Annotated in this window: 59 protein-coding genes (2 of these 59 running past the window's edge); 37 read left to right on the top strand and 22 right to left on the bottom strand. The window is 63.4% G+C overall.

Annotated elements, in window-relative coordinates; all coding sequences use genetic code 11:
* The 3 genes from pucL to uraD all read right to left on the bottom strand — a co-directional run.
* Nucleotides 1-25 carry the 5' portion of a factor-independent urate hydroxylase gene (pucL, locus tag G8767_RS08075; protein WP_166809820.1) on the bottom strand. The gene continues 893 nt to the left of window position 1, outside the view, so 25 of the gene's 918 nt are visible here — the first part of the coding sequence; its start codon is at nt 23-25; its stop codon lies beyond the left edge, outside the window.
* 64 nt (nt 26-89) lie between these two features.
* Nucleotides 90-419: a hydroxyisourate hydrolase gene (gene uraH, locus G8767_RS08070; RefSeq protein WP_095969052.1), complete on the bottom strand. Its 330-nt coding sequence runs from the start codon at nt 417-419 to the stop codon at nt 90-92.
* Nucleotides 416-934, bottom strand: a complete 519-nt coding sequence (uraD, locus tag G8767_RS08065) for a 2-oxo-4-hydroxy-4-carboxy-5-ureidoimidazoline decarboxylase (RefSeq protein WP_124566431.1) — start codon at nt 932-934, stop codon at nt 416-418. Before uraD ends, uraH begins: the two co-directional genes overlap by 4 nt.
* Before the next feature lie 144 nt (nt 935-1,078).
* Here uraD and G8767_RS08060 point away from each other — a divergent pair, with 144 nt between their 5' ends.
* The gene (locus G8767_RS08060; protein ID WP_095969054.1) at nt 1,079-1,879 is read left to right on the top strand and encodes a tyrosine-protein phosphatase; all 801 of its coding nucleotides are present in this window, start codon (nt 1,079-1,081) and stop codon (nt 1,877-1,879) included.
* Here the strand turns inward: G8767_RS08060 and G8767_RS08055 are convergent, their stop codons facing one another.
* The 9 genes from G8767_RS08055 to G8767_RS08015 form a co-directional block, all read right to left on the bottom strand.
* Entirely contained in the window at nt 1,880-2,242 is a 363-nt protein-coding gene (locus tag G8767_RS08055; RefSeq protein ID WP_166809783.1) for a VanZ family protein, read from the bottom strand.
* Nucleotides 2,239-2,589 carry a hypothetical protein gene (locus tag G8767_RS08050; RefSeq protein ID WP_166809782.1) on the bottom strand — a complete coding sequence of 117 codons (351 nt, stop codon included), beginning with the start codon at nt 2,587-2,589 and terminating at the stop codon, nt 2,239-2,241. Before G8767_RS08050 ends, G8767_RS08055 begins: the two co-directional genes overlap by 4 nt.
* A complete protein-coding gene (locus tag G8767_RS08045) occupies nt 2,589-3,014 on the bottom strand; it encodes a DUF1707 domain-containing protein (protein WP_003940708.1) in 426 nt (141 codons plus the stop codon). Before G8767_RS08045 ends, G8767_RS08050 begins: the two co-directional genes overlap by 1 nt.
* Nucleotides 3,015-3,090: 76 nt before the next feature.
* Nucleotides 3,091-4,887, bottom strand: coding sequence for an acetyl/propionyl/methylcrotonyl-CoA carboxylase subunit alpha (locus G8767_RS08040; RefSeq protein WP_095969056.1), 1,797 nt, complete (start codon nt 4,885-4,887; stop codon nt 3,091-3,093).
* A 138-nt stretch (nt 4,888-5,025) separates the two neighbouring features.
* Entirely contained in the window at nt 5,026-6,426 is a 1,401-nt protein-coding gene (locus tag G8767_RS08035) for a condensation domain-containing protein (RefSeq protein ID WP_124566429.1), read from the bottom strand.
* A 6-nt stretch (nt 6,427-6,432) separates the two neighbouring features.
* The gene (locus tag G8767_RS08030; protein ID WP_095969058.1) at nt 6,433-6,849 is read right to left on the bottom strand and encodes a SufE family protein; all 417 of its coding nucleotides are present in this window, start codon (nt 6,847-6,849) and stop codon (nt 6,433-6,435) included.
* Nucleotides 6,846-7,751, bottom strand: a complete 906-nt coding sequence (locus tag G8767_RS08025) for a sulfurtransferase (protein WP_166809781.1) — start codon at nt 7,749-7,751, stop codon at nt 6,846-6,848. Before G8767_RS08025 ends, G8767_RS08030 begins: the two co-directional genes overlap by 4 nt.
* A gap of 118 nt (nt 7,752-7,869) precedes the next feature.
* On the bottom strand, nt 7,870-9,333 hold the full coding sequence (locus G8767_RS08020; RefSeq protein ID WP_095969060.1) for a condensation domain-containing protein: 1,464 nt from the start codon (nt 9,331-9,333) through the stop codon (nt 7,870-7,872).
* Complete coding sequence (locus G8767_RS08015) at nt 9,333-10,829, bottom strand: condensation domain-containing protein (RefSeq protein ID WP_166809780.1); 1,497 nt, start codon at nt 10,827-10,829, stop codon at nt 9,333-9,335. The genes G8767_RS08020 and G8767_RS08015 overlap by 1 nt, the downstream gene beginning before the upstream one ends.
* Before the next feature lie 151 nt (nt 10,830-10,980).
* Between G8767_RS08015 and G8767_RS08010 the strand changes: the two genes are divergently transcribed.
* Both G8767_RS08010 and G8767_RS08005 read left to right on the top strand, forming a co-directional pair.
* Nucleotides 10,981-12,678, top strand: coding sequence for an MFS transporter (locus tag G8767_RS08010; RefSeq protein WP_166809779.1), 1,698 nt, complete (start codon nt 10,981-10,983; stop codon nt 12,676-12,678).
* A 63-nt stretch (nt 12,679-12,741) separates the two neighbouring features.
* The gene (locus G8767_RS08005; protein WP_166809778.1) at nt 12,742-14,040 is read left to right on the top strand and encodes an HNH endonuclease signature motif containing protein; all 1,299 of its coding nucleotides are present in this window, start codon (nt 12,742-12,744) and stop codon (nt 14,038-14,040) included.
* A 108-nt stretch (nt 14,041-14,148) separates the two neighbouring features.
* Here G8767_RS08005 and G8767_RS08000 read toward each other — a convergent pair whose 3' ends face one another.
* Genes G8767_RS08000 through G8767_RS07990 form a run of 3 tightly spaced genes read right to left on the bottom strand, consistent with a single transcriptional unit; the run spans nt 14,149 to nt 16,785 of the window.
* Nucleotides 14,149-14,790 (bottom strand): nucleoside triphosphate pyrophosphatase, encoded by a 642-nt coding sequence (locus G8767_RS08000; protein WP_007731146.1) that lies wholly within the window; start codon nt 14,788-14,790, stop codon nt 14,149-14,151.
* 16 nt (nt 14,791-14,806) lie between these two features.
* Nucleotides 14,807-15,148 (bottom strand): acyl-CoA carboxylase epsilon subunit, encoded by a 342-nt coding sequence (locus G8767_RS07995; protein WP_007731147.1) that lies wholly within the window; start codon nt 15,146-15,148, stop codon nt 14,807-14,809.
* Nucleotides 15,145-16,785, bottom strand: a complete 1,641-nt coding sequence (locus G8767_RS07990; protein WP_003940853.1) for an acyl-CoA carboxylase subunit beta — start codon at nt 16,783-16,785, stop codon at nt 15,145-15,147. The genes G8767_RS07995 and G8767_RS07990 overlap by 4 nt, the downstream gene beginning before the upstream one ends.
* Nucleotides 16,786-16,900: 115 nt before the next feature.
* Here G8767_RS07990 and G8767_RS07985 point away from each other — a divergent pair, with 115 nt between their 5' ends.
* The 5 genes from G8767_RS07985 (at nt 16,901) to G8767_RS07965 (ending at nt 21,156) form a co-directional block, all read left to right on the top strand.
* A complete protein-coding gene (locus tag G8767_RS07985) occupies nt 16,901-17,755 on the top strand; it encodes a biotin--[acetyl-CoA-carboxylase] ligase (protein WP_124566422.1) in 855 nt (284 codons plus the stop codon).
* A gap of 118 nt (nt 17,756-17,873) precedes the next feature.
* A complete protein-coding gene (locus tag G8767_RS07980; RefSeq protein ID WP_003941007.1) occupies nt 17,874-18,449 on the top strand; it encodes a DUF308 domain-containing protein in 576 nt (191 codons plus the stop codon).
* Between the two features lie 73 nt (nt 18,450-18,522).
* Nucleotides 18,523-19,089: a PH domain-containing protein gene (locus tag G8767_RS07975; protein WP_095969067.1), complete on the top strand. Its 567-nt coding sequence runs from the start codon at nt 18,523-18,525 to the stop codon at nt 19,087-19,089.
* A 37-nt stretch (nt 19,090-19,126) separates the two neighbouring features.
* Complete coding sequence (locus tag G8767_RS07970) at nt 19,127-19,807, top strand: response regulator transcription factor (RefSeq protein WP_003940916.1); 681 nt, start codon at nt 19,127-19,129, stop codon at nt 19,805-19,807.
* Between the two features lie 26 nt (nt 19,808-19,833).
* Nucleotides 19,834-21,156, top strand: coding sequence for a HAMP domain-containing sensor histidine kinase (locus G8767_RS07965; protein WP_095969068.1), 1,323 nt, complete (start codon nt 19,834-19,836; stop codon nt 21,154-21,156).
* 26 nt (nt 21,157-21,182) lie between these two features.
* Here the strand turns inward: G8767_RS07965 and G8767_RS07960 are convergent, their stop codons facing one another.
* Nucleotides 21,183-21,764: a GtrA family protein gene (locus G8767_RS07960; protein WP_092763706.1), complete on the bottom strand. Its 582-nt coding sequence runs from the start codon at nt 21,762-21,764 to the stop codon at nt 21,183-21,185.
* A 122-nt stretch (nt 21,765-21,886) separates the two neighbouring features.
* Here G8767_RS07960 and G8767_RS07955 point away from each other — a divergent pair, with 122 nt between their 5' ends.
* From G8767_RS07955 to G8767_RS07925, 7 genes are all read left to right on the top strand, one after another.
* Nucleotides 21,887-23,155, top strand: a complete 1,269-nt coding sequence (locus tag G8767_RS07955) for a 5-(carboxyamino)imidazole ribonucleotide synthase (protein ID WP_095969070.1) — start codon at nt 21,887-21,889, stop codon at nt 23,153-23,155.
* Entirely contained in the window at nt 23,139-23,651 is a 513-nt protein-coding gene (gene purE, locus G8767_RS07950) for a 5-(carboxyamino)imidazole ribonucleotide mutase (RefSeq protein ID WP_095969071.1), read from the top strand. The genes G8767_RS07955 and purE overlap by 17 nt, the downstream gene beginning before the upstream one ends.
* Before the next feature lie 7 nt (nt 23,652-23,658).
* A complete protein-coding gene (locus G8767_RS07945) occupies nt 23,659-24,036 on the top strand; it encodes a hypothetical protein (RefSeq protein WP_166809777.1) in 378 nt (125 codons plus the stop codon).
* A 20-nt stretch (nt 24,037-24,056) separates the two neighbouring features.
* Nucleotides 24,057-25,244, top strand: a complete 1,188-nt coding sequence (locus tag G8767_RS07940; protein WP_095969073.1) for a sensor histidine kinase — start codon at nt 24,057-24,059, stop codon at nt 25,242-25,244.
* A gap of 35 nt (nt 25,245-25,279) precedes the next feature.
* A complete protein-coding gene (locus G8767_RS07935; protein ID WP_124566418.1) occupies nt 25,280-25,972 on the top strand; it encodes a response regulator transcription factor in 693 nt (230 codons plus the stop codon).
* Between the two features lie 135 nt (nt 25,973-26,107).
* Nucleotides 26,108-26,905 carry an ABC transporter ATP-binding protein gene (locus tag G8767_RS07930; protein ID WP_124566417.1) on the top strand — a complete coding sequence of 266 codons (798 nt, stop codon included), beginning with the start codon at nt 26,108-26,110 and terminating at the stop codon, nt 26,903-26,905.
* The gene (locus G8767_RS07925) at nt 26,902-29,352 is read left to right on the top strand and encodes an ABC transporter permease (RefSeq protein ID WP_166809776.1); all 2,451 of its coding nucleotides are present in this window, start codon (nt 26,902-26,904) and stop codon (nt 29,350-29,352) included. Before G8767_RS07930 ends, G8767_RS07925 begins: the two co-directional genes overlap by 4 nt.
* 3 nt (nt 29,353-29,355) lie before the next feature.
* On the opposite strand, the gene G8767_RS07920 is transcribed toward G8767_RS07925, so the two are convergent.
* The gene (locus tag G8767_RS07920; RefSeq protein WP_124566415.1) at nt 29,356-30,069 is read right to left on the bottom strand and encodes a TIGR03089 family protein; all 714 of its coding nucleotides are present in this window, start codon (nt 30,067-30,069) and stop codon (nt 29,356-29,358) included.
* Between the two features lie 21 nt (nt 30,070-30,090).
* Nucleotides 30,091-31,575 carry an LCP family protein gene (locus tag G8767_RS07915; RefSeq protein ID WP_095969278.1) on the bottom strand — a complete coding sequence of 495 codons (1,485 nt, stop codon included), beginning with the start codon at nt 31,573-31,575 and terminating at the stop codon, nt 30,091-30,093.
* 114 nt (nt 31,576-31,689) lie between these two features.
* Here G8767_RS07915 and rfbD point away from each other — a divergent pair, with 114 nt between their 5' ends.
* The 4 genes from rfbD to G8767_RS07895 are packed head-to-tail and all read left to right on the top strand — an operon-like array spanning nt 31,690 to nt 35,369.
* The gene (gene rfbD, locus G8767_RS07910; protein ID WP_166809775.1) at nt 31,690-32,529 is read left to right on the top strand and encodes a dTDP-4-dehydrorhamnose reductase; all 840 of its coding nucleotides are present in this window, start codon (nt 31,690-31,692) and stop codon (nt 32,527-32,529) included.
* A gap of 43 nt (nt 32,530-32,572) precedes the next feature.
* Nucleotides 32,573-33,487, top strand: coding sequence for a glycosyltransferase family 2 protein (locus G8767_RS07905; RefSeq protein WP_095969079.1), 915 nt, complete (start codon nt 32,573-32,575; stop codon nt 33,485-33,487).
* Entirely contained in the window at nt 33,487-34,566 is a 1,080-nt protein-coding gene (locus G8767_RS07900) for an NDP-sugar synthase (protein WP_206029005.1), read from the top strand. Before G8767_RS07905 ends, G8767_RS07900 begins: the two co-directional genes overlap by 1 nt.
* A 32-nt stretch (nt 34,567-34,598) precedes the next feature.
* A complete protein-coding gene (locus G8767_RS07895; protein WP_166809773.1) occupies nt 34,599-35,369 on the top strand; it encodes an SGNH/GDSL hydrolase family protein in 771 nt (256 codons plus the stop codon).
* Here the strand turns inward: G8767_RS07895 and G8767_RS07890 are convergent.
* From G8767_RS07890 to cofD, 3 genes are read right to left on the bottom strand one after another with little or no spacing between them, the layout of a single operon-like run.
* Complete coding sequence (locus G8767_RS07890) at nt 35,360-35,920, bottom strand: NUDIX domain-containing protein (RefSeq protein ID WP_095969082.1); 561 nt, start codon at nt 35,918-35,920, stop codon at nt 35,360-35,362. The genes G8767_RS07895 and G8767_RS07890 overlap by 10 nt on opposite strands.
* A gap of 3 nt (nt 35,921-35,923) precedes the next feature.
* A complete protein-coding gene (locus G8767_RS07885) occupies nt 35,924-37,309 on the bottom strand; it encodes a coenzyme F420-0:L-glutamate ligase (protein ID WP_166809772.1) in 1,386 nt (461 codons plus the stop codon).
* Entirely contained in the window at nt 37,306-38,298 is a 993-nt protein-coding gene (gene cofD, locus G8767_RS07880) for a 2-phospho-L-lactate transferase (protein ID WP_095969084.1), read from the bottom strand. The genes G8767_RS07885 and cofD overlap by 4 nt, the downstream gene beginning before the upstream one ends.
* Nucleotides 38,299-38,678: 380 nt before the next feature.
* On the opposite strand from cofD, the gene G8767_RS07875 reads away from it, so the two are divergent.
* Nucleotides 38,679-38,957 (top strand): WhiB family transcriptional regulator, encoded by a 279-nt coding sequence (locus G8767_RS07875; protein ID WP_020907098.1) that lies wholly within the window; start codon nt 38,679-38,681, stop codon nt 38,955-38,957.
* Nucleotides 38,958-39,132: 175 nt separating this feature from the next.
* Here the strand turns inward: G8767_RS07875 and G8767_RS07870 are convergent, their stop codons facing one another.
* The gene (locus tag G8767_RS07870) at nt 39,133-39,621 is read right to left on the bottom strand and encodes a metallopeptidase family protein (protein ID WP_003940797.1); all 489 of its coding nucleotides are present in this window, start codon (nt 39,619-39,621) and stop codon (nt 39,133-39,135) included.
* Between the two features lie 80 nt (nt 39,622-39,701).
* Between G8767_RS07870 and G8767_RS07865 the strand changes: the two genes are divergently transcribed.
* From G8767_RS07865 to raiA, 17 genes are all read left to right on the top strand, one after another.
* Complete coding sequence (locus G8767_RS07865) at nt 39,702-40,088, top strand: DUF3499 domain-containing protein (protein WP_007731177.1); 387 nt, start codon at nt 39,702-39,704, stop codon at nt 40,086-40,088.
* Nucleotides 40,089-40,215: 127 nt separating this feature from the next.
* On the top strand, nt 40,216-41,589 hold the full coding sequence (locus tag G8767_RS07860) for a phosphomannomutase/phosphoglucomutase (RefSeq protein WP_166809771.1): 1,374 nt from the start codon (nt 40,216-40,218) through the stop codon (nt 41,587-41,589).
* Nucleotides 41,590-41,752: 163 nt separating this feature from the next.
* Complete coding sequence (locus tag G8767_RS07855) at nt 41,753-42,847, top strand: tobH protein (protein WP_166809770.1); 1,095 nt, start codon at nt 41,753-41,755, stop codon at nt 42,845-42,847.
* Nucleotides 42,848-44,074 (top strand): mannose-6-phosphate isomerase, class I, encoded by a 1,227-nt coding sequence (gene manA / locus G8767_RS07850; RefSeq protein ID WP_166809769.1) that lies wholly within the window; start codon nt 42,848-42,850, stop codon nt 44,072-44,074.
* Nucleotides 44,075-44,134: 60 nt separating this feature from the next.
* Nucleotides 44,135-45,106, top strand: a complete 972-nt coding sequence (locus G8767_RS07845; protein ID WP_095969279.1) for a cation diffusion facilitator family transporter — start codon at nt 44,135-44,137, stop codon at nt 45,104-45,106.
* A gap of 86 nt (nt 45,107-45,192) precedes the next feature.
* A complete protein-coding gene (locus G8767_RS07840) occupies nt 45,193-46,689 on the top strand; it encodes an amino acid permease (protein ID WP_124566408.1) in 1,497 nt (498 codons plus the stop codon).
* 112 nt (nt 46,690-46,801) lie between these two features.
* The gene (locus G8767_RS07835; RefSeq protein WP_166809768.1) at nt 46,802-48,028 is read left to right on the top strand and encodes an alkane 1-monooxygenase; all 1,227 of its coding nucleotides are present in this window, start codon (nt 46,802-46,804) and stop codon (nt 48,026-48,028) included.
* Nucleotides 48,028-48,213, top strand: a complete 186-nt coding sequence (locus G8767_RS07830) for a rubredoxin (protein ID WP_095969089.1) — start codon at nt 48,028-48,030, stop codon at nt 48,211-48,213. Before G8767_RS07835 ends, G8767_RS07830 begins: the two co-directional genes overlap by 1 nt.
* On the top strand, nt 48,210-48,392 hold the full coding sequence (locus G8767_RS07825; RefSeq protein WP_095969090.1) for a rubredoxin: 183 nt from the start codon (nt 48,210-48,212) through the stop codon (nt 48,390-48,392). Before G8767_RS07830 ends, G8767_RS07825 begins: the two co-directional genes overlap by 4 nt.
* 48 nt (nt 48,393-48,440) lie before the next feature.
* Nucleotides 48,441-49,067, top strand: a complete 627-nt coding sequence (locus tag G8767_RS07820; RefSeq protein WP_095969091.1) for a TetR family transcriptional regulator — start codon at nt 48,441-48,443, stop codon at nt 49,065-49,067.
* A gap of 60 nt (nt 49,068-49,127) precedes the next feature.
* Nucleotides 49,128-50,606: an adenosylhomocysteinase gene (gene ahcY / locus G8767_RS07815; RefSeq protein ID WP_003940766.1), complete on the top strand. Its 1,479-nt coding sequence runs from the start codon at nt 49,128-49,130 to the stop codon at nt 50,604-50,606.
* Between the two features lie 80 nt (nt 50,607-50,686).
* Nucleotides 50,687-51,328, top strand: coding sequence for a dTMP kinase (locus tag G8767_RS07810; protein WP_166809767.1), 642 nt, complete (start codon nt 50,687-50,689; stop codon nt 51,326-51,328).
* 116 nt (nt 51,329-51,444) lie between these two features.
* Entirely contained in the window at nt 51,445-52,122 is a 678-nt protein-coding gene (mtrA, locus tag G8767_RS07805; protein ID WP_003941013.1) for an MtrAB system response regulator MtrA, read from the top strand.
* A complete protein-coding gene (gene mtrB, locus G8767_RS07800) occupies nt 52,119-53,858 on the top strand; it encodes an MtrAB system histidine kinase MtrB (protein ID WP_095969093.1) in 1,740 nt (579 codons plus the stop codon). The genes mtrA and mtrB overlap by 4 nt, the downstream gene beginning before the upstream one ends.
* Nucleotides 53,855-55,633 carry an MtrAB system accessory lipoprotein LpqB gene (lpqB, locus tag G8767_RS07795; RefSeq protein ID WP_124566405.1) on the top strand — a complete coding sequence of 593 codons (1,779 nt, stop codon included), beginning with the start codon at nt 53,855-53,857 and terminating at the stop codon, nt 55,631-55,633. The genes mtrB and lpqB overlap by 4 nt, the downstream gene beginning before the upstream one ends.
* Nucleotides 55,634-55,700: 67 nt before the next feature.
* Nucleotides 55,701-56,399, top strand: coding sequence for a ComF family protein (locus G8767_RS07790; RefSeq protein ID WP_166809766.1), 699 nt, complete (start codon nt 55,701-55,703; stop codon nt 56,397-56,399).
* 175 nt (nt 56,400-56,574) lie between these two features.
* Nucleotides 56,575-57,183, top strand: the 5' portion of a protein-coding gene (gene raiA / locus G8767_RS07785; protein ID WP_003940893.1) for a ribosome-associated translation inhibitor RaiA. It continues 72 nt past the right edge of the window; the window shows 609 of its 681 coding nt (coding positions 1-609); the start codon lies at nt 56,575-56,577; its stop codon lies off the right edge, out of view.

Below are 57,183 nucleotides of genomic sequence, written 5' to 3'. Positions count from 1 at the left end.
CCGAGAGTTCGATCGATCCGCTCAACCGTTCGGCGCTTGTATTGCCGGTCGTGATGTTGCCGGTTGTGATGTTTTCGGTAGTCACGTGTTCAGCTCCCGCGATAGGTGGAATAAGCAAAGGGCGACAGCAACAGTGGGACGTGATAGCCCCGTGCTGTGTCGTCCACCCGGAAGGTCACTGTCACTTCCGGGTAGAAGTTCTCTTGTCCGGTGGTCTCGAAATACGTTCCGGTGTCGAAAGTCAGGGTGTAGTGGCCGGCGGTCAGACCGCCGGGAGCAAGTTCGGGGATACGGCCGTCGGAGTCGGTCTCCGCAGTGGTGAGGGTGGCGCCGTCTCGATCACGAAGTTCGACGCGAATCCCCGCCGCGGGGTTGCCCGTCGTAGCGTCGAGAACGTGCGTGCTGAGGGTCTTGCTCATGCTGCGCCTCCGGCGAGTGAATCGATCAGACGGGCGAGTCTGATCCGATTGATGGCGGCCAGTTCGGTTCGAAGCACGGAACGCTCGGTCGCCGGGTCGTTTCGGAGACGGCCTCGAAGGATGTCGAGGAGCTCGGTCCCAGATTTCCCCGACGCGCAGACCAGGTAAACATGGCCGAATGTGTCCTCGTACTCGGCGTTCTTTTGTCGAAGTTCCGCGAGTACATCTTCTGTCGCGGACGAGACTCCCGACTGTTCCCTGGCCGAGGCCGCGCTCTCTGTTCGCTCTCCGATTCGCGGGTGGCCGGACAGTGCGTCGTCGATCTCGGACTCGGGAAGCTCGGCAAGCACCGCATCTGCTTTGTCGAGCAGTGCCTCCAGATCGGCGAACGGGCGAGACGAGGCGATTTCCTGTGCCCACACGGCGGAATGGCAACACTCGAGCAGCGCCGCGACTGCCTGGTGGTCTCCGAGCGCATCGAAGGCTCTGAGACCACTGGAATTCGTTGTAGGCATGTCCACAGGATTACTTGAGCATGTTACGGATCTGTAGCGCAGCAATTACGGGAGATGATGCGTCGCAAACTTTCTTTCGCCGGCCCTGTCCGGCTTTGGTCCGGCTCTTGTCCGGCACGGTCGAACGCCCGATACATTCTAGGTATGACCGATACTCCGAAGTTGTCTTCCGTCGTACCGTCGCTGGCGAACCTCCGAGACATCGGTGGCCCCGAATCGAGCTTCGGAGGCACCGTCCGCACCGGGAGCGTGTTTCGTTCCACTGATCTGGCATCGCTCAGCGCGGACGGCGCACAGACCCTCGCCGATCTGGGCATCGTCACGATCTACGATCTGCGCACCGAATCCGAACGGGAAACGGCACCGGACCTGACGCCGGACGGTATCCGTGAACTCGGCCTGGATGTCCTGGCGGACAAGCAGTATCGCGCCATTCCGGCTCAGATGCAGCAGATGATCGCCGACCCTGCGTTTGCTGCCGAAGCGTTGGGCAGCGGCCAGGCGCTCGAGTACTTTCAGGGAAGTTACCGCGATTTCGTGACCTTGCCGAGTGCGGTCGCGTCGTACCGGCAACTGTTCGTCGACTTGGCGCAGCCGGCCAGCTCGCCGGCACTCGTTCACTGCACCACGGGCAAGGACCGCACGGGCTGGGCCGCAGCCGCGCTGCTGCTGTTCCTGGGGGCTTCCGAGGACGCGGTCTTCGCGGACTACCTCGAAACCAACAAGGTTCTGTTGCCGATGTTCGCGCCGCTCCTCGAGCGTTTCGAGGCCAAGGGTATCGACCCGACCCTGCTCGAAGGTGTCCTCGGTGTCAGGCGCGAGTACCTGGAGGCGTCGATGGCAGAGCTCGCACAGGTTCACGGATCCATCGAGGCCTACTTCACCGACGGCTTGAAGATCGACGCGTCGACTCAGGAACAATTGCGGAGCAACCTGCTCAGCTGATCAGAACCTGCTCGGCTGGTCGTTGTGGGCGTTTCGACGCCGCGTCACGAGGCTGACGATACCGATCCCGACGGCAATGCCGAGCAGATCGGCGCTGCCGTCCCAGATCGAACCCGAACGCGAAATGGGCAGCGCTGCTTGAAGAACCTCGGATGTCGCGGCAAAGATCACCAACCACACCGCCGTGAGCCACACCGGGATCCGGGCGTGCAACGAGGTGATCGCCAATACCGCGAACATCAACGTGTGGGTGATCTTGTCGGTGTTCTCCGGGCTGGACGGCACGGTGGAGCCCGGAGAGAAGAGCATGATCAGAGCGACGACCACGGCTATCGCCAGCGGCCAGTACCGGTTGTTCTTCAATTCGTCTGCCCCTCGACCACTACGAGCCCGAGTGCACCTTCGGCGAACCTCGTCACGGCGTCGGCAGCTGTCGTGAGTGCCTCGTTGTGCCCGTCGCGGGCCCAGCCGGTGAGCAGGGCGGTGGAGTCGAGAGGCGTCAGAACGACCTCGGCGAGAAGCTCACCGGTGTTGGGTTGGCACACTGCCCAGGAGTAGACGCTGTTCTCGTGCCACTGAGCGCTCCGCTGACTCACGTAATCGGGGTCGGTGATACCGCCGTCGGCAAGAGCGGGGCGGTCGTCCACACGCTCGTCTGCGCGCAGTGCCCGCAGATACCAGCCGCCTGCGTTGATCTCGATCGGCTCCATCAGTCGGAGTCCCGTTCGCGGCGGCGCTTGGCCTTGCGTTCCCGGTCGGTACCGAACAGCAGCGCACCGGCCAGGGGAATCGCGAGGAACCACAACCACGTACCGGTGACGAAGAACAAGATCACCGCGAGAATCGGGACGACAGCCATGACACGACCGGACCAGTCGGGGTTGAAGCCGCGCTCCGCCGGTGCGTCGGGAGGCGTCACCATCGACAGGGGAGCGGTGCCGGGGGCTTGATAGTTGCCCGGCAGATCGGCGAACACCGGAACGAGTTCACTGCGAGTTGTTGCGGCACTGACGATTCCGCTTCTCTCGTCGAACTCCGTGACGGTGAGGCGGCCTGCGGCGAAATGCTCGCTCAGAAGATCGAGTGCCTGCTCGCGTTCTGCAGTGCCGATGCGAATGTCGGGGACGTCAGCCATCGTTACAGCCTACTCAAACGACTGTGCGCCTTTCCGGTAGTGGGGACTACCGGAAAGGCGCACGGGGCCGGAGGCCCTACTTGAGTTCTGCGAGAACCGTTCCCTGCGTGATTGCTGCACCCGGCTCGACGGACAGTCCGGTGACGACACCGGCCTTGTGCGCGTTGACGGGGTTTTCCATCTTCATGGCTTCGAGAACGGCGATCAGATCGCCCTCCGCGACTTCCTGGCCTTCGGTCACTGCGACCTTGACGACGGTGCCCTGCATCGGAGCGGTGACAGCGTCACCCGATGCTGCTCCGCCGCCGGCGCCGCCGCGCTTGCGGGCCTTCGGCTTCTTGCGGATCGCACCGGAGGCAGCGCCGCCGCCGTTGCCGAGCGAGAACTGGCCCGGGAGGGAAACCTCGACGCGACGTCCACCGACCTCGACGACGACGTTCTGACGCGGCAGAGCCTCGTCCTCGTCGTCTACGGGAGCACCGGCGCCCGCGTACGGCTCGATGGGGTTGACCCAGTCGGTTTCGATCCACTTGGTGTAGATGTCGAACTTCTCGCCGTCACCGACGAATGCCGGGTTCTCGACGATGTGGCGGTGGAACGGGAGGACGGTCGCGAGGCCGTCGATCTCGAACTCGGCGAGGGCGCGCGATGCCCGCTGGAGGGCTTCTTCGCGGGTGGCACCGGTGACGATGAGCTTGGCGAGCATGGAGTCGAACTGTCCGCCGATGACGTCGCCGGCGACGACACCGGAATCGACGCGAACGCCGGGGCCCGTGGGCTCACGGTAGACGGAGACCGGGCCGGGGGCAGGCATGAAGCCGCGGCCGGCGTCTTCACCGTTGATGCGGAACTCGAAGGAGTGTCCACGCGGGGTGGGATCTTCCTTGATGGAGAGTTCTTCGCCGTTGGCGATGAGGAACTGCTGACGCACGAGGTCGATGCCCGCGGTCTCTTCCGTGACGGGGTGCTCGACCTGCAGGCGCGTGTTGACCTCGAGGAAGGAGATGGTGTCGCCCTGAACCAGGTACTCGACCGTTCCGGCGCCGTAGTAGCCGGCTTCCTTGCAGATGGCCTTCGCGGACGCGTGGATGCGTGCGCGCTGGTCGTCGGTCAGGAAGGGAGCGGGAGCCTCTTCGACGAGCTTCTGGAAGCGACGCTGCAGTGAGCAGTCGCGGGTACCGGCGACGACGACATTGCCGTGCTGGTCGGCGATGACCTGAGCCTCGACGTGGCGGGCCTTGTCCAGGTACTGCTCGACGAAGCATTCGCCGCGACCGAAGGCTGCGATGGCCTCACGGGTGGCCGACTCGAACAGTTCGGGGATTTCCTCGATGGTCTGGGCGACCTTCATGCCGCGTCCACCGCCACCGAAGGCAGCCTTGATCGCGACCGGTACGCCGTATTCCTTGGCGAATGCGACGACCTCGTCGGCACCCTTGACGGGGTCCTTGGTGCCGGCCGCCATCGGTGCCTTCGCGCGCTCCGCGATGTGGCGTGCGGTGACCTTGTCTCCGAGGTCGCGGATGGACTGCGGTGACGGACCGATCCAGATCAGACCGGCGTCGATGACGGCCTGGGCGAAGTCGGCGTTCTCGGAGAGGAAGCCGTATCCGGGGTGGATGGCGTCGGCGCCGGACTTCTTGGCTGCGTCGAGGATCTTGTCGAACACGAGGTAGGACTCGGCGGACGTCTGTCCACCGAGGGCAAATGCCTCGTCTGCGAGCTTCACGAACTGCGCTTCTGCATCGGGCTCGGCGTAAACGGCAACGCTGCCGTAGCCGGCATCCTTGGCCGCCCGGATGACCCGTACCGCGATTTCACCGCGGTTCGCGACAAGCACCTTCGTAATGTGCGCGCTGGCATGACTGGGCACTGAGCCTCCTGTGGTTCGCATAGTCTGTCTCCGCGGTGTATTCCTCTGGGATTTCACCATCGGGGGATTGGCATCACTTCGGAGTGTATGCATCGCTTCGACGCTGGTTGTAACCGGATCGCTAAAGCTCACTCCGGCTTAGGAAACGGTTTCGAAAACTACCGATGAGTAGCTGTCGGAGGTGTGCTTGTCCGGTTCGGTGACGATGTCGTCGATGGTCCGGCGCAGTGCGGCCACGTAGGCGTGGACCGCGGCGTTCGCCGTTTCGTTGCCTGGATACCTGACTGCGAGATTGAGGCCGTGGGGTGTGCGGTTGATCCAGATGTAGACGTCGTGCGTGTACGCCTTGCTTCGGAGTGCTCGCGCGTTCCACTCAGGCCACTGAGCGGCCTCCGGTACAAAGCGAACGTCCATGTAGGACACCACGAATCGCGGTCGGATCGGAGTTCCGAGGTGCTCGCCGATCCGGTCGAACGGAACCGCAGCGGCAGGCTTGACCGCAGCGATCGACTCGGCGGCGCGGGACGCGAGGTCGCCGAACGAACAGTCCGATCCCACCGCGAACTCGACCGGGCACAGGCCGACGAACCAACCGAGCGCCCCCGCCCACTCCTGAGCGCTGCGGGTGTGGACCGGCGTCACGACCTCGAATCGATCGGCCGCCGCGACCTCGCGACCCACAGCCGCAAGACCACCGAGAAGTCCGGCGAAATACCCGACTCCGGCGGCTGCGCACGTCGAACTGAAGGCCTTTGACTGGTCGGCGTCGAGCAGCCAGGTCGACAGGCCGTTCTGAGAATCGGTTCCACGTTCACCGATCGGTAGCGGGAACTGGGGTAACCCGTCCGTACCGAGAGCCTTACGCCAGATCTCGACCGCAGCCTTCTCGGCTTCCATGTCGGCCATCTGCTCGCGTTCGACGGCACCGAAATCGACGTAGCTGCCCACCGGAAACAGATTTGCAGCACTACCGGTCGAAGCCTCGCGGTACAGCGCACCGATCTCGTGGGCGACCAGGACGATCGAGAAACCGTCGATGATCGAGTGATCCGCCGCGAAGAACACGGTGAACGGACCGTCGCCACCGCGTGGCGTCAACGTCGCGAAGACGTACGACGGCCAACTGTGCGGGGAGGCGTAGTCGTCGAACAAGCGGTGAAGGTGGTCGAAGTTGTCCTGGCTGGACGCGTCGTAGCCGTGGCTGACGACGCCGATGTCGATCCCGCCGATCGGGACGGTATGCCGGGTGATCTCGCCGCTCGACGGCTCGAGGACGGTATGCGAGCGCAGAACTTCGTGGCGATCGATCCACCGGCCGAGAGCGACTCGGAACGCATCGACGTCGAGTGGGCCGGAAATCTCGAAAGCTGTTCCCAGCCAAGACTTGTCGCCTGCGCCTGCAGCGGAACGGCTGAGATGTGCCTCGTGAATGTAGGAGACGGGCCGCGGATCCGGAACCCAGGGCCCGGTTGCGCACGGCAACCATTCGACGAGTGCGCCGGCCGGAATCGCATAGTCGGCCAGTTCGGTGAACTCCATGTTTTTTCAGCCCCGCAAGTGCCGCTTGATGCGCGCGAGCATGGCCGACATTCCGCGCAGACGGAGCGGGCTCACAGCTTCTGCGAGACCGAGCGCCGAATAGAAGTCGTCGGGTACACCGAGGATCTCGTCGGCGCTGTGACCGTCGAGCCCCTGCGCGAGGATCGATGCGAAGCCGCGCGTGGTGGGAGCCTCGGGGGGAGCGCTGAAGTACAGGCGGACGTTGTCGCGGTCCGAATCGTCGACCGAGAGGAACAGTGGCGACTGACATTCGGGGACCGGCTCCATCGCGCTCTGCTCGAGCTCCGCCGGCAACGGCGGTAGTTCTCGGCTGAACTCGAGAAGAAGGGTGAGCTTGTCCGAGGCGCCCACGGCTGCGAAGTCGTCGACGATCTCGGCCAGAGCCGAAGGAAGAGCGTTCATGACGCCGATACGGGGGAAGGAAATGCGCCGGGCTCTTCGCCCTGGACGATCGGGACGCGCACTGCATTGCCCCACTCGGTCCAGGAACCGTCGTAGTTACGAACGTTCGGGTAGCCGAGAAGATGGGTCAACACGAACCAGGTGTGGCTGGAACGCTCACCGATGCGGCAGTACGCGACGATGTTGTCGTCGGCCGACAGATCGCCGTAGATCTCGCCGAGTTCGGTGCGGGTGCGGAAGCGGCTGTCCGGTGCCGCTGCCTTCGCCCACGGGATGCTGAGAGCGCTGGGAATGTGTCCACCGCGCAACGCGCCCTCTTCGGGGTAGTCGGGCATGTGGGTTCGCTCGCCGGTGTACTCCTGCGGAGATCGAACGTCGATGAGCGGTCCGTCGCCCAAGTGTGCGAGAACGTCGTCCTTGAATGCGCGGATGGGAGCGTCGTTGCGCTCGACGACCGGGTAATCGGTTGACGTGATGTCGGGAACGTCGAAAGCGGTGTCGCGGTTCTCGGCGATCCATGCGTCGCGGCCACCGTCGAGAAGACGGACGTCCTCGTGGCCGAACAGTGTGAAGACCCACAGTGCGTAGGCGGCCCACCAGTTGCTCTTGTCGCCGTAGATGACCACGGTGTCGTCGCGGCTGATGCCCTTGCGGTTCATCAACTCTGCGAACTTCGCGCCGTCGATGTAGTCGCGGGTGACCGGATCGTTGAGGTCGAGATGCCAGTCGATCTTCACTGCTCCGGGAATGTGGCCGACGTCGTACAACAACACGTCTTCATCGGATTCGACGACCTTGAGGCCCGGCGTACCGAGATTCGCCGAGAGCCATTCCGTCGAGACCAACCGGTCGGGATGCGCGAACTCGGCAAACGCGGTTGAGGGATCGGGGGCAACGGGCACGGGCGTACTCCTGAAGGCGAATCGTTCGGTTCGAACACGGACTTGATCGATTCTATGCGCTGTGCGCAAGGTGAGACGCCCGGAAGCAGGTTCTGCCTGCTCGTACCCGTTGCCGATACTAAATTCTCGGTGTTCCTGCTCCGACGCTCGAATCTCTCAATTGTTCGGTGACACTTCCGATCGGGGTTACCCCCCGGGCGCAGACCTCTCTCAGAATCCGGTCGAGTTCGGTGAGGAAATTCACCATGGTTTCGTTCGCCGTCTCGGTGTCCGGGAAGCGCGACCGCAGCGAGAGACCACGGTTCGTTCGCGAAATCCAGAACTGGGCATCGTCGGCGACCGTCACGTTGCTGATGTGATGAGCGTTGAGGAGATCGTGATCGTCGGTGCCGGGCAGTTTGCGGTAATCGATGTACGACACCATGAAGACGTCGGTGCGCGTGCGTCGAATCTTGTCGCCCAAAGCATCTCGAACCTGAGCCATGGTGACGCCCTCGAGCGTCAACGCAACTCGGAACGACGCGTGCGTATGTGCAAGGGATGCACCGAAATCCGCGTCGGGAGTGATCCGGACCGTGATCGGCGCGCTGGTGGTGAGCCAGCCGATCGCGTCGGCCCAACGGGGATCTTTGCGGATGTGCAGCGGGAATTGCAGGGGAAGCGTCGCCTGTCCGGTGTACGAGTGGACGGAAAGACCCATCGCAGTGAGGATTCCGGTGAACACGCTACCGCCGGCGGACAGGCAGATCTCGTCGAACGTCGCCGTCAGCTCCTCGTCGAGCAGCACGCGCACATCGGCGCCCTGCGGCGCGGGCTTTCCGCCCTCGACGCCGAGATCCAATGGGAAACTCGGTGAAGTACCACCGCAAATCTCGTAGAACCTTGCCCACTCCCGGATTCGAGGGTCGTTGTCGACGGGAAGTAGAGCGTCGGCCTCCAGTTCGCAGTACCGCACGAAACTTCCCGGGTCACCCAGTCGGCTCATCACTGCGTCGACCGCCGAGTGGTCGGTCAGGTCGGGTAGGGCGATCAGCCCCTCGTAGATCTGTCGCAGTTCCCCGAGAGCGATGACCAACGAGTACCCGTCGACCAGTGTGTGATCGAAGGCGCTCAGGACTGTGTAGTGCTCTTCGCGTTCGACCGTGGCAAATGTGTAGGCGGGGAAGGTCAGTGGATCGCAGACCGTCGTGAATCGCTTCTTGAGGTGCGCTCGCAGATTCTCGGTGGAATCGAACTTCAGCGGTTCCGAAGTCTCGATATGTGTGCCGTCGGGGTCGAGACCCATTCGGGTGGTGGTGAACTCGCCGACCTCGAACCCTGTGTGCAGCGTGTCATGGCGACTGATGAACAGGCGCAACGCGAGATCGAGTGCCGGCCGATTCAGTTCGCCCGGAAGATCGAATGCCGCTGCCATCCATACGCTCCGGCCCATGCCGTGTGTTCGCGCAGTTTCGAGATGAAAATGCTGGTTGTACGACGGTGGTACCTCGGACTCGGTGACGGCACCGTCTGCAGGCTGGAGCGACCATTCGGTGACGATTCCCGGCTCGAGTCCGTATCGATCGATCGAGGTGACATGCATCAGGACGCTCCCTCTGGTGCCGAGAACGAGTAGTCGCCCTGAGCTGCAACAGTTTTGATGATGGTGGAGACATGCTCGGCGAAGCGGGTGGCAGATTCGTGCGCCGTGGGGGTGTCAGGGTGTGACACGGCGATCCAGGTGCCGGTGTGCATCCGGTTGATCCACATCGATGCGATCTGAGTCTCTTTGCCGCCGACGATTCCCGTTGCCTTCGTCTCGACGTAACTGTATGGATCGGGCATGCGTCGGCCGTCGATGTACGAGACGATCGGCGGCGGGGTGAGCGTCTTCGACAGGCCGCCGGGAGCGGAAGAATTCTCGTCCGACATGCTGGAGAGAACGAGGTCGATGACTTGCTGAACGGAAACGTCCAACAGCGCTTTGCCGTCGTGGTAACCCTGCTGCCCGACTTTCGCCAACTCGGTGAAACGTCGCTTGTCGTCGACGTCTATTCCCACGGGGATCAGGTTGATGTACCAACCCTGCGCAAACGAGTCGGCCTCGGTTCGCGTGCTGACCGGCGAGAGAGCGATGTACTTGTCGCGCCCGGCCAGTTCGAATTCCGCGATCGCGAGTGCCGTGAAGATCCCGCCGATGAAGTTGGCCCCGTTTGCTTTACAGATCGCACCGAACTTTTCGCATTCGACGTCGTCGGCCAAATCGAAGCGTGAACCGATTGCCGGTTTGGGGGCGTCCTCGGCGCCCAGCGGGAGAGGAAATCCGGGGAACGAGCCGCCGCTGCGCATGAGGTAACCGAGCCACTTGTGAACTTCGGGTGACTGCATCGTCAGTTCGGTTGTCCGCTCGCGCTCGATACGACCGAACTGCGCGTAACTTCCCGCCGGGCCTAGTTCGGGATGTGACCCGGTCGTTTCCGCTGCGTAGAGCTGACGCAATTCCGCGTACATCAGCACCATCGAGTTCATGTCCGAATGAGCGTGGTCGACGGCATGGAACAGGGTGAAACCGGGCGCGGTTTCCGTGTCGGTGTGATCGTGCTCGACGGCACCGAAGACGAATGCCGGCCACTGCAGCGCGCTGGTTTCCGTGGCGAACTTGGTTGCGACGAGCGCACGGATCGCCTCGGATTCGGAGACGTCGTCGCCGACGCGGTACTCGAGTTCGATTCCCTCGACCGGCACGACGTGACGACGGACCTCGAACGAGGTGTCCGCAGCGTCAGTGGTGGCCTCGTCGAACGAGAACCAACTGTGGAGTGTGTCGTGGCGACGGACGTAGCGCTGCAGGGCCCTGGTCATGGCGTCGCGGTCGAGAGTTCCGGCGAAATCGAAGGCGATGCCGATCCATGGAGACTGCGGATCGCCCTTCTCTGCGGTGACGCGGGCGCGTCGCAAGTGGCGATCCTGCATCGTGGTCGGGGGTAGTTCTCGGTCGATCTCGGCTTCGGCGGCTCTCTGAGCGGAAGCGTGCGTGACGCCCCATTCGATTACCCGTCCAGGAAGCGGGTGCCAATGGGTGATCAGGTTCAGATCCATCGAGTAAGAACTCCTGCGTGTGTCGTCGAGAAGCCTGCTCTGAAAATGGGCAGACGACGAACTATCCCATCTGGGGGACTGAATTGTCCGAAATACTACAATCTAAACAAGAACAGGTTCTAGAAGCGTCCTGTTCGATTAGGATCATTCGGTGCTTCCGGACCCTTTAGGTGACGCTGTCGGCGCCGACCACAAGGGCGGACGGCGAGCTGGTTCTCTGACGCCTTGGCTCGGGTTGGCGACGAGTCTGGCAGCGGCATTCATGCAGCTTCTCGATGCGACCATCGTCAACGTCGCGCTCCCGAGTATCGCCGTCGATCTTCGAGCCGGCGTCTCGGCGCAGTTGCTCATGGTCAGCGTGTACATCCTGGCTTTTGCCTGTTCGTTGATCACTGCGGCCCGGCTGGGGGACCTGTTCGGTCGCAGAGTCGTATTTCTGACGGCACTCTCCGTGTTCGTCGCCGCCTCGTTGCTGTGCGGGCTCGCTCAGAGCGCGACGATGCTGATCGTCTTCCGCGGTCTGCAAGGTCTGGCGGCCGGTTCGATGTCCGCGCAGACCTTTGCCATAATCTCCGGTCTGTTTCCGAAGGCGAGGCATCCGCGGGTATTCGGGATCTACGGCGCGACGATAGGGCTGGCAACGGTCAGCGGGCCTCTGGTGGGCGGACTTCTGATCGAGTGGAATCTCTTCGACTGGGGCTGGCGCCTGATCTTCTTCGTCAACATCCCGATCGGCGTCGCCGCCTTGATTCTCGGGTATTTCCATCTCGTCGATGCTCGCGCTGAGCATGTGCGCTCACTGGACCTCATCGGCGCCGCGCTGTCGTCGCTGGCACTGTTCCTGCTGATCCTTCCCCTGGCTGAGGGAAGGGCGCGTGGATGGCCTACAGGTCTTGTCGTAATGCTCGCGATGTCGGTGCCGGTGGCATTGGCGTTCGTGCTCTACGAATCGCGGCTGGGGAAACGCGGCGGTGATCCCGTCCTTCGGCTCGAACTCTTCCGCGACCGAGCATTTGCGATCGGCGCGGTTCTTGCGTTCGTATTCTTCGGAACCCTGACTTCCCTGATCTTCACCATCAGTCTCACGCTTCAGTTCGGCTTCGGGTTCTCCGCATTGCGAGCGGGCGTCATGACGCTGCCGTGGGCCGTCGGAATGGGCGTGGCGGCGGTTCTCTCGTCGGCGGTGTACCGCATGCTCGGAAACCGCGTCCTGATCCTGGGGATGGTCGTCTTCGCCGGCTCGCTGATCGCGTTGTCGGTCATCCTCGAGCACGAAGGAACCGATCCGCGCTGGCTCGCGCTCGCCGGCCCGCTGCTTCTCGGAGGCGCAGGGCTCGGACTGTTCGTGGCACCGCTGCAAACCGCGATCCTCGCGACGGTCGAACCCGCGCACGCGGGTTCGGTGTCGGGACTGCTTCCGACCGTTCAGCAGGTTGGCAGCTCAATCGGACTGGCCTTGATCGGAGTGGTGTTCTTCTCGCTCGTCGCTGGGCAAGCTCCGCAAGCAGTGCAGGGGGAGCGGCCCGAGTATGTTGCGAATCTTGAAGCCGCCGGGGTGAGTCCTGGTCTCGTCGATATCGCCGAAAAGGCATTTGTCGATTGCGCGACAAGCCAATTGGCGTCCGGAACGCCGATGGAGGTGGCGCCGGAGTGTCGCCGCGAAGGAACTGCCGGCCCCGGGGGTCAATCCGTTCAGGTGGCAGTTGATGCCGCGTACGCATCTACCCGGGCGGCGGCCGGCGAAGCATTTCTCGAAGCTCAGCGCCGTGTACTTGCGATCATCGCAGCAATTGCGCTCGGTATCGGATTGGCGTCGACTGCCCTACCTCGGGTCAATTCGCCAGTCTGAGAATTGCTCTTGACTCGAACGGGTGTTCGAGTACTCTGTGTTTCAGGGGATCGGGGGGATTCAATGAGTGTTCTGTTGTCGGATGTGGTGTCGGGTTCTGCGGTGGGGTTGCGTGGACGCTTGTGGCAGTTGACGGCTGCTGAGTTGCGGGCTGCTGCGGTGTCGGCGAGTGCGGAGATTCTGCGTCTCGAGGCTGTTCGGGTGGCGGTGGTGGACGAGTTGTCGTTGCGCCCGGATGATCAGGTGATCGCGAGCCGCGGGGTGGGTGCGTGGTTGGCGTCGAACACGATGTTGCAGGTGCGGGATGGGAAGAAGATCGCCGCGTTGGGTGCTGCGTTGCGGCCGTTTCCGGCGGTGGCGGCTCGGTTCGATTGCGGGGATTGTTCGTTCGAGCATGCCGTGTTGATCGTCTCGTTTTGTGAGTCGCCGCCGAAGGGGATGCCGGAGGAGGCGTTGCCTCGCTGTATCGATTTGTTGTTGGCTGCTGCGTCGGGTGTGGAGGCGACGACGACGAAGGTGCGGCATGTGATCGCGACGTTGGAGCGGTTGTTCGAATCCGATGAGATTCCGCCCGCCGAAGATGTGGATCGCAATGAGTTGAGGATCGCGTCGACGTTGAATGGTCGGGTGGTGGTGCGTGGGGATTTCGATGCCCTCACCGGCGAAATGTTGCTGTCGGCGTTGTCGAATCTGACGATGCCGACCCCGGCACCGGATGGGACGCCGGATTCGCGGTCGGCGGCGAAGCGGACCGCGGACGGGTTCACGGAACTGATCCGGCGGTATCTGGATTGCGCCAAGACCGGTATGGATGGCGGCCAGCGGCCGCACGTGAATGTGCACATCAGTGCCCGGGATCTAGCCGAGCACCGGGACTGCGCCGCGACACCCACTGATGGTGGTGGGTCTGTGTCGGATCTCGATGTCGGGCACATGCCGTGGCTCGGACCACTGTCGGTGTCGCAGACCAGGCTTCTCGGGTGCGACTGTTTCCTGTCCACTGTTCTGCTCGATGATCACGGCGCGCCGCTCGATGCGAAACCCGGGAAACGATTGGTCACCGCCGAACAACGCGTCGCGCTGATCGCGAGGGATAAAGGCTGTGCGTTCCCCGGCTGCACGTGTGTGCCCGCGTGGACCGATGCGCACCATATTCGGCACTGGGCCAACGGCGGTCCGACGGTGATGAACAACCTGGTCTTGCTGTGCCGTTCGCATCATCGGTTGATGCATCGCAAATCCGGGTTCGTCGGCAAATGGGAGATCCGGATCGGGGTCGACAACAAGCCGTGGTTCATTCCGCCGCCGTCGATCGACCCGCAGCGGCACCCGCGGCCGGCGAACACCACCTTCACTACCTGAGGGAGCAATCCTTTTCGGGGACAACATGAAACGACCAGCTTCGCATCGAACTAGATCCGATGCGAGGCTGGTCGTCATGCTTGGCGAACTCGTGCTTGGAAAATCGTGTCAGAAGATGCTCTGAGTGCGCCAGAGATCCGAGACGGAAACTCCCACACGCTCGAGAAGCGTTCGCACCAAAGGCAATCCGATACCGATGACACTCGAGGGATCACCCTCGATTCTCTCCACGAACCAGCCGCCGAGACTGTCGAGCGTGAATGCTCCGGCGACTTGGAGAGGTTCGCCCGTTGCCAGGTATGCCTCGAGATCTTCGGTGGACGGTTGCGCGAAATGAACGACTGTTGCGCTGTGATCCGAGGCCATACGAACGATGCGGCCGTCGGCGACGCGCAGGACACAGTGCCCGGTCAAGAGAGTGGCGCTGCGTCCGGCCATTGCGGCCCATCGCTTTCGGGCGATATCGACGCTGCCCGGCTTGCCTTGAAGTTGCCCGTCGATCAGGAGCATCGAATCGCACCCGACTACCACTACGTCGGTGAGATTGTCGGCGGCAAGACCGGGAACGATCTCGGCGGCCTTGGCCTCCGCCAGCACCGTCACGACTTTTTCGGGAGCGGCGTCGGGGCCGAGGTTGTCGGCAATCTTGTCCTCGTCGACACCGGAGACACGTACAAGCGGCGAAACCCCGGCCGCCCGCAGAACTGCGAGGCGAGCCGGGGACGCTGAAGCCAGAACCAGTTGAGTCACGTCAGCAGAGTGATCGTCAGCTGCGACGGATCGCGGGGTTCAGGTACGCGTACGGCGAGAACGGCGCACGCGTGCGGTGGAACTGAGTCGGATCGCCCCAGGTCTCCGCGGGAACGTTCGACTCGGGAGCTTGACCACTGCCGGCAGCGGCAGCGAGCACGCTGACGAGTGCTGCGATCTCGACGTCGGTGGGTGAACCCTTGACGATCTTGATGACCGACGCGTCGGATGTCGACGTCTCGGTCAGCTCCGTGAGCGACGCGTCCGTCGCGGTTCCCTCGACTACCGCACCGTTGGTCGGTGCGGTCTCCGCCAGTGCGACATCTTCGCTGAGAATGTCCTCGGTGGTTGCGGTCATAGGGGAATGTTCCCATGCTTCTTGGGCGGAAGGGAAACGGCCTTGCGCTCGAGCAGTCGCAATGCGGAGACGATCTGTCCGCGGGTGTGCGACGGAGGAATCACAGCGTCGACGTATCCGCGCTCGGCGGCGACGTACGGGTTGACGAGGGTGTCCTCGTACTCGTTCTGCAGCTTGAGGCGCAGTGCATCGACGTCTTCGCCGTTCTTGGCGGCTTCGAGAAGCTGCTTGCGGTAGACGAATCCGACTGCTCCGGATGCACCCATGACGGCGATCTGAGCGGTCGGCCATGCCAGGTTCACGTCGGCGCCCATGTGCTTGGAGCCCATGACGTCGTACGCTCCGCCGTAAGCCTTGCGGGTGATGACCGTGATCTTTCCGACCGTTGCTTCGCCGTACGCGTAGAGGAGCTTCGCGCCGCGACGAATGATGCCGTTGTATTCCTGCTCGGTTCCGGGAAGGAAGCCGGGAACGTCGACGAGGGTGATGATCGGGACGTTGAATGCGTCGCAGGTGCGCACGAAGCGTGCGGCCTTCTCCGAGGCGTCGATGTCGAGGCAGCCCGCGAACTGGGTGGGCTGGTTGGCGACGATGCCGACCGAGCGGCCGTCGACGCGACCGAAACCGACGATGATGTTCATCGCGCGCTCGGCCTGGACCTCGAGGAACTCGTCGTCGTCGAGGATGCGACGGATGACCTCGTGCATGTCGTACGGCTGGTTGGCCGAATCCGGGATGAGGGTGTCGAGTTCGATGTCCTCGGCGGTCAGGCTGTCTTCGATCGAACCGACGATCGGGTCGGTGATCTCGCCGCGGGGAGCTGCTGCCTGGTTGTTGGACGGCAGGTAGCTGAGCAGGTCCTTGACGTAGTCGAGGGCATCCTGCTCGCCGGAAGCGACGTAGTGTGCGACGCCGGACTTGACCATGTGGGTGCGAGCACCGCCGAGGTCTTCCATCGTGACGTCTTCACCGGTGACCGTCTTGATGACGTCGGGGCCGGTGACGAACATCTGGGAGGTCTCGTCGACCATCACGACGAAGTCGGTCAGCGCGGGGGAGTAGACGTGGCCGCCGGCGGCGGGTCCCATGATCAGTGAGATCTGGGGGATGACGCCGGATGCCTGGACATTGCGATGGAAGATCTCGCCGTAGAGGCCGAGCGAGACGACGCCTTCCTGGATGCGCGCGCCTGCACCTTCGTTGATGCCGACGAGGGGGCGACCGGTGCGGATCGCGAGGTCCATGACCTTGACGATCTTCTCACCGTAGATTTCGCCGAGCGATCCGCCGAAAACGGTGGCGTCCTGTGAGAAGACACAGACGTCGCGGCCGTCGATGGTGCCGTAACCGGTGACGACGCCGTCGCCGACCGGGCGGTTGTCAGCGAGACCGAAGTTCACACTCCGGTGCCGTGCCAGTGCGTCGAGTTCGACGAAGGAGCCCTCGTCGAGGAGGGCGGTGATGCGCTCGCGGGCGGTCAGCTTGCCTTTGGCGTGCACCTTGTCGATGGCGGCTTCGCCGCTCGGTGCCTGCGCCTGGGCTTGGCGATTCCGCAGGTCCGCGAGCTTTCCCGCGGTCGTGTGGATATCGGGTGCGGCCGCCGCCTCCGGCGCGTTCGGCTCTTGGACAGTGGTCATGGACGTGAGCTTAACGAGAGTGCGTGGGGGGCTTCGAAGGCAGGTCCGATTGTCGCTGTCTTGCAGGCTCAAGCTACTGACCAGTACATTCTCGCTGTCGTCATAGGCTGGGACTATGTGGACCGACTTGAACCGACCGCCCCTCGACGGCAATGCCCTACGGCGCGCACTCGTGCGCAGTGACAACGATGACGCGCGCGTTTTCTGGAACCGCCTCGACGTGGTCGAGGAGACCGGCTCGACGAACGCGGATCTCCTTGCGCGAGCGGCAGATCCGGATGCAGACCGTCACGTTCTGATCGCCGAATATCAGGCGAGTGCCCGCGGCCGTCATTCGCGCACCTGGGTGAGTCCGCCGCAAGCGCAGATCTCGATGTCGGTTCTGCTGTCGATGCCCGGAATGAATCTCACGGACATGGGTTGGCTCCCGCTGCTGTCGGGAATCGCGGTCGTCGACGCGCTGCGCAACGTGGCCGAAGTGCCCGCAGAACTCAAGTGGCCGAACGACGTTCTCATCGGCGACAAGAAGGTTGCCGGAATTCTGGCCGAGGTGGCAAGGACTGCGCCCGATCCCGCGGTGGTGGTGGGCATCGGGTTGAACGTGAGCCTGGGTGTGGAGGAGCTGCCCGTCCCGACCGCTACATCACTCCTCGTCGAAGAAGCATCGACTGTCGACCGCGACACCCTCGTTCGAGCAATCGCCCGTGAGTTGGCGACGCAGTTCCGTGCTTGGGAATCCTCGAAATGGGATACATCTGTGTTGGCTGCCGAATACCGGCAGCGCTGCGGGACGCTGGGCAAACGAGTCCGCGCGGTCTTGCCGGGCGACAAGGAGGTGTTCGGTATCGCGACCGACGTCGACACTTCCGGCCGCGTCGTCATCGAGATCGAGGGAACAGACGGGGAGACCTTTGCGGTCGCTGCGGGTGATATCACCCACCTTCGGGCCGCCCCGGTAGCCGAATCATGAGCCTTGCCGGATTTTCTGGCACCAAAGTGCTAATTTTTGGCCCTGGCCGGTTTTCGAACCAACCGTCCGTCCTTCATTTCACTTAACTGCGGGATCTACTGAGCTGCCTAGGGGCGTCATGACCACACCGATCGTTGTTCCGACCGAAGCCGAGACGGCCGAGAGCGCTCGCCGCGTACTCACCGGCGTGACGGTGCTGCTCGGTGTCCTCACATTGGGCCTGGGTATCGCGGTACTCGCATGGCCGGATGCCACCCTTTTCGTGGTCGCGGTGGTCATTGCAATTCAGTTGTTCGGATTCGGAATCGTCCAGATCATCCGTTCGTTCGCGGACGTGACGGCTTCAGGTGGAACTCGGACGCTTGTCGCGATCTCCGGCGCGTTGGCAGTGCTCCTCGGATTCCTGGTTCTCCGTAGCCCTTTGCAGACGGTGGTTCTGATCGCATTGGTGATCGGTGCCTGGTGGGTATTCCGCGGTGTTCTCGATCTGGTCGACGCAGCGTCCGGGCACACCGTCGATCGCGGTCTGTCGATCGTGCTCGGAGTCATCAGCATCGTCGCGGGCGCGATCGTCCTTCTGCAGCCCGAACTCTCGCTCGACGTCTTCCGCATCGTGGTCGGCGTATGGATGGTGCTGTACGGCATCATCATCGTCGTGACCCCGCTGGTGCTGCGAAAGATCGCGCAGCCCTGAGCGTGCCCTGAAGATGGGTGTGCCTGAAAGTCGGTGTGCCTGAAAGTCGGTGCGGGGTGGCAGACTTCCCGTCATGGGATATCCCGAAGACGCCCTCGCTCAGGACGAGGAACTGATACTGCATCGCCATCCTCATTGGAAGATGTTGGTGCTTCCGGCGCTGACGTTCGTGCTTGCGACGGCCGTCGCCGGGTTCTTGTTGGGCCTCGCACAGACGAGATTGGACGGCACGGCTCGCACCGTGTCGTCCATTGCCGTCGGAATCATCTGGCTCGGCGTCGTGGCCTGGCGATCGGTTGCGCCGTTCACGGTCTGGAAGTTCACGCATTTCATCGTCACCGATCGGCGGGTGCTCATCCGCCACGGTGTGCTCACACACACCGGTATCGACATTCCCATGGGGCGGATCAGCAATGTTCAGTTCCGCCACGGCCTGATCGATCGAATGCTCAAGACCGGAACTCTGGTCATCGCATCGGCCAGTGACGATCCGCTCGAGTTCGACGACATTCCGGATGTCGAGCATGTTCACGCCCTCCTGTATCACCAGGTTTTCGATTCGACGCAGCAGCCGCCACAGCAGCCACTGCAGCGGCCGATCGTCGAAAACGACGACCCGAACGATCGAAATGGCTGGTAATCAACGTGCAAAGGCGTGTTGTCCGTAGTCTGTTCGTGTGACTGCCGTATTGCTAGCCGAAGACGACGAGGCCATTGCCGCACCCCTTTCCCGTGCATTGGGACGGGAAGGGTATTCGGTGACCGTCGAACCGACCGGACCCGCTGCGTTGCAGCAGGCGCTCGAAGGTGATTTCGATCTGTTGATTCTCGATCTCGGCCTTCCGGGCATGGACGGCCTCGAGGTCTGTCGACAGATCCGTGCGCATCGCACCTCGCTCGCCGTGCTGATGTTGACCGCCAGAACCGACGAAGTCGACTTCGTGGTCGGGTTGGACGCGGGCGCCGACGACTACGTCAGCAAGCCGTTTCGTCTCGCCGAGTTGATGGCACGTGTACGAGCACTCCTGCGTCGCCACGGTGGCCGCGAGGACACGATCGTCGAGGTCGGTGGCATCAGACTCGAGCCCGCGGCACGACGCGTACTCGTCAACGGTTCCGAAATCGCCTTGGCCAACAAGGAATACGAGCTTCTGCGGGTCCTCCTCGAGCATGCCGGGGAAGTGGTCTCGCGCGATACGATCCTTCGTGAGGTGTGGGGCGACGTCGAGCTTCGTGGATCGAAGACACTCGACATGCACATGTCGTGGCTGCGCCGCAAGATCGGTGACGAGGGCCCCGCCGTGGAACGCAGAATTGCCACCGTCCGCGGTGTCGGTTTCCGAATCAACACCGACTAGCAACTCGAGAACCAGGAACTGCCGGCATGCGGCGTCGCATATTGCAGTCGATTCTCGCTGTCGTGATCATGACGGCGTTGCTGCTGGGAGTTCCGCTGATCTACACGGCGTGGCTCTGGGTGGAGGACGTGACCCGCAGTGACCTCCGGGTGCGACTCGACCGGATGGCCGCCGAGGTCATCGCACAGGAGGGCACCAACGGACTCGTCGAAGGTGCGTTGAACACCGATTCGCTCAAGGTCCTCACCCCGAACGACGGGCGCCTCGTCGTCGTATATCCGACCGTCGTCGACGGCGCCGCACGCGTCGACGTCGGTGAGGCGACAGTCAAGAACGCACTCGTCGAATCGCTCGCGATGGGAACCTCAGGCTCGTTGCGCCTCGAGGTGCCGTCGGAGAACCTGCGCACCCAGCAGAAGCAAGCGGTGATGGCCGTCGGCGTGCTCGTGCTTCTGTCCATCACGGCAGGCACCGTCGTCGCCGTGGTCACTGCGCGTCGGCTGGCCGATCCGCTGCAGGATGTGGCCGACCGGGCGGCGCGCCTCGCCGAAGGTGACTTCCGGCCGGATCCTCGTCGGCACGACATCCCCGAACTCGACCGCGTGTCCGACGTGCTCGACGCGGCAACGGTGGAGATTTCGGTGCGGCTGCAACGAGAGCGCGCGCTGGTCGCGGACGTCTCGCATCAACTGCGCAGTCGACTGACTGCCGTGCGGTTGCGCCTGGACGAGTTGTCCGTTCACGAAGATCCTGACGTCGTGAACGAGGCCGAGGAAGCCATGGCGCAAGTAGACAGGCTCACCGACGGAATCGACGACCTGATTCGCTCGTCGCGCACCAGCGGGTCGTCGGCGAGTCTGGTGTCGGTGGTCGGCGAGCTGGAACAGGTGACCCGCGACTGGCAGGCTCAGTTCGACGGGGAGGGGCGCAGGCTCCGCTTACGCGGCGACCGCACAGTGATGGCTGCGACCACAGGTTCGCGTCTGCGTGAAGCTGTTTCCGTTCTGGTCGACAATTCGTTCGAACACGGTGAAGGCACGTGCACGGTGTCTGTCCGATTGATCGACGGTACCGGTCGCAGTTCGTCTCGTCGTGACTCGATGGTGTGCGTCGAGGTCACCGACGAGGGCTCCGGCGTGGAGAACGATCTTGCACCGCACATCTTCGACAGAGGATTTTCGGGGGCCGGGTCCACCGGCGTCGGGTTGGCGCTCGCACGTGCACTGATCGAAGCCGACGGGGGCCGACTGGAACTGCAGAGGCGTAAGCCTGCCTTGTTCGCCGTCTTCTTGCCGGTGGCCAACACTGCTCCGCCCGCGGACGTCGTTCCGCACCGCGAGCCGCGCTGACCGAAAGGCTCGCGCAGACGGAAAACTCAGGAGTGCCCGAGTTCCTCTTCGGCGTCAGGAATGACCGGGTCAGGCGCCGTGGTTTCGGATAATCCCGTGGTGTCGGATAGTTCGAGCGGTTCCGGATTCTCGTCGGGAAACACGAACTTGCGGAAGGCCCAGAATCGGAACGCCATCTGCAGCAGGTTGCCGATGACGTACGCACTGATGAAGTCGGCGATGTTCTCCGTCGCCAAGCTGACTTCGGGTACGCGCAGGTTGAAGACGTAACTGGAGATGTACAGCGGGATGAAGCTGATGACGACGCCGATGGCGCTGATGATGAAGAACAGGGCAGCCTCGTGCGCTGGTTCACGGCCACCACGGTTCTTGAACGACCACTCGCGGTTGAGAATGTACGACGCGATCACCGCGACGACGCCGGCGATGATCTTGGCCGTGATCGGCTTGGATTCGAGGATCGACAGCTTGAGTGTGTAGAAGATGCCGGAGTCGATCAGGAAGGTCGTTCCGCCGACGATCGCGAATTTGATCAGCTCGCTGTGACGCAGAGCGATGTCACGAAACGGTTGGGGTATGCGGGCAATGACCCCGTCGACAAATGGCACAACAGATGAGTTTACGAAACGAAACCGCGTTACCACCAATTTGCCGCGGATTCATCAGCAGAATCACAGATTGGGAACGCTGAATGAACGGGCGAACGCGGCACATGACAACATAGAGAGCCGTGACCGGCAACAACGATCCCGCGCAGATCCCCGCCCGCCCGACCACCCCTCGACCGGCAAAAGCATCCATGCCCGTCGTCACCATGATCGGTGGCGGACAGTTGGCCAGGATGACTCACCAGGCGGCGGTGGCCCTGGGCCAGACGCTCCGAGTGCTCTCCGGGACTGCGGACGAGCCGGCAGCTCAGGTCAGCCCCGACGTCGTGCTCGGCAGTCACACCGACCTCGACGCTCTTCGCCGCGCAGCGGTCGGTTCCAACGCGTTGACGTTCGACCACGAGCACGTGCCGACCGAACATCTCGAGGTTCTTGTTGCCGAAGGCGTGAACGTTCAGCCTCCGCCGCACGCCCTGATCTTCGCTCAGGACAAACTGCTGATGCGTCGCAAACTTGCCGAACTGGGCGCACCCGTACCCGCGTACGCCGAAGTGACGTGGGCAGAAGACGTCGTGCGTTTCGGTGCCGAACACGGTTGGCCGCTTGTCATCAAGGCAACACGCGGAGGCTACGACGGCCGGGGCGTCTGGATCACCGACGATCAGGACGAAGCAGAAGCCATTGTCACCGAGCAGCTGAACAAGGGTGTTCCACTGATCGTCGAGGAAATGGTCTCGATGCGTCGGGAACTGTCCGCCATGGTTGCGCGGTCACCGTTCGGGCAGGGTGCTACGTGGCCGGTCGTCGAGACCGTTCAGCGCAACGGCCAGTGCGCCGTCGTGATCGCACCTGCCCCCGAGCTTTCGAGTGCCGTTGCCGAGGAAGCCGAGCAATTGGCGCTGCGGATCGCGTCCGAACTCGGCGTCGTCGGCTCGATGGCCGTCGAACTCTTCGAGACGACGGACGGCACTCTCGTGGTCAACGAGTTGGCGATGCGCCCGCACAATTCCGGTCACTGGACGATGGACGGCGCCCGCACCTCTCAGTTCGAACAACATCTGCGCGCGGTTCTCGACTACCCGCTCGGAGACACCTCGCCGATCGCTCCTGTCACCGTGATGGCGAACGTTCTGGGTGCACCGGAAGCGCCCGAGATGACGATGGACGAGCGTGTCCATCACCTGTTCGCTCGGATGCCCGACGCGAAGATCCACCTGTACGGCAAGGGTGAGCGCAAGGACCGCAAGATCGGGCACGTCAACATCGTGGGCGGCGCCGGATCCATCGACGATCCGAATTACGTTGCCGCAGTTCGGGAACGCGCCGAGCGGGCAGCACATTGGCTTTCGTACGCAGTTTGGACCGACGGATGGGATGTACACGGTGAGTGAGAGCGCGCAGGTCGGCCTGATCATGGGCAGCGATTCGGATTGGCCGACCATGGAAGCGGCAGCCGAAGCGTTGGCCGAATTCGGTATCCGCTTCGAGGTCGGAGTCGTCTCGGCGCACCGTACGCCTCAGCGGATGCTCGACTACGCCAAGGACGCCGCCGGCCGCGGAATCAAGGTCATCATCGCCGGTGCCGGTGGCGCCGCACACCTTCCGGGCATGGTTGCCTCGGCAACGCCGCTGCCCGTCATCGGAGTTCCGGTGCCGCTCAAGTACCTCGACGGTATGGATTCGCTGCTCTCGATCGTCCAGATGCCGGCCGGTGTCCCGGTGGCAACAGTGTCGATCGGCGGGGCTCGCAACGCCGGTCTGCTGGCCGCTCGGATTCTCGGCGCTTCCGATCCCGCACTGCAGCAGCGGATGGTGGCATTCCAGGAGAGCCTCGAGTCGATGGTGCTCGACAAGGACAAGGCGCTTCGCGAGAAACTGCTGGGCTGATCTTCTCGTGTGTGCACGACGCGGGCTGCCGCTGATCCGAGCGAGCCGGGGCAGCGCGCAGTCCGCATTCGTCACTCGCGTCGCCCTGTTCTACGCCGGGCTTCTCGGCGCGGACATCAGCTTCGACGACGAGTCCGGGATCTTTGTCGCTTCCGGGCTACGCGGCGGGTTCGCCAGAGGCGGAACAACTCTCGGTGGTGTGTATCTCACGCGGAGAAACACGACTCGATCCGTCCTTCGTCACGAAGCTGTCCACGCAGACCAATGGGCCAGGTACGGAATCGTATTCGGGCTGCTCTACCTGCGTGAGGAGCTGCGTCATCGCGGGCCGCGGAACCGATTCGAGATCGAGGCCGGACTCGAAGACGGCGGCTACCGCACCTGAGCAAAGCTACTGTTGGCGTCATGGCTCGTTTTCCGACTAGTGAACGCTTCGTCCGCTGGAGCGCGGATCATGCTCGCGGTGTGGACATCTGCATCGCGACGGTTGCCGCACTGTTCAGTGTCGTCGTTGCGGTCGAGGCGAGTCCGCTGGCGGTGTTCATCTCGCTGGGCATGACGGTTCCGCTGGTGTGGCGGCGCTCGCGCCCGGAACTCTCCGGCATGGTGATCGCCGGGTTCTCGGTACTGCACGTGATCTTCATCGGCAATACGCTGCTGGCGTCCGCCGTCGTTGTTCCCATCTCCCTGTACGCGCTGGCCGCCTACGGCGCACGATGGAGTTCACTCACCGGTCTGCTGCTCGCGTTGCTCGGCTCGATTGCCGGGACTGTTCGATACTTCGGCTACGACGGAATCCCGGTGTCTTCGCAGGTCATGCAGTCCGTGGCCGTCATGATCTTCATGCTCGCGGTCTGGGCGTTCGGTGATCTGCGTCGAGTCCGCACCAAACAACTGGAAGGCCTGACCGAGCGCGCACGGTTGCTCGAACTCGAGCGTGCGCAGGAAGCGGAAATCGCGACGATCAGCGAGCGCTCGAGGATAGCGCGCGAGATGCACGACATCGTCGCGCATTCGTTGACCGTTGTCATCGCCCAAGCCGACGGCGGACGCTACAGTGCGGCGAAGGACCCGCAGGCTGCCGTTCAGGCGCTCGAAACCATTGCCTCCACGGGCCGCCAGGCGCTGACCGACATGCGCTCGCTTCTGTCGGTTCTGCGCGAGGACACGCCCCGTGACTTCTCGGTGATCCCGGGTGCGGGCGACATCGACAGTCTGTTCCACGAGTTGCGCAGCAGTGGGCTCGACATCGCCGTCAGCGTGACCGGCGAACCACGCGAACTCTCTGCGGGTGCGGGGTTGACGGCGTATCGCATCGTCCAGGAATCACTGACGAACGTTCTCAAACATGCCGGACCAGGAGCACAGGCGAGCGTCGAGATGACGTGGGCTGAAACCGAACTCGTTCTCGGCATTACCGACGACGGACGAGGTGGCAGCGCAGCGTTGGTCGAATCGTCACCAGGCGGGCAGGGGCTGATCGGAATGGCCGAGCGCGCCAAACTGCACGGAGGCAAAGTTACCGCCGGACCGAAATCTGGCGGCGGATACAGTGTCCGGGCTGTCCTGCCCTACGAACGAACGTCTGGGTAGGTCTTGAAACGTCTGCAGGTCTTAAGGTGAGTGGCATGGACGAACACGTGGCTCCGATTGCAGTGGCACTGATCGACGATCAGCAGCTGGTCCGCGCAGGTTTTCGAATGGTCATCGACTCGCAGCCGGATCTGTCCGTAGTGGTCGAGGCTTCGGACGGTCAGCAGGCACTGACCGAATTGGCCGCCCGTCATGTCGACGTCGTCCTGATGGATGTCCAGATGCCGAAGATGGACGGCATCGAGGCGACCCGTCGGCTCCTGGCCGATCCCGATGCACCGAAGGTCGTGGTGCTCACCACCTTCGACAACGACGAGTACGTGATGTCGGCAATCAGGGCGGGCGCCAGCGGATTCCTGCTCAAGGACGTGCCACCGGAGCAGTTGCTCGACGCCATCCGCACCGTGCACCGCGGGGACGCGGTGATCGAGGCCCGGGCCACCCGGCGACTTCTTCAGCACGTCGGGCCGCTCCTGGAAGGTTCGGCGCCCGAAGCGCAGTTGCCCGAAGAGTTGACCCCCCGCGAGGTCGAGGTGCTCGAGGCCATGGCGTACGGGCTGTCGAATTCGGAGATCGCCGCCAAATTCCACGTCTCCGAAACGACTGTGAAAACCCATGTCGGACGGGTTCTTTCGAAGACGCATTCACGTGATCGTGTGCAGGCAGTCGTCTTCGCTTTCCAGATCGGCTTGGTCAAGCGCGCCGACCTCCTCGGTACCGAGGGCTGACGAGCAGTCGTGTCCAGTCCTACCCCGGGATGACACCGGGGTTTCGAAGATCGCCCCGCGCTCCGACGCGGAGACCACTTGCGCTGCAATAACGTCGATTCCGTCATAGCGAGAAGCTTTACGGAGGGCAAAAGAATGCATGCGCACACCACGACGGAACCAGCCGAAGTGCCGGCGATCACCGCGCGCGGTGTCACCAAGGTGTACGGCACCGGTGAGACCACGGTTCACGCGCTCGGCGGCGTCGACGTGGACTTCGGCCGTGAGCGGTTCACCGCGATCATGGGCCCGTCCGGCTCCGGAAAATCGACGCTCATGCACTGCCTGGCCGGACTCGACACGGTCTCGGGCGGGCAGGTTTTCCTGGGCGACACCGAGGTCACGAAACTCGGCGACACGGAACTCACCGAACTGCGACGCGAGCGAATCGGGTTCGTCTTCCAAGCGTTCAACCTGCTTCCGGTGCTCACTGCTCGGGAGAACATGCTGCTGCCGATGAAGTTGGCAGGCAGTGAACCGTCGCCCGAGTGGATGGACGAGGTGATCGGCAAGCTAGGGCTGTCCCAGCGCCTCGATCACCTTCCGCACGAGTTGTCCGGTGGTCAACAGCAGCGTGTTGCTGTCGCCCGCGCACTCCTGCCGCAGCCCGACGTGATCTTTGCCGACGAACCCACCGGAAACCTGGATTCCCGTTCCGGGACAGAGGTTCTGGGACTCTTGCGCACCAGCGTCCGGGAGACCGGTCAGACGGTCGTCATGGTGACACACGATCCGGTGGCGGCGTCGTATGCGGACCGAGTCGTGTTGATTGCGGACGGGCGCATCGCCGGAGAGATCGACCATCCCACCGTCGATTCGGTGATCGGTGCCATGCGCGCCCTCGGGGCCGACGACTTGGCCGATGTTCCTGCGGCTTCGGGCGCACTGCGATGAAGGGTCTGGCCTTTGCCCAGGCGCGGGCGCATGCCGGGCGCTATGTGGCGTCGATACTCGCCGTGGTGATCGCAGTCGGATACATCGTCGCGACTTTGACATTGAGCTCGACGGTTGATGCGAGTGTGAGTAAATCACTTGCGACGCAATATGAAACCACCGATGTTGTCGCCTCCGGTCCAGGAGTGACAGAAGCAGTGCTGAGCGCAGTGCCGGGCGTCTCAGCGGTCGCCGACGACGTGTCGACGTATGTTCGTGTCGATTCCGAGGCAAAGGGCGCGTCCTACGGGGATGCGCTCTCGATCGCCGACAATCCCGAATTGCGTTGGGAGAAGGTGTCGGAGGGGTCGCTTCCCACCGGCCTCGGGCAGGTGTTGGTGAGTGCGGACTCCGGGATACCGATGGGTGCCCGAATCACTGTCACGGCGCGGTATTCGACGGAAGGTGCCGCGGCACCCACCGCACAGGTGGTCGGCCTGGTCGATCTCTCCGGTTCGGCGCAACGTCTGGGCGGGATCAAGATATTCACCACTGCCGAGCAGGTGAGCGCGTGGGCCGGCGACAGTGCCGAACGTGAGTTCCGTGTTGCCGGTGACGGTTCACGCTCGCAGCAGCAACTCGTGGATTCGATCTCGAGCGCGTTGCCTTCGGGCTCCACGGTGCTGACCGGAGAAGAAGCCACGGACAACGCCGCAGCGGAATACATGGGCGGCACCAAGATCCTCAGTACGGTCTTGCTCGCCTTCGGCGCCATCGCCGTAGTCGTTGCCGCGCTGGTGATCGCCAATACGTTTGCCGTTTTGCTCGCCGCGCGCACTCAGGAACTCGCGTTGCTGCGATGCGTCGGCGCCACGGCCAAGCAGGTTCGCCGGAGCATTCGCAGTGAAGCCGCGGCGGTCGGCGTGATCGCCTCGGTGATCGGCGTCGGACTCGGTGTCGGACTTGCCTGGGCGATCGGTCGCGTAGCAACGGCCGCGGATGTGCCGGTTCCACTTTCGTCACTGAGCGTCACCCCGGTGACCGTCGTGGTCGGCCTTGCTGTCGGCATCGTGATGACGATGCTCGCTGCATCTGCGCCCGGACGGGCGGCAACGAAGTTGTCCCCGTTGGCGGCACTGCAGCCGATGGAATCCAAGCCCGAGAGCGTTCAGGTGTCGGTGGTGCGCCGGGTTCTCGGCGTCGTGATCCTGCTCGCGGGCATCGCGATGACGGTCCTGGGAGTGACGAATCAGCAGGTGCCGGCCGCAACCGCCGGTGGGCTGTTCTCGTTCCTGGGAATCGCAGCCCTGTCCGGTCGAATTGTGCCTGCACTGATCAATGCCGCCGGCGGCGTGTTGGCGAGACTGATCGGTCCGGTGGGAAGCCTGGCAGCAGGCAACGCCGGGAGAAACCCACGCCGGACCTCGGCGACAGCCACGGCTCTGTTGATCGGAGTCGCATTGACGAGCACGCTCGTCGTGGGAATCGCGACGGTCAAGGAAGCTGCACCTGCAGCAATGGACAGCCAATTTCCGGTCGACGTGATGGTGAGCAGCTCCGGCTCCGCGCCCCTGCCCGCCGGTTTGGGGACTGACATTGCGGCCGTCAACGGAGTCGGCGCGGTGAGCGGTCTGGACAAGGCCGAACTGACGATCGACGGGCGCGGCTCGCTGGCCGGATTCGGCGTCGACGCTGCTCGGGTGAAAGATGTTCTGCGTACCGAGATCTCGGTACCCACTGCCGGTCAGCTCGTGCTCTCGCCCGCTGATCTGTCCGAGTACAAACTCTCGGCGGGCGATACGGCCACGGTGAGAGGGGATCGCGGCGCCGTCAACGTCAGCGTGATCGAAGGCGTGAAAGGTCAACCAGCGCTGCTGGATCGAGGAGATCTGGGTGCAGCGGCCACTGCACCGACCACCGATTCGTACTGGGTCAGGTTGAATACGGATACTGACGAACAGGCGCTCGCCGCCACCGACCGCATCACCGACCTCGCACGCCAGGAAGCCCCGGGCAGCGATGTTCAGGGAATGACCGAGATGCGTTCAGCCCTCGATTCGATCCTCGACACCATGCTCATGGTGGTTGCCGGATTGCTGTCGGTAGCGGTGCTGATCGCCTTGATCGGCGTCGGAAACACGATGGCGCTGTCCGTACTCGAACGGCGCCGCGAATCCGGACTGCTCCGCGCACTCGGATTGACCAAGAAGGGAATTCGAGCCATGTTGATCTGGGAAGCACTGCTGGTGGCAGGAGTTGCATCGGTGATCGGAGTGTTGTTCGGGATGGTGTTCGGCGTAGCGGGTACCGCATCGGTGTTCGGGATCGAGGACGTTGCCCTCAGCGCAGTGCCGTGGGTGCAGTTGGTGGCCATCGTGTTGATCGGCGGAATCTGCGGTGTGATCGCGTCACTGCTCCCCGCTCGGCGGGCGGGACTGGTGTCACCGGTGACAGCTCTCGCGAGCTAGCGCTCAGAACTGCTTTGTGACCTTCTCGGTGCCCACTCGGCGCGCGGTAGCTTCCGTGTCCGGGTGGGCCACCTGCACGAGTGAGGCGCCTGCGGCGAGGACGGCCAGAAGCCCGTCGATCAAGTCGTCTGCCGTGTCCCACGTCCGGCTGGAGAGGACACGATCCGTCGACGCCAATTCGATGTTCTTCGCCGATACACGAGCCGCGTCGATCGTGTCCACTACGGACCGGCCTTCCAACGCCGAACCGGCTCCGGCGCTGCGGAACTGATCGCCGTGGACGCGAATGGACGTTGCGTAATCGGCGACGCCGAGCGGAAGATCGCTCAATCCCTTGCCGAACGCGTCGAGTGAGAGTGCGGCTACTTCGGGTACGTCCGCAACGTCGTCCAGGCGGTCGGCGGTGACAAAAGCCAGTTCGGCGTCGGCGTCGGGGGAGAGGACTACCTCACCGCCTGCCCACCACACACCCAGCAAGACGGCGACGCTCTGCCAGTGTGCGGGCAGCAGCACGGCGACCTTGCCGCCGGGCTCGAGGGCGAACTCGTCCCGAACCATGTTCGCGGTCTTGGCCGCCCAGTTGGCCAGCGTGCTCGCAGACAATTCGATGCGCTCGCCGGTGGCATCGTCGTAGTACGTCACGCGAGGGCCGGCCGGGTCGGCAGTCAAGATCGGTCCGAGGAGGGCGTCGGTCAGGTTGTCTACAGGCGAAGGCACGTCATCAGCTTACGCAGCCGTTCAGTTAACACAGCGGGGACCGTTGGAGGCCGCATCGATCGGGGGACCGGGCGGTGCGGGGGTGGGACTGGTCTCGGTGGTGCTCGCCGATTCAGTCGTGGTCGCTGCGCCTTCGGACGGAGATACCGCGTCCGCGGACTGCGGCCCGGAGTAGTCCTCGGCAATGACGACTCGAACCTTGCCCGAGGACAACGACGAATCCGCCTTGACCGTCAGGCCCCCGAGTGCCTCGGCCACCGCGAGTGCAGCGTCGTCGTCCGCGGACTTTGCGAACACCGTCGATTCGGAGACATCGGCGCCGGTGTTGTTGCCGACCTGACCCTGTTTGTACCCGAGGGCACTCAACGCCTCGGAAACTCCGCTGGCCAACCCTGCGATGTCACTGGCGTTCGCGACGTCGACGGTGATCGAGGACGCATTCACGGTGGTCGGTGCCTCCGAGGTCTCCTCCGAGTCCTCGCTGTCGGCGCCGACCAGTCCGGCGATGTATTTCTTGACGGCCTTGGGATCGACCTTGACGATGGACTCGCCGTAATCGGTCATGCCGTTGATGTCGAGAACGGGAATGGTCTCGAATTGCACCTTTCCGCCGGCCAGATTCTGCAACTGCTTGGCGAATTCGATGATGTCCCAGTCGTCGTCGATGACGACGGAACGCTGAACGGCCGAGGTCAACTGACTGAGTTTTCCGGGATCGCTCAGCGTTTTCGCGCTGAGTACCTTGCTGACGAGAGAAGCCATGAACACCTGCTGGCGCACGATCCGGTCCAGGTCGCCGCGAGGAAGGTCGTGTCGTTGTCGCACGAAGCTCAGCGCGTCGGCGCCGTCGAGTGTCTGTTTCCCGGCTGCGAAGTTGGCTCCGGACATCGGTTCGTCGACCGGCGCATTGAGACAGACGTCGACTCCACCCACGGCGTTGGTCAGCAGGACGAATCCGAGTAGACCGACTTCGGCGTAGTGATCGACGGTGATGCCGGTCAGATTCGCCACGGCTCCGATGAGCGCGGTTCGGCCGGCTTCCGTCGACTTCTTGTCTGCTTCGGTGTCGGACGACCCGTTGTTGACCAACTTCAGTCGCTCGGTTTCCTTGGTGGCACCGAACGCGGCGTTGATCTTCGACATACCGATACCGGGGACGTTGACGTATGCATCGCGGGGAATCGAGATCGCGGTTGCAGAACTTCCGTCGTTGGGGACGCGGATCAAGATGATGGTGTCGGTGTTGGAGGCGACTTCCTCGCCGGCGCGCAACGAGTCGAGCTCGCTTTGCGAGAGCGGGTTGCCGTGTGCGTCGGTGCGACTGTCGGTACCCACCATCAAGATGTCGATGGCTCCGTCCTTGCCCCCACCGAGGCCGAGGCCGCTGGCAGTGGCCAGGCTGTTTCTCAACGAGTCCACACCCCGCCACGCGAACCCGGTGACCAGCAGTACGAGCACGGAGAGCACCGCGACCGCTATGCGAGCCGGGCTCGTCTTGGTCCGAATCGGCGCAGGTCGTGGACGCGCGCGGCGCTGCGGTTGCTGGTGGGACACTCCTTCAGGTTACTGGTCCGATGCTCGGCCGCGGGTACCTCGGCGCGGCGTGCCAGACTCAACCATGTGACGAATATCCTGCTCACCGGCGCCCGAGGGCAGCTCGGAACACGTATCGATGCTCTCGCAACGTCGGCGGGTCACACTGTGACGGCCGTCGGTTCCCGCGAGCTCGACATCACCGACAGCCGCGCGGTCGACGAGTTCGTCTCGCCTGATTCGGTGGTGATCAACTGCGCTGCGTACACGGCAGTCGATGCTGCCGAGACAGACCAGGAGGCAGCGAGGGCGGTCAACGAGATCGGACCGCTGAATCTCGCGCGAGCGTGTGCGCGTGCCGGTTCGCGGTTGATCCACGTCTCGACGGACTACGTATTTCCTGGCGACGCGAGCACGCCCTACGACGTCGATGCCCCGACCGGTCCCGCGACGGTCTACGGCCGAACCAAACTGGACGGCGAGATCGCTGTTCGAGATTCGGGGGCCGACGTGGCCGTCGTGCGTACCGCGTGGGTGTATTCGGGTGTCGGTACCGATTTTGTCGCCACGATGCGAAGGCTCGAAGCCGAACGAGAATTCGTGAACGTCGTGGACGACCAGATCGGGTCACCCACGTACAGCGTCGATCTGGCCGGCGGCATCGTCGAACTCGCGCTGCGGGACTTCACGGGTGCGTCGACATTCCACGTGACCAACAGCGGGCAAGCCAGTTGGTACGAGTTGGCGCGAGCTGTGTTCGAGGAGATCGGCGCGGACCCGGCACGGGTGCGCCCGTGCAATAGCGCGGAGTTCGTACGCCCCGCCCCGCGCCCGGCATATTCGGTCTTGTCCGAGCGCGCATGGGTTACCGCGGGAATGACGCCGTTGCGTCCGTGGCGAGAGGCTCTGCACGCCGCTCTGGCGTGAGCATTGTTCGGGGCAGTGGCCGCGGACGGCTAGGCTGACCGGCGTGAGTCCCAAGCTGGCCGTGGTAACGGTGACCTACTCGCCAGGCGAGCATCTCGAGAATTTCTTGAGCACGCTCGCTGTGGCGACGACAGAAAAACCCCAGGTCATCATGGCCGACAATGGGTCGACCGATGGTGCCCCCGAGGCCGCTGATGCCAAGTACGAGCATGTCCGTCTGCTTCGTACCGGTGGAAACATCGGGTACGGGGGAGCGATAAATCGGGCTGTCGCGGAGATCGATTCGTCGATCGAATTCGTCGTGATTTCCAACCCGGACGTCCAATGGGCACCCGGTTCACTCGACGAATTGGTGGCTGCGGCAAATCGGTGGCCAAGGGCCGGTGCACTGGGGCCGAAGGTCCTCGAACCGGACGGCAGTGTCTATCCGTCGGCGCGAACGGTGCCCGACATCACCTCGGGCGTCGGGCACGCGTTGCTCGGTACGGTATGGCCGAAGAACCCGTGGACTGCTCGTTACCGTCAGGAGAACGAGGCCGTCACCGAGCGTGCCGTGGGCTGGCTTTCCGGGTCGTGCCTGTTGGTACGACGCGACGCCTTCGACACCATCTCCGGTTTCGACTCTCGTTACTTCATGTACATGGAGGACGTCGACTTCGGTGACCGCCTCGGAAAAGCCGGGTGGCTCAACGTATTCGTCCCCTCGGCTGTCGTCACGCATGCCAAAGGCCATGCGGCAGGACGTCATCCGGAACTGATGTTGCCCGCCCATCATCGCAGTGCGTACCAGTTCCAGGCTGATCGCCATCCGCACTGGTGGCAGGCTCCGTTGCGACTTGCCCTGCGCGGTGGCCTCGCTGTGCGATCCAAGATCGCCGTAGCTTCAGCAGTCCGCGAGCGCGCTCGCACCGACAACTCGACCGACAACCCAACAGTTTCGAACCACGGGGGAAAATGATGTCCGATCAGAATCCGACCGACGCCGTAATCCTGGTAGGCGGCAAGGGCACTCGGCTGCGTCCGCTGACGTTGTCGGCACCCAAGCCGATGCTTCCGACCGCCGGCCTGCCGTTCCTGACACATCTGCTCGCCCGGATCGAGGCAGCCGGTATCAAGCACGTTGTGCTCGGAACGTCTTTCAAGGCAGAGGTATTCGAGGACTACTTCGGCGACGGCTCCAAGATGGGGCTCGAGATCGAATACGTCTTCGAGACCGAACCACTGGGCACCGGTGGCGGAATCCGCAACGTGCTCCCGAAGTTGCGTGGCGACAACGTCATGGTGTTCAACGGTGACGTGCTCGGCGGCACCGATCTCAACGGCATTCTCGAGACCCACGAGAAGACGGATGCCGACGTGACCCTGCACCTGGTTCGCGTGGGTGACCCGCGTGCATTCGGTTGTGTTCCGACCGACGAAGACGGACGGGTCTCGGCCTTCCTGGAGAAGACGCAGGATCCGCCGACGGATCAGATCAACGCCGGTTGCTACGTGTTCAAGCGCGAGATCATCGAGCAGATCCCCGAAGGACGCCCGGTGTCGGTGGAGCGTGAGGTCTTCCCGAACCTCCTCGCCGAGGGCAAGCGCGTGTTCGGTCACGTCGACTCGTCGTACTGGCGGGACATGGGCACCCCCGAGGACTTCGTTCGTGGTTCCGCCGACCTGGTGCGGGGCATCGCTCCTTCGCCCGCTCTCGAAGGTCCGCGCGGTGAGTCCCTCGTTCACCCTGGAGCCGGAATCGCGCCGGGTGCCGTCCTGATCGGCGGCACGGTCGTCGGTCGAGGAGCCGAAGTCGGCGCAGGTGCGCGCCTCGACGGTGCAATTCTCTTCGACGGCGCAGTTGTGGAAGCCGGCGCGGTGGTCGAACGATCGATCCTCGGATTCGGCGTCCGTATCGGGCCCCGAGCACTGGTTCGCGACGCCGTCATCGGAGACGGCGCGGACATCGGTGCGCGGTGTGAATTGTTGCGCGGCGCACGCGTGTGGCCGGGCGTGACGTTGCCGGACGGTGGCGTGCGCTTCAGCACAGATGTGTGATCGTTAGCTGACCTACTGGAATACTGGTGGGTATGACTTCTCCTCCGAGCCGTTACGTTGCCCTCGGTGACTCGTTCACCGAGGGCGTCGGCGACGCCGACGAACGATTCCCCAACGGTCTGCGCGGGTGGGCAGACCGAGTGGCCGAGCAGCTGGCGGTGAACAATCCCGAGTTCCGCTACGCCAACCTGGCGATTCGTGGTCGCCTACTCGGACCGATCATCGACGAGCAGTTGGAACCCGCCCTGGCGCTGAAGCCCGATCTGGTGACCATCTACGCCGGCGGAAACGACATGATGCGTCCCAAGCTCGACATCGATGCAGTCGTCGCCCGCTACGATTCGGCAATCGGCCGGCTCACTGAATCCGGCGCCCGGGTTCTGATGTTCACCGCGTACGACACCGGATGGTCCGCCTTCTTCGGCAAGCTCCGCGGACGTCTGGCGATCTACAACGAGCTCGTTCGTGAGGTGGCGGACCGCCATGGTGCGACCCTCGTCGACTTCTGGCGATTCTCCGAATATCAGGACCTTCGGATGTGGGACTGGGATCGACTGCACATGTCGCCCGCCGGGCACGAGAACATGGCGACGCGTGTGCTCGACGTGCTCGGTGTCGAACACGGATTGATCCCGCCCGATCTGGGACCGGCGCCGGTTCTCACGAAAGCCGAAACTCGTCGCGAGGATCGTCAATGGGCACGAGAGTTCTTGGTGCCGTGGGTAGCTCGGCGAGTGAAGGGAACGTCCTCGGGTGACGGCGTAAGCGCCAAGCAACCCGAACTGTCCCCGATTCAGTCCTGATTCTTGCGTTGATGTGCGAGCGCGACCAGGTGGTCGATGGTCTCGCGTTCGGCAGTCGGCGGGAGCGCGTCCACCGGCCACCATCGCAGGTCGGTGGACTCTGCGCTCCGGACGATATGCGAATTATCCGGTGCCACAACGAGAAACCGTAGATCGAGATGTCTGGTCGGGACTCCGAGTGAGCACGTGATCGGATGTGTGTGGGCGGAGAGTAAGTCCGCGTCTATCCGGACGTCGTGAATTCCGGACTCCTCACGAGCCTCCCGCAATGCTGCATCGACCACCGTCTCGTCGTCGGGTTCGCAGTGGCCGCCGAGCTGAATCCACCTGCCCACCTTGGGATGCAGCGTCAGCAGGACGTGGCAGCCACTCTCGTCGAGAACCAGAGACGACGCTGTGATGTGTCCCGGTGCGTGGCGACGAAGGCAGCCGTCCGGAGCCGAATCGAGGAACGCGAGCATCGTGTGCCGCAGTGACTCGTCCGCTTCGGAGGGCGTCACCCAGCCCTCCAGGACGCCCTTGGCCGAGGCGTGCAGTGATTCGGCTGACATGACCTACATCTCCACCAACGCGTCCCCGGGGGCGGAGACGGTGCGCGGAGTCAGTGGTTCGAGTGGGTGCCCGATTGCGACCGCGCCGAGTGGCTGCCAATCGGCCGGGAGATCGAGGTGTCGACGCACCAGGTCGGCGGCGAAGATCGTCGAGCCGATCCAGCAGCTTCCCACACCGCGTGTGGCCAGCGAGACCAGCAGTCCCTGCACGGCCGCTCCGGCGGCGACCGTGAACATCGTGGACTCCGCGGCGGTACGTCGGGGGTCCGGGTAACTGTGTGCGCCGTCGGGTACGCAGAAGGGAATGACAACCTCGGGGGCGTCGAACAGGATGTTTCCGCGTGCAATCCGCGCGTCGACGGATTCGTCGCTGCGACCGTCGGCGCGAAGATCGGCGGCCCACTGCTCACGCATCTTCTCGAGGAGAGCAGTTCGGACGGACTCGGTACGCAGCCACACGAATCGCACCGGCCTCGTGTGGTGCGGTGCGGGCGCGGTGAGTGCCTCGGCGATCGAGTTGCGAATGATCTCCGCGTCGACGGGGTCGCTTGCGAACTGTCGGACCGATCGACGCAACAGCAGCGCCTGGCCGCGGCCCATCGCCGTAGCCTCCTCGGTGCCCAGCCAGAACAGATCATCCGGGCCGCGGCGAATCAGATCCTGGCCACTCGAACCGTCGTCCTCGAATCGGAGTCCTCGCACGACGGCGACGGGAACGCCGCCGAGTTTGCCCTTGACCAGATCGCCCGCAGCGGCGATCTCGTCGGCGATCGCGATCTCGGTGACGATCAGATCGTTGCCCTGACTGTCCTGTGCTCCGAGGTAGCCGTGCAGGACCGGAATGCCGGAGGAACCGATTGCGGCGTCGGTCTGTCCGTTGCGCCACGCACGACCCATCGTGTCGGTCACGACGACGGCGACGGACTTGCCCGTGCTCTCGAGAATCCGGGCGCGCAGGCCCGCAGCGCTCGCATCCGGATCCACGGGGAGCAGAGCCAGTTCGGCACCGTCGACGTTGGAGCCGTCGATGCCGGATGCGGCCTGCACGATGCCGAGTTTGTTCTCGGTGATCAGAGTGCGGCCCTTGCGTGCCACGACGCGGACGGCCTCCTGATCCACCAGGAGGCGTCGTGCTGCGTCGCGCTCCTCCGGATCGGTGGGCGAGGAAACGATGCGCCCCTCGACTTTGGAGAACACCTTGCTCGTGACGACAACGACGTCGCCACTCTCGATCCACGGCGTCGCGTCGACGACGGCGGCGGCCAGATCGTCTCCCGGCCGGAATTCGGGAAGTCCGAGCACGGGAATGACTTCGATTGCGGCACCGGGGGAGTGATCGCCGGGAGAGTGATTTCCGTCGCGGCTTGCTTCGGTTCCGGGTTCGGTCACAGTTCGACTCCGGCGATCTCGAAAGCCGTTCGAACCATTTTTGCGGTCTCTTCGGGGGACGTCATCAAAAGTGGGATGCTTCGCACGTCCACCCCGTCGATGTCGGCCGTGTCACCTTCGTCGACGAGCCAGCCGTCGAGAATGCCGTTGATCGAGCGAGCTCCGTAGTGACGACCGATCGCCTCGGAAGTCGTCTCGACCCCGATCACTTCGAGGCACTCGTCAGCCATGCCGCGCAACGGTTTTCCGCCGATGACGGGGGAGAGGCCGACAACCTTGGCGGCGGTGGTGCGCAGGGCTCCGCGAATGCCCGGCACCGCGAGGATCGCGCCGACGCTCACGACGGGATTGGAGGGTGCGATCAGCACGATGTCGGCACCGTCGATTGCCTCGACCACCCCTGGCGCGGGCTTGGCCTGCTCGGCGCCGACGTGAGCGAAGCTGTGAGTTTCCACCTGTGCCCTGTGGCGTACCCACCACTCCTGGAAATGAATCGCCTTCTGCTCACCGTCTTCCGGATCGGTGATCACGACGTGTGTTTCGCTGCGGTCGTCGCTGACGGGAAGCAATGCGACACCGGGATTCCAGCGATTGCACAACGCTTCGGTGATCGCGGACAACGGATATCCCGTGCGGAGCATCTGGCTGCGAATCAAATGCGTTGCGATATCGCGATCTCCGAGGCCGAACCAATCCGGCTTCGCTCCGTATGCCGCGAGTTCTTCTTTCGCATTCCAGGTTTCACCGGCGTGCCCCCACCCGCGTTCGGTATCGATGCCACCGCCGAGTGTGTACATACAAGTGTCCAGATCGGGGCAGATGCGCAGACCGTGCATCCAGACGTCGTCGCCGACGTTGACGACGGCCGTGATGCGATGTGGGCCTTCGTATTTCTCGAGGGATTCACCACCGACGATTCCGAGCGCATTTTGCACACCTTGAAGGAAACGGGCCCCGCCGACGCCGCCAACCAATACAGTCACGTTCACGACAACAGAGCCTAGGCGGTCGGCGCGTCGTCGTGTCTGGCGGGCAGAAGGTCCCGTCAATTGGGGGCCGGAATACTAATGGATTCATCTCGTTTAGCTTGACCGCGACACGCTGGACGTGTGTAATCTCAAATGTGTCATTCCAACCGCTACTTGTGAGTTCACTTGCAGCGGGGCCGGTTTCGAACACAGTTTCGAACGGTCGACGGGGTGGGGTTGAAGATGGAGTGAAAATTCTGCGCTATTACAGGTGAGGAGGCGGAACGATGCCCAATGAAAATGTCGAGATCAGTTCTCTCGCAATGACAGTAAGCGACGAACCGCAGACCGATTCCCGAGCAGGCGCAGCAGAAGGTGCCTGCAGCAGTGAGTTCGACGGTATGAGTACTCGGCCAGTGCTGAGTCTCGTCACCGGCTTCGAAGAATTGTTCGACACCATCGAGGATCAGTGGCAGGAGCGTGCTCTCTGCGCGCAGACCGATCCCGAAGCGTTCTTTCCTGAAAAGGGTGGATCGACGAGGGAAGCAAAACGGATCTGCCTCGGTTGTGAAGTTCGTGACGAGTGCCTCGAGTACGCGCTCGCGAACGACGAACGGTTTGGAATCTGGGGAGGGTTGTCCGAGCGCGAGCGTCGGCGACTCAAGCGGGGGATCATCTGATCTGCTGCTGAATCGGTTCTGTCAGCGTCGGGGCTGACGGGCGGTCTTCGAAAGTCTGACCTGCAACGGGGAATTGCAGGTCAAGCAACGACTGTTTTGTTCTTCGTGTGGATTTACTTCTTCGTGTGACATCAGTTTTTTCGTCTGACGGTGCGTCAGTCCTCGTCGGGCAGTATCAGTCCTCGTCGGGCAGTGTCGGGTCGATGACCTGTGGGTCGACGCCCAGATACGTGCCGACTTGATGGACCAACACGTCGTGCACCAGATCCGTGAGTTCTTCCGGATCCTTCGCGCGCTGCTCCAACGGGCGGCGAAAGAGCACAATTCTTGCGCGAGTCGTATTTCCGTGACGGTCGATTCCGGCCGGAATGAGTCGTGACAGTGGAACCGGTCCGTCGGCGATGACCTCCGGCGGCCACGTGACGGACTCCGGATCGTGTGCGTGAATCTTCGGAACTTCGTCCACTGCGATGTCGAGTTTCGTCAACCGGTCGTGCCACGCCAGGTCGACGGGCGAGAAGGCGTCGAGCACCAGGAGATCGAACTTCTCGGCCCGGGTGCGTCTGGCCGGTACCTCCGGGGGAAGTAGCGGTCCGCGCAGGCCACGGCCGTGTCGTTCGATGGAACGAGTGGTGACCGAGCGTCGGCGGCGGGCTTGTGGCATGGCGCCCAGATTACGACAGAAGAAACTGCTCGGTGTGTCCGAGTAGGTTCCGGACGTGGGGAGGGCTAGGCTCCGTACCTGTGAGATCTCTGCGTCGCTGCTGCCGCCCCGGGTGCAAGAACCCCGCCGTCGCGACGCTGACGTATGTCTACTCGGACTCCACTGCGGTTGTCGGGCCGCTGGCGACCGTCGCCGAGCCCCATTCATGGGATTTGTGTGACACTCACGGCTCTCGAATCACCGCCCCCAAGGGCTGGGAACTCGTCCGCCACGAAGGCGGATTCGCGTCGAGCACTCCCGACGAAGACGATCTGACCGCTTTGGCCGAAGCTGTGCGTGAAGCCGGTCTCGGAGATCGCAGCAAGTCCAACGTCGATGCAGATGAGGACATACGTCCCGCAGCTCCGAGTACTGCCCGTACAGGGCGTCGTGGACACCTCCGCGTTCTGCCCGACCCGTCCAACTGACGCGAGATTCGTCGCCGCAGAGGCTAGGCTCGACCGAGTACTTCCACACCCGAGTACTGCGAATCTCCGGACGCCATGCGCCCGGACGTTCCCGTCTGTGAGGGTGCATGCACAAGGAGAGTTTTCAGTGGGGCGAACAGCCGAGTCGGTTACTGCAATCATCAAGGCGTACGACGTGCGCGGTGTGGTCGGTGAGCAGATCGACGAAGATTTTGTCCGCGACGTCGGTGCGTCGTTCGCCCGCTTGGTCCGTGACGAGGCCGGCGCCGCCACGACGGTGGTGATCGGCTACGACATGCGTGCATCGTCGCCCACTTTGTCCTCGGCTTTCGGTGACGGCGTGCTCGCGCAAGGCCTCGACGTCGTTTACATCGGGTTGGCCTCGACCGACGAGCTCTACTTTGCATCCGGTTTGCTGAACTGCCCGGGCGCGATGTTCACGGCGAGCCACAATCCCGCCAAGTACAACGGCATCAAGATGTGCCGGGCCGGCGCCAAGCCGGTCGGTCAGGACACCGGCCTGGCAGTCATCTCCGCCGAGGTCGTCTCGGGTGTTCCCGCGTACGACGGACCGGCAGGCACCGCCAGCACGAAGGACGTCCTCGAGGAATATGCGAGCTACCTCCGCGGTCTGGTCGACCTGGCTGCGTTGCGCCCGCTGAAGGTTGCAGTCGATGCAGGCAACGGCATGGGAGGGCACACCGCGCCGGCCGTATTCGGGCCGATGCCCCTCGACGTCCTCCCGCTCTACTTCGAGCTCGACGGCACGTTCCCCAACCACGAAGCCAACCCCCTCGATCCGGCCAACCTCGTGGACCTGCAGGCCTACGTGCGTGAAACCGGAGCAGACATCGGCTTGGCTTTCGACGGTGACGCGGACCGTTGCTTCGTCGTCGACGAGAAGGGCGACCCAGTCTCTCCGTCCGCGGTGACCGCACTTGTCGCCAAGCGCGAACTCGCGAAGGAACCGGGCGCGTCGATCATCCACAACCTGATCACGTCACGAGCAGTGCCCGAACTGGTCGAAGAACTCGGCGGCGTCGCGATTCGTACCCGAGTCGGCCACTCGTTCATCAAGCAGGAGATGGCCGAGACCGGTGCCGTGTTCGGCGGCGAGCACTCCGCTCACTACTACTTCCGCGATTTCTGGGGCGCTGATTCCGGCATGCTTGCGGCGTTGCACGTACTCGCCGCACTGGGCGAGCAGGACCGTCCGCTCTCCGAGTTGATGGCGGAGTACACCCGCTACGCGGCCTCGGGCGAGATCAACTCCACGGTGGCTGACGCGGCCGATCGCACGGCCGCTGTGCTGGCAGCATTTGCGGACCGCACCGAGTCGGTGGATCGCCTCGACGGTGTCACGGTCAGTCTCGAGGGGAATGCCTGGTTCAACTTGCGTGCGTCCAACACCGAGCCTTTGCTGCGACTCAACGTCGAAGCGCCCACGTCCGCCGATGTCGACGCGTTGGTGAACGAAATTCTGGCGATCGTCCGGGCTTGAATCCGAGTCTGATCGGTTTGTCGGTGAGCCGAAGCCCTGGGATAGTTGGGGGACTATCTCGGGGACGACGGCCTCGGGAACGAGTGCTTTGCCACCACGGACCGCGTAGAGCTGGAATGCTGGATGGTGCGGGAACTGCTAACGGAGAAGGGGGTGCGGTGAGATGACAGCGCCGATGCCGCTTCTCGACCTCGACGACAGCGACGGTTTGTCGGCTGCCGATTCGGAAGGGCTACTGCGTTCTGTGGCCATGGGGGGCGCACAGATTCGGGCCACCGCATCGGCCGTCGGCGAGGGTGTCATCTCTCGGTTGGCCGGTCTGCGTCCGCGCAGCGTCGTACTGATCCCCGGTGCCGGTGGCGCTCGACACGGAGCCAGGATCGCGCTCGCTCTCGTCGGAGATTCGGTCGGTTGCCCGCTCCTCGTACTCGACCGGACGCCCTCGTGGGCCGGGCCGTTGGACGTGATCGTCGTCGCTGGTGACGATGCCGGTGATCCACGCCTGGTCGAATCCGTCGACAGTGCCGTACGCCGCGGCGCCGAAGTTGTTGTCGCCGTTCCCGACGAGGGGCCCATGCGAGCCGTGGCGGCCGGGCGCACCATGGCTTTGCCGCCGCGGCTCTACGCCTCGCCGCGGCACACGATGACGCGGTTCCTCGCCGTCTTCCTGGCCGTTGCCGCCGAAATCGACGGCAAGGGATCGATCGAGGACCGTTCGGCGGTACTCGGTCGAATCGCCGACGCAGTTGATGCCGAGGCGCTGCGGGACGGGCCGGCCAACGAGGTGTTCCACAACCCGGCCAAGTCGTTGGCCACCAGACTGAGCGGCCGACGGGTTGTTCTGTGTGGAAGTGGTTCCGTGACAACAGCACTCGCAGAGTTCTCGAGTGTTTCGCTGATGGGCTCGGGCCTGAACGCCGCTGCCGCCGAACTGTCCGAGGTGATTCGTTCTGCGCGGGCGTTGTTCGCGCCGGACGCAGCTTCACGTGATTCGGTGTTCCACGACCCGTTCTTTCACGATCCGCAACTCGACGGCGCACTGCCGACCCCGCCGGCGCGGGCATTCGTCTTCGCGACCGAATCCACGCGAGGGGAGGCGAGACGCCGGATGGACGCACTGGCCGACGCCGATCTGGTGGTGGCGGCGGACGAAGACCAGACCAACGTGGTGATCTCGGAGATGGAGCAGGTATTCGTGTTGGCGTCTCGAGTAGACATGGCCGCGGCGTACGTGCAGTTGACAGGCGGTGCGAAGTAAGTGCGTGAACTCGAAGGTGCACTTCGTTCTTACGCGTGGGGCTCGCGAACGGCAATTGCCGAACTACGCGGTCTTGCGACTCCGTCGAATCATCCCGAGGCGGAATTGTGGTTGGGTGCGCATCCGGGTGACCCGGCGCGCGTGATCACCGAATCCGGAAGCGAGTCGTTGCTCGAGGTCCTGCACCGCGAACCCGAACGCGAACTCGGCCGCGAGAACCTCGGGGCGTTCGGTGAGCGACTCCCATTCCTGCTCAAGCTGCTTGCGGCGGAAGAACCGCTGTCACTTCAGGCGCATCCCAGCGCCGTTCAAGCCGACGAGGGTTTTCGTCGTGAGAACGCACTCGGCGTTCCCATGGAATCGCCGATTCGCAACTACAAGGACGGCAGCCACAAGCCTGAACTCGTTGTCGCGCTGAGCAGATTCGAAGCGCTTGCCGGATTCCGCGAGCCGACGCGAACTGTCAAACTGCTGCGCGCTCTGGCCGTGGACGAGTTGGAGCCGTACATCGGACTGCTCGAAGGCCAACCCGATTCCGACGGACTCCGAGCCTTGTTCACGACGTGGATCACGCTGCCGTCCACAGTGCTCGGGACGTTGCTCCCTGCCGTACTTGCGGGGTGCATCACCTACGTCGCGCATCACGACGCCGAATTCGTGACCGAGATCCGCACCGCGTTGGAATTGAGTGAGGCGTACCCCGGCGACGCCGGCGTTCTGGCGGCACTGCTGCTCAACCGCGTCACCCTCGAGCCCGGCCAAGGACTGTTTCTCGCTGCCGGCAATCTCCACGCGTATCTCCATGGACTCGCGGTCGAGATCATGGCCAACTCCGACAATGTTCTGCGCGGTGGGCTGACGCCCAAGCACGTCGACGTGCCCGAACTGTTGAGGGTTCTGGACTTCGTCGGGGCCGATATCGAAGTGCTCGATCCGGCCCCGTCGTCAGGTCGGTCAGGATCAGGTAGATACGAGTACGTCACGCCCGCACCCGAGTTTCGTTTGACGCGTCTGGAGTTCGACTCGAATTCCACCGACCTCGTTGTCGAAGCCGGCGGCCCGCGGATTCTGATCTGCACCGAGGGTGCGGTCACTGCGACGTGCGGTGCCGACACGCTCGACCTCGACCGGGGGCGAGCGGCGTGGATCGCTGCCGAAGAGCCCGAAGTACACCTGAGTGCGCGAACACCGACTGCGCAGGTTTTCAGTGCCGTCGTCGGTCGATGAACATCTCGGTCGATGAACATCTCGGACGATAAGAATCCCGGTCGACAGCGAGGAGACATTGTGTCGGCTCATGGTGGCAAAAAGGCAATTCTGGCGGCACTCGGAGCGAATGCCGGAATTGCCGTAGCCAAGTTCGCCGGATTCTTGATCACCGGATCGTCGTCGATGCTCGCCGAATCGGTGCACTCGGTGGCCGATACGTCCAATCAAGGACTGCTGCTCCTGGGGCAGAAGAAGGCCGAACGCGAGGCGGACCAACTTCACCCGTTCGGATACGGGCGCAGCCGATACTTCTACTCGTTTGTCGTCGCGCTCGTGCTGTTCACTCTCGGATCGCTCTTCGCGATCTACGAAGGTATTCACAAGATTCAGCATCCGGAAGAACTCAATTCGGCTTTCGTGGCAATCGCGATCCTGTTGATCGCGATCTGCCTGGAGGGCTACAGCTTCCGGACCGCAGCGAAGGAATCACGACCGCTCAAGGGAAATGCGTCGTGGTGGAACTTCATCCGAACCTCTCGTAGTCCGGAACTTCCGGTAGTGCTGCTCGAGGACACCGGAGCACTGATCGGTCTGGTGCTTGCACTCGGCGGCGTCGGCCTCACGATGGTGACCGGAAATCCGGTGTTCGACGGTATCGGAACCCTGTGCATCGGTGTCCTGCTCGGCATCATCGCGGTCATTCTGATCATCGAGATGCAGTCATTGCTGATCGGTGAGGGCGCAACGCCGGTCGAGACCGAACTGATCCTGAATGCCCTCGTGGACGGAACTCGCATCGAACGTGTCATCCATTGCAAGACGCAGTACCTCGGTCCCGAGGAAATCCTCGTTGCGGCCAAGGTTGCGGTACCTCTCGGCTCGACGATCTCCGATGTGGCGACGGCGATCGACGAGGCCGAGTCCCGCGTGCGCGCTGCAGTGCCTGCGGCGCGGGTGATCTACCTCGAGCCGGACCTCGATCGTCTCAGTGCGGATCGACCTGGTTCAGACCGCCCTGAGACAGATCTACAGGCTCCCGACAAACCCTGAACAAAGCCGCGCCTGCGGGCTTAGGCTGATGCCATCTCTCTACTTGCCCATGGTGGGACCTGCGGGTCCCCAGCAAGGAGGCGGCAATGGCTGTCAAGGACGAGCAGGCCGGATCCGGCCGGTCGAAGCTGTTTCGCACCAAATCGATCGAGCAGTCCATCAAGGACACCGACGAGCCGGAAACCAAACTCCGGAAAGAGCTGAACTCGTGGGATCTCACGGTGTTCGGCGTCGCGGTGGTCATCGGCGCCGGCATCTTCACTCTCACGGCGCGGACGGCGGGAAACGTCGCCGGGCCGTCGGTTTCCCTTGCGTTTGTCATTGCCGCCATCGCCTGCGGACTGGCAGCGCTGTGTTACGCCGAGTTCGCGTCGACGGTCCCGGTCGCCGGTAGCGCATACACGTTCTCGTACGCGACGTTCGGAGAATTCGTTGCCTGGATCATCGGCTGGGATCTCATCCTCGAATTCGCCTTGGCGTCTTCGGTGGTGGCAAAAGGCTGGTCGCTGTACCTCGGAGAAGTGATGGGCTCACGCAGCCCGATCGTCGAGTTGGGGCCGATCTCGTTCGATTGGGGTGCGGTGCTGGTGATCGCTGTCATCACGATCCTGCTCGCGACCGGTACGAAACTCTCGTCGAGGGTGTCACTGGTGATCACGGCGATCAAGGTGGCGGTGGTGTTGCTGGTGATCATCGTCGGTCTGTTCTACATCGACACCGACAACTATTCGCCGTACATTCCGCCGTCTCAACCGGGCTCGACGGGGGAGGGCATTCACCAGTCGCTGTTCTCGTACGTGACCGGGGCCGGTGGCAGCACGTTCGGGTGGTACGGATTGCTCGCGGCAGCCAGTCTGGTGTTCTTCGCGTTCATCGGATTCGACGTCGTCGCCACGACTGCTGAGGAAGCGAAGGAGCCGCAGAAGGCGCTGCCGCGAGGCATCCTGGGCTCACTGTTGATCGTCACGGTTCTGTACGTGGCGGTGACACTCGTGCTGACGGGGATGGTGAAATACACCGAACTCGAGGGTGATACGTCCAACCTGGCGACGGCATTCGCGTTCCACGACATCACCTGGGCGAAGAACGTCATCTCGTTCGGAGCGTTGGCCGGTCTCACGACGGTGGTGATGGTGCTGATGCTCGGTCAGACCAGGGTGCTCTTCGCGATGGCCCGCGACGGTCTGATGCCACGACGGCTGGCGCCGACGGGCAAGCACGGAACTCCCGTGCGGATCACGATCTTGGTCGGCGTCGTGGTCGCGGTGCTCGCCGGAGTCTTTCCGATCGGCACCCTCGAGGAAATGGTGAACATCGGCACACTGTTCGCGTTTGTTCTCGTCTCGATCGGGGTTCTCGTGCTTCGGCGGACGCGACCGGACCTTCCGCGCGGGTTCCGGGTGCCACTGGTCCCTCTGGTCCCGATTCTGGCTGTCCTCGCGTGTCTGTGGCTGATGTTCAACCTGTCGGTGGAGACCTGGATGAGGTTCGTGGTCTGGATGGCTGTCGGAGTTGTCATCTATTTCGCCTATAGCAGGCAGCATTCGATGATCGGGAAGCGCGAACGCGGCGAAATCGAGTGATGTGTACAAAGTTATCCATTTGTCTATTGCTTGTACAAAATCAGTAGTAATGTCTATCTCATAGTGAACTGACTCACAGTTACCGAGTTGGTCCGAATCGAGGAGGCAGACCGTGTCGACGCACGTGAACTCGCAGTCCGGGCAGACGCTCCCACCCGAGCAGTGGCGCGACAAGAAGAGGTATCTCTGGCTGCTCGGCCTGGTACCGCCGACGGCGGTCTTCATTGCCGTCGGGTTGGTCGCGTTGTTCAACAGTCTCGGATGGAATGCGATCTCGCCGGTGTGGTGGTGGATCGGACCGCTGCTCGTCTACATTCTGCTCCCGATCCTCGACATCTTCTTCGGTCCGGACGGCGAGAATCCGCCGGACGAGGTGATGGAACGCCTCGAGAACGACAAGTACTACCGGTACTGCACCTACATCTACATACCGTTCCAGTTGGCCAGCCTGGTCGTGGCCTGCTATCTCTGGTCGGCCACCGATCTGTCCTGGCTCGGAATCGACGGCGGACTAGGGCTGATCTCCAAGATCGGCCTGGCGATCAGTATCGGTTGCGTCGCAGGAATCGGGATCAACACCGCACACGAACTCGGCCACAAGAAGGATGACCTCGAGCGCTGGTTGTCGAAGATCACTCTGGCGCAGTCGTTTTACGGCCACTTCTACATCGAGCACAATCGTGGACACCACGTGCGTGTCGCCACGCCCGAGGATCCGGCGTCGTCTCGCTTCGGTGAGAGTTTCTGGACTTTCCTGCCGCGCAGTGTGTGGGGTTCTCTGCGCTCGTCGTGGTCCCTGGAAAAGGCCAGACTCGATCGACTGGGTAAGAAGCCGTGGACAATTCGCAACGACGTCCTGCATTCGTGGTTGATGTCCGTCGTGCTCTTCGGTGTCCTCGTCGCCGTCTTCGGGCCCTCGGTACTGCCGTTCCTGGTGCTGCAGGCCGTCTTCGGGTTCTGTCTGCTCGAAACCGTCAACTACCTCGAACATTACGGTCTGAAGCGTCGTCGTCTGGACAGTGGGCGGTACGAGCGTGCCGCACCGGAGCACAGTTGGAACAGCGATCACATCTGCACCAACATCTTCCTGTATCACCTCCAGCGTCACAGCGACCACCACGCGAACCCGACGCGTCGGTATCAGACGCTTCGAAGCATGGACGGCGCACCCAACCTGCCCAGCGGCTACGCGAGCATGATCATGCTCGCTTACGTTCCGCCGCTGTGGCGAAAAGTGATGGATCCCAAGGTCCTTGCGCATTACGGCGGCGACATCACCCGCGTCAACGTTCAGCCGTCCAAGCGCGATCGCATCCTCGCTCGGTACGGAGCAGCGTGATGAGCAGCTACCGATGCCCGGTGTGCGAATACGTCTACGACGAGTCGAAGGGTGCACCACGAGAAGGGTTTCCGGCCGGTACGCCGTGGGATGCCGTTCCGGACGACTGGTGCTGCCCGGACTGCGGCGTGAGGGAAAAGCTGGACTTCGAAACGATGCCGGCACCGGCGGGGAGTGAATCATGAACGACTACAAGCTGTATCAGTGCGCGCAGTGCGGATTCGAGTACGACGAGGCGGTCGGCTGGCCGGACGACGGTATCGAGCCGGGCACTCGCTGGGACGACATTCCCGACGACTGGAGTTGCCCGGACTGCGGGGCGGCGAAGAGTGACTTCTTCATGGTGGAGGTCGAACGACGGTGAGATGCGTCGGCGTCGAAGAGACCTGAGTGCGGCGGTAGTGTCGTCAGCATGACTTCGACGCCCACTCGTCTGCCGCAGAAAGAAGCGTCGCGCCTGCTGCTGCGTACGTCGGTGCTCGATTCGATGCGTGAGTTGTTGACCGAGCGCGACTGGTCGGAGGTGACGCTGACAGTTCTGGCCAAGCATGCCGGTGTGAGTCGTCAGACGCTCTACAACGAGTTCGGTTCGAGGCAAGGGCTTGCCGAGGCGTACGCGCTTCGCCTTGCCGACGGATTCGTCGACGCCGTGGACGAGGCCATGGTGGCGAACGAAGGACGTGCAGTCGAGGCGTTGATGGCGGGCTTCGGATCGTTTTTCGCCTCCAGTGCAACCGACCCGTTGGTGATCTCACTCCTCACCGGTGAGGCCAAGCCGGATCTGCTTCGCCTGATCACCACCGACAGCGCGGTCATCATCGAGCGGGCGTCGTCACGCCTTGCGGAGAGTTTCCAGCGAGGGTGGATACAGGCGTCACCCGCTGATGCCGGGATCTTGGCCAGGGCGATCGCGCGTCTCGGGCTCAGCTACATTTCGATGCCGCCGGAGTCCGGGGCTTCGGTGGCGGAGGATCTGGGCACGTTGCTCGGGCCCTTCATCGACGTGGCGCGAGAGGGGCGGGCGGGAGAGGGCGTCTAACCGATAGCCTGGTACACCGATAGGCTTGTGCATAGTTTGCACGTCAACCAGGAGAGGCAGATGACGACCTCAGTTTCAACAACGCCCGTGGCCGAGAGCCGTAACGGCATCGACTTCAAAGTTGCAGATCTTTCGCTCGCGGAGTTCGGTCGCAAGGAAATCCGTCTGGCAGAGCACGAGATGCCCGGCCTCATGGCGCTTCGTCGCGAATACGCAGAGGTATTGCCGCTCAAGGGCGCTCGCGTGTCCGGCTCGCTGCACATGACCATCCAGACCGCGGTTCTGATCGAGACGCTGACCGCGCTCGGCGCCGAGGTCCGCTGGGCTTCGTGCAACATCTTCTCCACGCAGGATCACGCTGCCGCCGCCATCGTGGTCGGTCCGCACGGCACTCCGGAAGAGCCCAAGGGCGTTCCGGTTTTCGCCTGGAAGGGTGAAACCCTCGAAGAGTACTGGTGGGCAGCGGAGCAGATGCTGACCTGGCCGGGCGAGCCCGCCAACATGATTCTCGACGACGGCGGCGACGCCACCATGCTGGTGCTCAAGGGCGCACAGTTCGAGAAGGCCGGCGTCGTACCGCCCACGGACGACGACCAGGATTCCGACGAGTACAAGGTCTTCCTCGCACTTCTGCGTCAGTCCCTCGAGTCCGACAAGGGCAAGTGGACGGCAATCGCGGAGTCCGTCCAGGGCGTCACCGAGGAGACCACAACGGGCGTTCTGCGCCTGTACCAGGTTGCCGCTGCCGGCGAACTCACGTTCCCCGCGATCAACGTCAACGACTCGGTCACCAAGAGCAAGTTCGACAACAAGTACGGCACGCGCCACTCGCTGCTCGACGGCATCAACCGCGGCACCGACGTTCTGATCGGTGGCAAGGCTGCGCTGGTCTGTGGTTACGGCGACGTCGGCAAGGGCTGTGCCGAGGCACTTCGTGGCCAGGGCGCTCGCGTCGCAGTCACCGAGGTCGACCCCATCAACGCCCTTCAGGCGCTCATGGACGGCTTCGAGGTCAAGACCGTCGAGCAGGCCATCGGTTGGGCCGACATCGTGATCACGTCCACCGGTAACAAGGACATCATCACGTTCGAGCACATGAAGGCCATGAAGCACCAGGCCATCCTGGGCAACATCGGTCACTTCGACAACGAGATCGACATGGCCGGCCTCGAGAAGTCCGGCGACGTCACGCGGATCAACATCAAGCCGCAGGTCGACGAGTTCACCTTCGCCGACGGCCACTCGATCATCGTGCTGTCCGAAGGCCGCCTGCTCAACCTCGGCAACGCGACGGGCCACCCGTCGTTCGTGATGAGCAACAGCTTCTCCAACCAGGTCATCGCACAGATCGAACTGTGGACGAAGCCGGACGAGTACGACAACGAGGTCTACCGCCTCCCGAAGCACCTCGACGAGAAGGTCGCCAAGATCCACGTCGAGGCACTCGGTGGCACGCTGACCAAGCTCACGAAGGACCAGGCTGAGTACATCGGCGTCGACGTCGAAGGCCCGTACAAGCCGGAGCACTACCGCTACTGACTCGGTGATTCGTCGCTGAGAATGTAGTGCCCGCCGTCCCCCGGTCTGCGCGAGCAGGCCGGGGGATAGGCTTGTCCGCCGTGGGAACACTGGTGGCATTGGAAGGCCTCGACGGAGCTGGAAAGCGAACGTTGATCGGCAAAGTGGAGAGCGAACTCCGCCGCGGCGGCACGTCGATCGCAACTCTGGATTTTCCGCGGTACGGAAAGTCGATCCACGCGGATCTTGCTGCCGAGGCACTCAAAGGATCACACGGAGATCTGGCTGAATCCGTGAACGCGATGGCAGTCCTGTTCGCCTTGGACCGCGCCGGTGCTGCGGATCGGATCTCGGAACTGTTGTCCACCAACGACATTGTTCTCCTCGACCGCTACGTGGCGTCCAACGCCGCCTACAACGCGGCGCGCGTGCATCAGGGCGTGGACGGCGAGATGGTCGCCTGGGTCCGTGAATTGGAGCTGGGCCGACTCGCTCTCCCCGCTCCCGATCTGCAGTTGTACCTCGACGTGCCGGTAGCGCTCGCCGAGCAGCGCGCCCGCTCGCGTGAGGCCGAGGACGCGTCGCGTCAGCTCGACGCCTACGAGCGCGACGGCGGCCTGCAAGCCAGAACCGGTGAGCTGTACACGCAGTTGGCAGCGACGGACTGGGTCTCACCCTGGTGGATCGTGGGGCCGGAGACGGACCCGGCCGACCTGGCGCACAGGCTCGCGGATTTCGCGTGATCGGTCACCCTTGCGGCCGTGATTCGAACTTTCCGGCACAGTAGAGGGAAAGACGCGGCACGCCGCACGGCCACGTAACGGTCTGATTCATCGCTCCGAGATGCAACGATAGGGATATGAAACCAAGGATTCTGGTTGTCGACGACGACACGGCACTCGCCGAGATGCTCACGATCGTGCTGCGTGGTGAGGGTTTCGATCCCTACGTGGTAGGCGACGGAACCCTGGCGCTCGCGGCAGTGCGTGAGACTCGGCCCGATCTGGTCCTGCTCGATCTCATGCTTCCCGGAATGAACGGCATCGACGTATGCCGGGTTCTGCGTGCGGATTCCGGTGTGCCCATCGTGATGCTGACAGCCAAGACCGACACCGTCGACGTCGTGCTCGGCCTCGAATCCGGTGCGGACGACTACATCATGAAGCCGTTCAAGCCGAAGGAGTTGGTGGCGCGGGTGCGCGCTCGCCTGCGCCGTACCGAAGAAGAACCGGCCGAACTGCTGAGCATCGCCGACATCGTGATCGACGTTCCGGCACACAAGGTCAGCCGCGGCAGCGAGCAGATCTCGCTCACACCACTCGAATTCGACCTGCTGGTCGCCTTGGCGCGCAAGCCGCGCCAGGTGTTCACCCGTGAAGTCCTCCTCGAGCAGGTGTGGGGATACCGCCACGCCGCCGACACCCGTCTGGTGAACGTGCACGTTCAGCGTTTGCGCGCCAAGGTCGAAACTGATCCCGAGAATCCCGAAGTGGTTCTGACGGTCAGGGGGGTCGGCTACAAGGCCGGACCGCCGTGAGCGGAGTTTCCAGGTGGCGTCGTCGTCTCAACCGACGGCTGACGCCATTCCTGCGGTGGTGTCACTCGATGAGCAACACCCTCGCGCACACGTGGCGACGCTCGCTCCAGTTGCGAGTGGTCGTCTCGACTTTGACGCTGTCCTTGATCGTCATCGTCATTCTCGGCGTCGTGCTCACCAGCCAGATCACCGATCGGCTGTTGGAAACGAAGATCACTGCGGCGACCGAAGAAATGGACCGTGCCCGCGGCATCGTGGAAGACCAACTCGCCGGCGTCGACGATTCGACGGCACTGAACGTCCAATTGGAGAGCGCGGCGTCCGGACTGACGAGCCGTCGAAACCAGACCTCGGGCCAGGCCTCCGGTTCGGCCGGCACCTTCGATCCGGTGCTCATCGTGCCCGGGGACGGGCCGCGCCAGCCGACGAGTTCGGGCCCGGTCGATCAGATCCCCGACAACCTGCGCGAGTTCGTCAAACGCGGCCAGATCAGCTACCAATTCGCGACGGTGTCCAACCCGAACGGTTACTCCGGACCCGCGCTGATCATCGGTAGCCCCACCGCGTCGTCGATCTCCGGTCTCGAGCTGTACCTGATCTTCCCGCTGGCCAGCGAAGACCGAAGTCTCTCTCTGGTTCGAAGCACCCTGCTGATCGGTGGCGCGGTGTTGCTGGTGCTCCTGGCGGCGATTTCACTGTTGGTCGCCAGACAGGTCGTCCTTCCCATTCGATCGGCCTCACGGATCGCGGTGCGTTTCGCAGACGGCCGACTCAAGGAACGAATGCCGGTCCGCGGCGAGGACGACATGGCGCGCCTGGCCATGTCCTTCAACGAAATGGCCGAGAGTCTGTCGAAACAGATCACCCAACTAGAGGAGTTCGGCAGTCTGCAGAAGCGCTTCACCTCCGATGTCAGCCATGAACTCCGCACTCCACTGACGACGGTCCGAATGGCAGCCGACCTGATCTACGACGGCAGTGAGAACCTCGACCCGATGCTGCGTCGGTCGTCGGAACTGCTTGTCGCCGAACTGGACAGGTTCGAGGGGCTACTGGCAGACCTCCTCGAGATCTCCCGCCACGACGCCGGCGTCGCGGAACTCGCGTCCGAACAACTCGACGTGCGTATGTGCGCTCGAGCGGCGGTTTCCACGGTTCGCCATCTCGCCCGCGAATCCGGCACCGAACTGATCGTGGACATGCCCGACGAGCCCGTCATGGCCGATGTGGATCCGCGCCGCGTCGAACGCATCCTGCGAAATCTCCTGGCCAACGCCATCGATCACGGTGAAGGGAAGCCGATCCTGCTTCGCCTTCGCGCCGACGACAATGCTCTCGCCTTCATCGTCCGTGACAGTGGCGTGGGATTGCGGCCAGGGGAGGAGAAGTTGGTCTTCAACCGGTTCTGGCGATCGGACCCGTCCCGTGTGCGCCGCAGTGGTGGCACCGGACTCGGCCTCGCGATCAGCGTCGAGGACGCGAATCTGCACGACGGCAAGCTCGAAGCCTGGGGCGAACCAGGCGTCGGCGCCTGCTTCCGGCTGACGCTCTCGCGTACCCGCGGCAAGAAAGTCGTGTCGAGTCCGCTGCCGCTCAAGCCGACGACCACCAAATTCGTGCGCACACCGAGCGAAGCCGACATCGTCGCCGATACCGTCGGCGAGGTCACGTCGTCCCTGCCGACGCCGCGTGAACCGGACTCGCGGAACGAGTCCAGTGGCGGAGATCGATCATGATCGGAACCCGCCGTCGTCTGGGACTTCTCGCAACAACGCTCAGCGTGCTGTTGCTGACCGGCGCGTGCGCGAGTCTGCCCGAGTCCTCGTCGCCGCAGGCAATCGGAACTCTGGCAACAGCCGTGCCCGGAACCTCCGTCGAATCACCGGCATCAGGGCGAGAGCCGGACCTGCTGGTACGCGACTTCGTCAAGGCGAGTACCGACCCGTCCAACCGGCATGCCGCAGCACGTCAGTACCTCACCAAGGACGCGTCGGCGCGCTGGGACGACGCGTCCAGCGCCGTCATCGTCGACAAGATCGACACCCTGTCCGCATCGCGAACCAGTTCCGAAGCGGTGTACACGATTCGGGTGAACAAGGTAGGTCGCCTCGATCCGGGCGGACTGTACGTTCCCGAAGAGGGCAGCTTCGAAGCGAGGATGACCCTGACGTTGACCGACGGCGAATGGCGGATCAGTGATCTGCCACCCGGTGTGATCATGGAGCGCCCGCAGTTCCTCGGCGCCTATCAGCGCAAGTCGTTGTTCTTCCTCGACCCCACGAGTCAGACGGTCGTCCCCGACCTTCGCTGGATTTCCGGCGGACAGGACCAGGTGGCAGCTCAGCTGATCGGTCTGATGATCGACGGACCGAAGGCAGCGCTGGCGCCGGCTGTACGAAACGAACTCGGCAACGGCGTGTCGGTGATCGGTCCGATCACCAAGGCCGACGGCAAGCCGGGACAGGTCGGTGTCGGGCTCGGTGGCGTGCGCATCAACTTCCGCCTCGACAACCCGATGGATGCTGCTACTCGCGGTTTGTTTGCAGCACAGGTCATTTGGACGCTCGCCAATGCCGATGTCGCGGGACCGTATGTACTGGAGATCGACGGCGAACCGCTGGACGCAGCTCATGCGGACGGCTGGACCACCGCTGACGTCGCATCCACCAACCCGCTGGCCACCACGAGTGCGACCGTCGGACTGCACGCCCTGCGCAACGGCTCACTGGTGAGCGTCACCGAGCAGGAGGCGGCTCCGGTGCCCGGCTTCGCGGGCACTGCGGGCAACCTGACAGCGGCCGCTCTCTCCCGGGACGGCAAGTTGGTGGCAGCCGTCGCGGACACTGCTCGGCCGGATCCAGCCACAAGATTCGACTTGTCGCTCGGGACCTACGGCGAAGGATCCGTTCCGGTACTCGAAGGCAGTGCCATCACCCGACCTTCGTGGGAGCTGGACAACAACGCGGTCTGGGCGGCCGTGAACGGCAATACCGTCGTAAGGGTCGTCCGTGAACCAGGCACCGGCCGGGTGTCGGTCACCAATGTCGATGTCGGGGCCCTGACGTCGGTCGGTTCCACGATCTCGGAACTACGACTCTCCCGTGACGGTGTGCGAGCGGCGATGATCATCGACGGCAAGGTCTACCTGGCCGTAGTCGTGCGCACAGCCAGCGGCGTCTACGCCCTGACGAGTCCACGCGCAGTGGCCTCCGGTTTGGGCAGCACCGCGCTCTCGCTCGACTGGAGCAACAGCGACACCATCGTGATCGCGCGCAGTGGAGCCGACATACCGGTCGTCCAGGTCGCGATCGACGGTTCCCGAATGGACGCGCTGCCGAGTGGAAACCTGACGGCTCCCGTCACCTCCGTGGATGCGTCGCCGACCACCGAGTACGTGGCCGACGCGCGCGCGGTGTTCCAACTGAACAACAACGACCCCGCCGGGGATCGTCGTTGGCGTGAAGTGACCGTGCTGACCGGACAGAAAGCCATCCCGGTTCTACCTGGCTGACGCGTCTCCACCCGGCTGACGCGTCGGCGCTCGGTTTCATGTCGGTGCCCCAGGTCATGATTCGGCCATGGGGGACAAGAAATTCGGTGCCGGCCTGCTCGATCTGTTGTTGCCACGCGAGTGTGGTGGGTGTGGCCGCACGGGGACTCTGTGGTGTCGTGAGTGCGCGGAACTGATGCGTGACCATCCGGTTCAACTGAGTCCGCGCGTCGACCCGGGCGTGCCGGTGTGGGCACTCGGCCGCTACGACGGCCCCAGGCGGCGCAGTGTGATCGAGATGAAGGAACGGGGTCGTCGGGACCTCTCGACGCCTCTGGGGATCGCTGTGGCCGGTGCATTGGCCACGCTGGAACGGTGGGGCGAGCTCGGCACCGGGATTCGGGACCCGATCGTCCTGGTGCCGGCACCCACACGCGCCCGCGCGGCGCGCTCTCGCGGGGGTGATCCCGTGCGCCGGGTAGCCGAGAGTGTGCGCGAAAAGCGCGAAACCGGTTCTGCTGTGGCTCGTCCGATACGAGTGTGTCCGATTCTCCGGATGACGCGGGGCGTACGTGACTCGGTGGGGCTGTCCGCGGCCGACCGGGTGACCAATGTGAACGGTCGTGTGTCTCTCGACACCACAGCGATCTCTTCCATGGCGCAAGACTGCGACATCGTCGTGCTCGACGACGTGCTGACCACGGGAGCGACTGCGGCAGAGTCGGTTCGGGCACTCTCGCTCAGTGGGATTCGGACAACTCTCGTGCTTGTCCTTGCAGGGGCTTAGATGAATTTCGTTGGAACAGTGGCACTCGCGCGCGTTACGTACTAGCGTCGGCGGCACACCCGAAAATACTGGTAGGAGGTGGTACTTCGATACTGGTGCCGGGCGGATCCCCTCTCGGTACTTGCAGAATTTGCCGCCGCCCACCGTGGGGCGGGGCCGTAATTGGGAGGTACGAGTGACGACCCCTTCGCAAGCCTCGTTTTTCATCGAGGACGCCACCATCGAGCGTTCCGAGAATGCCGCAGCTCCGAGATCCGACGTCGTAGTCAAGGGACGAAATGTCGAGATCCCCGATCACTTCCGAATCTACGTTTCGGAAAAGCTGGCGCGACTCGAACACTTCGACCCCTCCATATTCCACTTCGACGTGGAACTCCAACATGAACGCAACCGACGACAGGCGAAGAGTTGCCAGCGCGTCGAGATCACCGCTCGAGGTAAAGGCCCGGTGGCCCGAGCCGAAGCGTCCGCAGACAGCTTCTACGCCGCCTTCGAATCGGTGATCGACAAGCTCGAGAGTCGCCTCCGTCGAACCAAGGACCGCAAGAAGGTCCATTACGGTGACAAGCGACCGGTATCCGTCGCGGAGGCAACCGCCTCCCTCGTCGACGCAGACTCACTCGGAGTCACACCGGACATTTCGCTGAACGGTCAAGAGCCGGACGAGTACGACGGCCCCGGACGCGTGGTCCGCACGAAGGATCACCCGGCCGAGCCGATGACCATCGACGACGCTCTCTACGAGATGGAACTGGTCGGACACGACTTCTTTCTCTTCCATGAC

Origin of the sequence: Rhodococcus sp. IC4_135 (assembly GCF_011602025.1) — a bacterium.
GTDB lineage: Bacteria > Actinomycetota > Actinomycetes > Mycobacteriales > Mycobacteriaceae > Rhodococcus_F > Rhodococcus_F baikonurensis.
Note: the sequence above shows the minus strand (reverse complement) of the source record. Positions and strands in the feature narration are given on the sequence as shown.

What these genes read in the sequence shown, in the direction of transcription:
- G8767_RS07890 (WP_095969082.1), bottom strand. Translation starts at nt 35,920, where the DNA reads ATGTCAGCCGAATCACTGCACGCCTCGGCCAAGGGCGTCCTGGAGGGC.
- ahcY (WP_003940766.1), top strand. Translation starts at nt 49,128, where the DNA reads ATGACGACCTCAGTTTCAACAACGCCCGTGGCCGAGAGCCGTAACGGC.
- G8767_RS08005 (WP_166809778.1), top strand. Translation starts at nt 12,742, where the DNA reads ATGAGTGTTCTGTTGTCGGATGTGGTGTCGGGTTCTGCGGTGGGGTTG.
- G8767_RS07870 (WP_003940797.1), bottom strand. Translation starts at nt 39,621, where the DNA reads ATGCCACAAGCCCGCCGCCGACGCTCGGTCACCACTCGTTCCATCGAA.
- G8767_RS08045 (WP_003940708.1), bottom strand. Translation starts at nt 3,014, where the DNA reads ATGGCTGACGTCCCCGACATTCGCATCGGCACTGCAGAACGCGAGCAG.
- G8767_RS07925 (WP_166809776.1), top strand. Translation starts at nt 26,902, where the DNA reads ATGAAGGGTCTGGCCTTTGCCCAGGCGCGGGCGCATGCCGGGCGCTAT.
- G8767_RS07935 (WP_124566418.1), top strand. Translation starts at nt 25,280, where the DNA reads ATGGACGAACACGTGGCTCCGATTGCAGTGGCACTGATCGACGATCAG.
- G8767_RS07830 (WP_095969089.1), top strand. Translation starts at nt 48,028, where the DNA reads ATGAGCAGCTACCGATGCCCGGTGTGCGAATACGTCTACGACGAGTCG.
- purE (WP_095969071.1), top strand. Translation starts at nt 23,139, where the DNA reads ATGTACACGGTGAGTGAGAGCGCGCAGGTCGGCCTGATCATGGGCAGC.
- G8767_RS08015 (WP_166809780.1), bottom strand. Translation starts at nt 10,829, where the DNA reads ATGGATCTGAACCTGATCACCCATTGGCACCCGCTTCCTGGACGGGTA.
- G8767_RS07875 (WP_020907098.1), top strand. Translation starts at nt 38,679, where the DNA reads ATGAGTACTCGGCCAGTGCTGAGTCTCGTCACCGGCTTCGAAGAATTG.
- G8767_RS08035 (WP_124566429.1), bottom strand. Translation starts at nt 6,426, where the DNA reads ATGGAGTTCACCGAACTGGCCGACTATGCGATTCCGGCCGGCGCACTC.
- G8767_RS07825 (WP_095969090.1), top strand. Translation starts at nt 48,210, where the DNA reads ATGAACGACTACAAGCTGTATCAGTGCGCGCAGTGCGGATTCGAGTAC.
- G8767_RS07995 (WP_007731147.1), bottom strand. Translation starts at nt 15,148, where the DNA reads ATGACCGCAACCACCGAGGACATTCTCAGCGAAGATGTCGCACTGGCG.
- G8767_RS07980 (WP_003941007.1), top strand. Translation starts at nt 17,874, where the DNA reads ATGACCACACCGATCGTTGTTCCGACCGAAGCCGAGACGGCCGAGAGC.
- G8767_RS07840 (WP_124566408.1), top strand. Translation starts at nt 45,193, where the DNA reads ATGGCTGTCAAGGACGAGCAGGCCGGATCCGGCCGGTCGAAGCTGTTT.
- uraH (WP_095969052.1), bottom strand. Translation starts at nt 419, where the DNA reads ATGAGCAAGACCCTCAGCACGCACGTTCTCGACGCTACGACGGGCAAC.
- lpqB (WP_124566405.1), top strand. Translation starts at nt 53,855, where the DNA reads ATGATCGGAACCCGCCGTCGTCTGGGACTTCTCGCAACAACGCTCAGC.
- G8767_RS07990 (WP_003940853.1), bottom strand. Translation starts at nt 16,785, where the DNA reads ATGACCACTGTCCAAGAGCCGAACGCGCCGGAGGCGGCGGCCGCACCC.
- mtrA (WP_003941013.1), top strand. Translation starts at nt 51,445, where the DNA reads ATGAAACCAAGGATTCTGGTTGTCGACGACGACACGGCACTCGCCGAG.
- G8767_RS08030 (WP_095969058.1), bottom strand. Translation starts at nt 6,849, where the DNA reads ATGAACGCTCTTCCTTCGGCTCTGGCCGAGATCGTCGACGACTTCGCA.
- G8767_RS07965 (WP_095969068.1), top strand. Translation starts at nt 19,834, where the DNA reads ATGCGGCGTCGCATATTGCAGTCGATTCTCGCTGTCGTGATCATGACG.
- G8767_RS07985 (WP_124566422.1), top strand. Translation starts at nt 16,901, where the DNA reads ATGTGGACCGACTTGAACCGACCGCCCCTCGACGGCAATGCCCTACGG.
- G8767_RS08020 (WP_095969060.1), bottom strand. Translation starts at nt 9,333, where the DNA reads ATGCATGTCACCTCGATCGATCGATACGGACTCGAGCCGGGAATCGTC.
- G8767_RS08050 (WP_166809782.1), bottom strand. Translation starts at nt 2,589, where the DNA reads ATGGAGCCGATCGAGATCAACGCAGGCGGCTGGTATCTGCGGGCACTG.
- G8767_RS07940 (WP_095969073.1), top strand. Translation starts at nt 24,057, where the DNA reads ATGGCTCGTTTTCCGACTAGTGAACGCTTCGTCCGCTGGAGCGCGGAT.
- G8767_RS07790 (WP_166809766.1), top strand. Translation starts at nt 55,701, where the DNA reads ATGGGGGACAAGAAATTCGGTGCCGGCCTGCTCGATCTGTTGTTGCCA.
- G8767_RS07895 (WP_166809773.1), top strand. Translation starts at nt 34,599, where the DNA reads ATGACTTCTCCTCCGAGCCGTTACGTTGCCCTCGGTGACTCGTTCACC.
- G8767_RS07975 (WP_095969067.1), top strand. Translation starts at nt 18,523, where the DNA reads ATGGGATATCCCGAAGACGCCCTCGCTCAGGACGAGGAACTGATACTG.
- uraD (WP_124566431.1), bottom strand. Translation starts at nt 934, where the DNA reads ATGCCTACAACGAATTCCAGTGGTCTCAGAGCCTTCGATGCGCTCGGA.
- G8767_RS07820 (WP_095969091.1), top strand. Translation starts at nt 48,441, where the DNA reads ATGACTTCGACGCCCACTCGTCTGCCGCAGAAAGAAGCGTCGCGCCTG.
- G8767_RS07900 (WP_206029005.1), top strand. Translation starts at nt 33,487, where the DNA reads ATGTCCGATCAGAATCCGACCGACGCCGTAATCCTGGTAGGCGGCAAG.
- G8767_RS07855 (WP_166809770.1), top strand. Translation starts at nt 41,753, where the DNA reads ATGACAGCGCCGATGCCGCTTCTCGACCTCGACGACAGCGACGGTTTG.
- G8767_RS07930 (WP_124566417.1), top strand. Translation starts at nt 26,108, where the DNA reads ATGCATGCGCACACCACGACGGAACCAGCCGAAGTGCCGGCGATCACC.
- G8767_RS08060 (WP_095969054.1), top strand. Translation starts at nt 1,079, where the DNA reads ATGACCGATACTCCGAAGTTGTCTTCCGTCGTACCGTCGCTGGCGAAC.